Genomic DNA, 56,968 nt, shown 5'->3' with positions numbered 1-56,968 from the left:
CCACCGGTCTTCTCTCCGGCGCCCGCTAAGGGCAGCCCCCACCCGAAGTGGGCCCTGGAATACATGAAGCCCCTGGCCGCAGGCCAGGGGCTTCATCGTTCCTGTCCGGCACAGGACCGGTTCGTCAGTCCCGCCCTGCAGCTGATGCGGGCGCGTCCTTGGGGAACCCGTCCCGCTCGTAAGTGGAGTTCAGCATCGCCATGTAGCGCGCCAGTTCTTCCAGGTCCTGCACCGGCCATTCGCCCAGGCGCTCACGGAAAACCTGCCGCCGGGCATCCTGAACCTGGTGCATCTTCTCCTCGCCCTTGGGCGTGAGCCGGATCGACTGCGCCCGGCCGTCCAGCGGGTCTGCCTCTTTGGACACCAGCCCGATGCTTTCGAGGAATGCGATCTGGCGGCTGATGGACGGCTTGCCCACACCGATGTTCATGGCAAGGTCGGTGAGGCGGATGGGGCCCTCGCGCCGGATGACGGTCAGCAGGCCGTAGGCTGCCGGCTCCATGTCCGGGTGGACCTGGCGGGACAGCTGGTTGGAGATGGCACGCGTCCGGCGCCAGAACAGGCTGATCTGGTGTTCGACGTTCTGCAGCGCAGCATCGACTGTCGCTTCGTCCGGGCGGCTGTCCGGCAGTGCATCGGGGGAGTTGCTCATGGCAACAATTCTAGGGTCCCGGAGCGTGAGAGAATTTTCGGATGCGAATCAGCGACTACTGGCGGCTCATGGATGACGAATTCGGTGCAGGGTACTCCCGCGTGCTGAGCAGCACCCTGGTCCTCGCCGGCGTAGGCAGCCGGACTGCAGACCAGGCACTGGCCGCCGGTGTGGAACCGCGCAAGGTGTGGCTCGCCGTCTGCGATGTCCAGGATGTTCCTGCGGAACGGCGGCTGGGACGCGACATCAAAACCCTTCGGGACTAGCAGTCCCTGCCGGTTGTCCGTCACCGGTATTTCCCTGACACGCCGCGCCGCTGTTCGAATACCTGTTCGGATAAAGCTATGCTTTCCATAACGGGTTATCCACATAGCCGTCGTCATCCGGCAAGAATGTCAGTGGGTCCCCTTAGCGTCAGAGATGACCAATAAACGGCCGCTGAGGCCACCATCGAGAAAGCATTAGAGGTGTCAACCATGGCGGCAGCCCCGGATCGTGCAAAAGCGCTGGAAGCAGCACTTGCCCAGATTGACAAGCAGTTCGGCAAGGGCTCGGTCATGCGCCTGGGCGATGAAGTCCGTGCCCCGATCGAAGTCATCCCCACCGGTTCCATCGCATTGGATGTCGCCCTGGGAATTGGCGGCCTGCCCCGCGGCCGCGTCGTGGAGATCTACGGACCGGAATCCTCCGGTAAGACCACCGTTGCCCTGCACGCGGTGGCAAACGCCCAGCGCCAGGGCGGTATCGCGGCGTTCATCGATGCCGAGCACGCCCTGGACCCGGAGTACGCCGCCAAGCTGGGCGTGGACACGGATGCCCTCCTCGTCTCACAGCCGGATACCGGTGAACAGGCCCTGGAGATCATGGACATGCTGGTCGGCTCCGGCTCCCTGGACGTCATCGTCATTGACTCCGTCGCAGCCCTGGTGCCCCGCGCCGAAATCGAAGGCGACATGGGCGACAGCCACGTGGGCCTCCAGGCACGCCTCATGAGCCAGGCCCTGCGTAAGATCACCGGCCGCCTGAGCCAGACCAAGACCACCGCCATCTTCATCAACCAGCTCCGCGAAAAGATCGGTGTTTTCTTCGGCTCACCTGAAACCACCACCGGCGGTAAGGCCCTGAAGTTCTACGCTTCAATCCGCATCGACGTACGCCGTATCCAGACCCTGAAGGAAGGTGCCGATTCCGTCGGCAACCGGACCAAGGCGAAGATCGTCAAGAACAAGATGGCCCCGCCCTTCAAGGTGGCCGAGTTCGACATCATCTATGGCCAGGGCATTTCCCGTGAGGGCGGCATCATCGACATGGGTGTTGAGCACGGCATCATCAAGAAGTCCGGCTCGTGGTTCACCTACGATGGCGACCAGCTCGGCCAGGGCATGGAGAACTCGCGGCGGTTCCTCCGCGACAACCCGGAGCTGGCAGCCGAACTCGAGCGCCTGATCAAGGAAAAGCTTGGTGTCGGCGTGAAGCCGGCGGAGCCCGAATCCAAGGACTCGCCCAAGCTGAAGGCCGTCGACGGGTTCTAGCAGTTGACGGGAAGTGAACGGGAGCGGCGGCCCCGGAGTGCCGGAGGCCGCCCACGCGGCGCCCGCCGGGCCACCCCTGATGAAGGGGTGGCGGGCGGGTTCGAGGATCCTGAGGCTCCGGGGTTTGGCGATGCCGAGCCCGATCCGGTGTCGGTTGCGCAGGCCATCGTCTACCGCCAGCTGACTGCTTCTGCCAAGAGCCGGCTGCAGCTGGCACGCAAACTCGCCGAACGGAACATCCCGGAAGACGTCGCCGAGGCGGTGCTGGACAAGTTCGAGGAAGTCCGGCTGGTTGATGACGCCGAATTCGCCGACATGTGGGTTCGCAGTCGCTCCCAGTCCCGGAAGCTGGCAAAGGGCGCGCTCCGGCGTGAACTCGCTGAGAAGGGCATCGACCAGGAGACTGCCAGCGCAGCGCTGGAGCAGCTCTCTGACGCCGACGAGGAAGCTTCGGCGCGGACCCTGGTGGAACGGAAGATCCGTCCGGGAACGGACCTCGGCGACCGGGCTGAGCGGGACAAAGCAACCCGGCGCCTGGCGTCCATGCTTGCGCGCAAGGGCTACCAGCCATCCCAGGCATTCCGGATCGTCGGCGAGGTCCTCGATTCGCACGCCGCTCCCGACAATGACCAGCCGGGAAGCCGGTACCCTTAACAGGTGAGTTTGACCATTCCTTCCCCCCTTTCCGGCGCCAACTCCTCCGAAGAGAGCGCACCCGCTGTGCTGTCCGGCGGACATAAGCCGCGCACGTACCAGGTGCGGACGTTCGGCTGCCAGATGAACGTGCACGACTCTGAGCGCATGGCCGGAATGCTCGAGGACGCCGGCTACATTCCCGCCGACGGCGAGCAGGCGGATGTTGTGGTGTTCAACACCTGTGCAGTGCGTGAAAACGCCGACAACAAGCTCTACGGCAACCTGGGCATCCTGGCACCCGTGAAGGCGGCCAACCCCGGAATGCAGATCGCGGTGGGCGGATGCCTTGCCCAGAAGGACCGCGAAACCATCCTCAAAAAGGCGCCCTGGGTGGACGCCGTCTTCGGCACCCACAACGTGGGCGCCTTGCCTGCCCTGCTGGACCGTGCCCGGCACAACAACGAGGCCCAGCTGGAAATCCTGGAATCCCTGGACGTTTTCCCGTCCACGCTTCCCACCAAGCGGGACTCCGTCTACTCGGGCTGGGTGTCCATTTCGGTGGGCTGCAACAACACCTGTACGTTCTGCATCGTGCCCGCTCTCCGGGGCAAGGAGAAGGACCGGCGCCCCGGCGACATCCTTGCCGAAATCCAGGCCCTCGTGGACGACGGCGCTATCGAGGTCACCCTCCTGGGCCAGAACGTCAACTCCTACGGTGTGGAGTTCGGTGACCGGCAGGCCTTTTCCAAGCTCCTGCGGGCTTGCGGCGATATCGAAGGCCTGGAACGCGTGCGGTTCACCAGCCCGCACCCCGCAGCCTTCACTGACGACGTCATCGACGCCATGGCAGAAACCCCAAATGTCATGCCGCAGCTGCACATGCCGCTGCAGTCCGGCTCTGACGGCATCCTGCGCGCCATGAAGCGCTCCTACCGGTCAACGAAATTCCTGGGCATCCTGGACAAGGTCCGCGAAAAAATCCCGCACGCCGCCATCTCAACGGACATCATTGTGGGCTTCCCCGGGGAAACCGAGGAAGACTTCCAGGCCACCCTGGACGTGGTGGAGAAGTCCCGTTTCGCCACGGCATTCACGTTCCAGTACTCCAAGCGTCCGGGTACGCCCGCCGCAGACCTGCCGGACCAGCTGCCCAAGGCAGTAGTCCAGGAACGCTTCGAACGGCTCACCGGCCTGCAGGACCGGATCGCCGCGGAAGAAAACCGGAAGCAGCTGGGCCGCCGCGTGGAAGTCATGGTCACCGCGCAGTCCGGACGGAAGGCGGGGGAAACCCACCGGTTGTCCGGCCGGTCCCAGGACCAGCGGCTGGTGCACTTTTCCGTGCCTGACGGCGCGCCGGCCCCGCGCCCCGGGGACCTCGTGACAGTCACCATCACCGAGACTGCCGCCTTCCACCTCGTGGCCGACCCCACCATCGGGGACTACAGCCTCCGCCGGTCACGAGCTGGCGACGCCTGGGACAGGTCCCAGGCGGATTCCTGCGGCGCGCCTGCACCCGGCTCCGGTGCCGGCCGCACGGGAGTCTCCCTTGGCATGCCGTCGCTGCCGCTGCGCACCCGCTGACCGGTGGGCACCCCGCCAGTCATCGCCGTCGTTGGCCCCACCGGTTCCGGAAAGTCTGACCTGGCCGTCAGCCTTGCCCTTGAGCTGGACGGCGAAGTGGTCAATGCCGACGCCATGCAGTTCTACCGCGGCATGGACATCGGCACCGCGAAGATCACCCAGGCCGAACGCAGGGGAGTACCGCACCATCTCCTGGACATCCTGGACGTCACGCAGGAAGCGAGCGTCTCCGATTTCCAACAACAGGCGCGGCAGCTCATCGGCGAAATCCACGCCCGGGGAAAGCGGGCCATCCTGGTGGGCGGGTCGGGTCTCTACGTGCGGGCCGCACTTGATGTCCTGGAATTCCCGGGGACTGACCCGCAGCTGCGCCAGCGGCTGGAGGCAGACCTCGCTGCCCAGGGTACGTCCGCTCTCCTCGCCCGGCTCCATGCAGTGGACCCGGTCTCGGCCGGCCGGCTGTCCGATGACAGGCGGATCATCCGGGCCCTGGAGGTTTATGAACTGACCGGCCGTCCCTTCAGCTCCTTCATGCCGCAGCGGGAGTACGTCCAGCCTGCCGTGCAAATCGGCCTCGCTGTGGACCGCGAGGCACTCCGGGAGCGTCTGGCGCTGCGGGTCCATGCGATGGTGGACAACGGTTTGCTGGCCGAGGTGCGGCGACTCGACGCACAAGGGCTGCGCGAAGGAAAAACAGCACCCCGGGCGCTCGGCTACTCCCAGTTCCTGCAGGTGATCGACGGTACAGCGACCCAAGCGGAGGCAGCCGAAGACACCATCGTTGCCACCCGCCAGTTCGCACGCCGCCAGCTCACCTGGTTCCGTGCCGACCCCCGGATCAGTTGGCTGGACTGGCAGGACCCGCAGTTGCTTGTCCGGGCCGCGGCGCTCTCCCGGTAGCCGGTTTCCAGCCCGCCGGGCACGGCCGGTACCCTTGGATCCATGGATGCAACCCTGGCAGAGACCACCGCGCCCGCTTTCCGCACGCTGGGCGGACTCCGCTTCTCAAAGGGGCACGGCACGGGCAACGATTTTGTCCTGGTAGCCGATCCCGAGGGTGCCCACACCATCACGGCCGACCAGGTTGCGGCGCTGTGCGACCGGCACCGCGGCATAGGCGGCGACGGCCTCATCCGGGCCGTGCCCTCGCGGTTCCTCCCCGAGGGGCGTGAACTGCTGGCCGGCACCCCCGAGGCAGAGTGGTTCATGGACTACCGGAACGGCGATGGCTCACTCTCGGAGATGTGCGGCAACGGCGTCCGCGTTTTCGTCCACTTCCTCCGCTCGGAGGGCCTCATCGACCTTCCCGACGGCGGTGCCCTCACCATCGGCACCCGGGGCGGGGCCAAGACGGTGGTCCGTACCGGCGATGACTACGCGGTGGACATGGGTCCCTGGGAATTCATCTTTCCCGGTGAGGCCACTGCCAAGGCCATGGATTCCCTGGTGACCGCCGACGGCCTGGAAGTTCCGCGCCCGGCACTGTCCGTCAGCATGGGCAATCCGCACACGGTGGTTGCCCTTGCCGAGTTGTCGGAACTGGCGGGAACCCGGCTGTTCACTCCGCCGAGCGTCGAGCCCGTTCCCGCCAACGGGACCAACGTGGAGTTCGTTGTTCCGTCCGAACCACTGGTCCACGACGGCGTCGGGTCCGTCACCATGAGGGTCCACGAACGCGGTGTGGGGGAGACCCAGTCCTGCGGTACCGGGGCCTGCGCCGCCGCCGTCGCCATCCGGCACTGGGCCGGCGCGGAAGCACCTGACACCTGGCGGGTCCATGTCCCCGGAGGAGTGGTGGGCGTCAAGTTCTTCGCCGGCCCCGGAGGGCACGAGCATGTCGAGCTCAGCGGCCCGGCCGTTATTGTGGCAACCGGGACGCTTTCCTGACCTTCAGGATCCGGAAGGACTTTGACGTTGATTCCCGGGTCACGGTGAAGGTGCTGCCGAGTTCGGCCGCCAGCCACCGCTGAAGGGAATCCGATCCCAGGTTCTTCTGCACCACCAGCCAGGCGGTACCGCCGGGCGCCAGCCGTGGCAGCCACAGGGTCAGCAGACTGTGCAGCTCATCCTTGCCGATCCTGATGGGGGGATTCGACCAGATGGTGTCGAAGCGTACGTCCGGGTCCACTGCCTCCGGCGTGCTGGCAACAACGTTGGACAGGCCCAGCGCAGCGGCGTTTTCGTTGGTCAGCGCGATGCACCGCTCATTGACGTCCACGGCATAGACCTGGGCGTGCGGTGCCCGCAGGGCCATGGTGAGGGCGATCGGGCCCCAGCCGCAGCCAATGTCCAGCAGGTTGCCCGTGGGGGCTGGCGCCGGAACTTCGGCCAGGAGGATGGCCGTTCCCTTGTCGATCCCGTCCGGGCTGAAGATGCCGCTGGAAGTCTGCAGCCTGCGCGTTTCACCGGCCAGTTCAACAGTGAGGGGCTTGCGGGTAAAGGGGCCGGCGGGCGATGCGCTGAAATAGTGTGCGGACTCCATAACTGGCCAGAGTAGTTCCCCTTGCAGCGTAATGGGAAACTGCCCCCAACCACGCTCTGCTAATCTGGGAGGCATGTTCCTGATCTTCGAGTAGCCGGCACGGGCAAAGCCCGTCCCGAAGCCTGTCCTTCCGCGACAGCCTGTCCCGCAGCGATGCAGGTTATTCCTTCCGCTTGTGCACCGGACCAGACGCATCCCCGTTTGCTCCGGCAGCCGGACAACACTCGAAAGTCAGCTTTCCGCTGGTCCTCTCGCCGTTTTTCCGGCCCGTTCCGTTCCGCCGCCCGTACTTGGTGCGGCACGTCCGCCGCCGCCCCTTCCCGGCCGCCGGCGCAAAACTTCCCAGGAGAACCGCATGACCGCAGGCCGTCAGCCCAGCGCGAATACTTCCCCACAGACCAGCAATCGGCACTATTCTGGAAATGCCGAACCTTCAAAGGAGACCATGACCAGCCAGCCCAACACCGGATCCGATTCAGCCGCCCAGGACATGAGTCCTGAGGAAATCCAGGCTGTTATCGACCGGATTCTCTCCAAGGACGTACCGGCCAAAAACCTCAGCACGCCCCGCACCGACGAACGCGGAGACGGGAAGGTGCTGGGCAAGGCCCAGGCCATTTCCCGCCTGGATGAAGAACACACCACGTTCGACGGCGACCAGCAGGACCTCGAGGAACGCCGCGCACTGCGCCGCACGGCAGGTCTTTCCACCGAACTCGAAGACGTCACCGAGGTCGAGTACCGCCAGCTCCGCCTTGAGCGCGTCGTCCTCGCCGGGCTCTGGTCCGACGGAACCCTCGCCGACGCCGAGAACTCCCTGCGGGAGCTTGCAGCCCTCGCGGAAACGGCGGGCTCCGAGGTCCTGGACGGCCTCGTGCAGCGCCGGGCCAAGCCGGACCCCGGAACGTTCCTGGGCTCCGGAAAAGCCCTGGAACTCAAGGACATCGTGATGTCCACCGGTGCGGACACCGTGGTGGTGGACGCCGAGCTTGCCCCGTCCCAGCGGCGCGGGCTTGAAGACATCGTCAAGGTCAAGGTCATCGACCGCACGGCACTGATCCTGGACATCTTCGCCCAGCACGCCAAGAGCCGCGAAGGCAAGGCGCAGGTTGAGCTTGCCCAGCTCGAATACCTGCTTCCCCGCCTCCGCGGCTGGGGCGAGTCCATGTCCCGCCAGGCAGGTGGCCAGGTGGGCGGCGCAGCGGCAGGTATGGGTTCCCGCGGTCCCGGTGAAACGAAGATCGAACTGGACCGCCGGCGGATCCGCACGCGCATGGCCAAGCTGCGGCGCGAGATCGCCGCGATGAAGCCTGCCCGCGAAACCAAACGCGCCAACCGCCGTCGTAATGCCGTCCCGTCCGTGGCCATCGCCGGGTACACAAACGCCGGAAAGTCCTCGCTGCTCAACCGGCTGACGGACGCCGGCGTCCTGGTGGAGAACGCCCTGTTCGCCACGCTGGACCCCACAGTCCGCAAGGCTGAGACGGCGGACGGCCTGGGGTACACCCTGGCCGACACCGTGGGTTTTGTCCGGTCGCTGCCCACCCAGCTCGTGGAGGCATTCCGCTCCACCCTGGAGGAGGTTGCGGACGCTGACCTGATCCTGCACGTGGTGGACGTGTCGCACCCGGACCCGGAAGGGCAGATCGCCGCAGTCCGCAAGGTCTTCAGCGAAGTGGATGCCCGCAAGGTTCCCGAAATCATCGTCCTGAACAAGGCCGATGCCGCGGATCCCTTCGTAGTGGAACGGCTGAAGCAGCGCGAACCGCGCCACGTGGTGGTGTCGGCGCGCACCGGTGAAGGAATCGCAGAGCTGCTGAAAGCGATCAGCGACGCCATCCCGCGGCCCAGCGTCAAGCTGGAACTGCTCATTCCGTACAACCGCGGTGACCTGATCAGCAAGCTCCACGAGTCGGACGCCGAGATCATCAGCGTGGACCACGTTGAGGCAGGTACCCGTGCCGTGGTGATGGTGCGGGAAGGCCTCGCGGCCGAACTGGAATCATTCATCAGCAATGACTGACGCCGTGGCCGGCGAAGCCACGGACACGGCTGGCGGGCAGTTCGTTATCGAACTGCTCGACCGGGCCGTGGCCGCCATGGGCGGCCAGAGCCGCGCGGGGCAGCACGAGATGGCCAAACAGGTTGCCCAGGCCATCGAAACAGGCAACCACCTGCTCGTCCAGGCAGGAACGGGTACCGGTAAGTCGCTGGCCTACCTGATACCCCTGATCGCGCACGCACTGGAGAGCAACAAACCCGCCCTGGTCTCCACGGCAACGCTGGCACTGCAGACGCAGATCGTGGGCAGGGACCTGCCCCGGCTCCTCAAAGCCATCACGCCTGCCCTTGACCGGCCCGTCAAAGTGGCCCTGGTGAAGGGCCGTTCCAATTACGTCTGCCGGCACAAGCTGGAGGGCGGGTTTCCATCCGAGGAACCTTCCGAGGGCCAGCTCTTCTCGCTGGGGGAGGACACCAGCGTTCCCCACTTCGCAGCTACGGTGGGTGGACCCGCGTCCCAGCTCGGAAAAGAAGTGGTGCGCCTTCGTGAATGGGCGGAGAAGACCGCAACCGGCGACCGTGACGAACTCCTGCCCGGCGTAACGGACCGGGCATGGCGACAGGTGTCAGTGACGTCGATGGAATGCCTGGGCGCCCAGAAGTGCCCGATGGCTGCGGAATGTTTTAGCGAGCTTGCCCGGCAGGACGCCGCGGAAGCCGACGTTGTGGTCACCAACCACGCGATGCTGGCTGTCAGCGCTTTCGAGGGCCTGGCGGTCCTTCCGGAATACGACGTCGTGGTGGTGGATGAAGCCCATGAACTCCAGGACAGGGTCACGGGTGCGGTGTCGGGCCAGCTTTCGGTGGCCATGATCCACGCGGCAGCTTCCGGGGCGCGGAAGCATACGGCCATCACGGTGGACGCGCTCAACGCCGCAGCCGCTAATCTTGAGCTCGCCCTCGCGGGCGTGCCCAACGGGTTGCTTCCGAACGGGCTGAATGACGAACAGCTGGACTGCATCGACCAGCTGCGTGAGGCCTGCCGCGCGGCGCTGTCCGACTCCAAGGGAGACAGCAGCACCACGGCCGACGGCGGCAGGCAGCTTGCGCGGTCCCGTCTGATGCTCATCCTGGAACTTTGCGAACGGCTCCTCGCTGCCCGCGAGAACCGGGAGGTGGTGTGGTTTTCCCGCGCCAGCTCCTTTGATCCCGCCCAGGGCTATTCACAGCCGGACGAAACAGCGCCGGCCCTGATCAACATCGCACCGCTGTCCGTCGCCGGACGGTTGCGGGAGGGGCTTTTCGCCGGACACACCGTGGTCCTGACGTCTGCCACGCTTGCCATCGGGTCCGCGTTTGAACCGGCCGCAGGCGGGCTGGGCCTGGTGGGCGAGGGTGCTCCCAGCTGGACCGGCGTGGACGTGGGATCGCCCTTCGACTACCCGAAACAGGGCATCCTCTACGTGGCCGGGCATCTGCCCAAGCCTGGCCGGGGTGCGTCCCCTGAATCCCTGGCTGAGCTGGAGGCGCTCATCCGCGCGTCGGGCGGCGGAGCGCTCTGCCTCTTCTCCTCCAGACGCGCCGCTGAAGAAGCGGCCGAGGCCCTCCGGCCCAAGCTGGGCGTGACCGTCCTTTGCCAGGGCGACTCCACCATGACCGCCCTGGTCAAGCAGTTCGCCGACGAGCCCGACACCTGCCTGTTCGGCACCATGTCCCTCTGGCAGGGAGTGGATGTGCCGGGCGGATCCTGCCGGCTGGTGGTCATCGACCGGATTCCGTTCCCGCGGCCGGATGATCCCCTGATGACAGCGCGTTCCCGGGCGGTGGCCCAGGCGGGCGGAAACGGTTTTATGTCGGTCTCGGCAACCCACGCCGCCATTCGGCTGGCCCAGGGAGCCGGCCGGCTGATCCGGTCCACCGGCGACAAGGGAGTGGTGGCAGTGCTGGATTCCCGGCTGGCCACGGAGCGGTATGCAGGTTTCCTGCGGGCTGCCCTGCCGCCGTTCTGGGCCACCACGGACCGGAAGACCGCGGTGGCGGCCCTTGAGAGGCTGGCCGGGGAGTCCAACTGAAAAGACGGCACCATGCCCGGGATCCGGGAATGGTGCCGTCTTCTTACAGCATGTGGCTGTACCAGGCCCTGTTGTTCCTAGAGTGAGCGCAGGACCGAGACCACTTTCCCCATGATGGTGGCGTGGTCGCCAAGAATGGGTTCGTACTGCGTGTTCTGCGGGAGCAGCCATGTGTGGCCGTCACGCTGGCGGAAGGTCTTGACGGTGGCTTCATCGTCCAGGAGCGCGGCCACGATGTCGCCGTTGGCGGCGTCCGCCTGGCGGCGGACCACCACCCAGTCGCCGTCGCAGATGGCTGCGTCCACCATGGAGTCACCAGCCACCTTGAGCATAAAGAGCTCGCCCTGGCCCACCAGTTGGCGGGGCAGCGGCATGACATCCTCCACCAGCTGGTCCGCCAGGATGGGGCCGCCGGCAGCAATGCGGCCAACCAGGGGAACCATTGCCGTATCCAGTGCCGTGGGCAGCGCGGTGACTGTTGCGCCGGCGCCAGGCGCCGAAGCGGCCGCAGGCTGGTTTGCCGTCTTGGCTGCCCCGCCGTCCAACGTGAGGGGCATCAGCACCTCCATGGCGCGCGGCCGCTTCGGATCCCGGCGGAGATATCCCAGTTTCTCCAGCTGCGAGAGCTGGTGCGTCACGCTTGAGAGGCTTGCGAGCCCCACGGTGTCGCCGATCTCGCGCATGGACGGCGGATAGCCGTTGTCATTGACGGAGCGCTGGATGGTTTCGAGGATTTTTTTCTGCCGGGGGGTCAACCCTTTGGCGGTCTTCTTCGGCTGCGGGGCTGCCCTGCCCCCGGTGGCTGCTGCTGCCATATTCGCCAATGCCTTTCGGTTGCCACCGGGCTTGTCGCTGCGCCGGACTGGGTGAGCTTCCCTCAATGTCAGACCCTGCTGATCAACTTCAAGGGTGGTTGTTCTTTCCTTCAAAACTAGGCCAGCCACATTGCTTTTTCAAACATTTGTTCTAGCGAGTCTCGACATTGTTCGTTGATAGGTGCTAAAACAGAAGAAGCAAAGTTCGAACATGTGTTCTACTCGAAGCTTGCATCATTCGAATACAGCGTGCGTTTTTCGAAAAACCAGCCGGAGTGCCGGCGGTGCAGCAGCGGAGCGGGACATAGAAGCAGCAAGGTCGGGCAGCACAGTACGGTCCAGGAGGGCTCAGTTCATGTCAGCTATATCCGCTTCGCAGGCCAAGGGTCCGCGCGTTCATTCCCATCAGTCCGCACACCAGCTTCTGTCGCAACGGGACAGGTCCCGGTCCTCGCAGGTGCCGGCGGGTATACCCGAGTCCCCGGGCAGGCCGGCACCCCTGCCGCCGTTGCGCCTGACGCGCCGGGGCAAGGTTGTCCTGATCGGGATTCCGCTGGTGCTGCTGGCTGCCCTGCTGCTTTCCCTGGCGGGGTTCTTCAACTCGCCGGCCAAGGCGTCCGATGCGCCGGAGGACCTGTCGGTGACACCCACCGTCACGGTGACCGTCCAGCCCGGCGAGTCGCTGTGGGCAATCGCGGGCACCGTTGCCCCTGACCGGGACGCCCGCGATGTGATTGCGGACATCGTCCAGCTCAACAACCTGCCGGCCGGAGCAGTTCTCCCCGGGCAGCAGCTCTACGTCCCCACCCGCTGAAGCCGCAGAAGTCCGTGCACGCTGAGCGCGAACAGGGGCCGTCACATTTTCCGGTCTCCGGAACGGCCACTAAACTGTTCAGGTGAATGACCAGCTTGAGCGTCTGAACCGGCTTCCCCTCCGCAGCAACCTCCGCGGGCTGACCCCCTATGGGGCGCCCCAGCTGGATGTCCCCATCCTTCTCAACGTCAACGAAAACACCCACGGTGTTCCCGCGGACGTGCGGGCCGCCATCAGCGCCGCGGTAACAGAGGCCGCCGCCGGGCTCAACCGCTACCCGGACCGGGAGTTCACCGAGCTTCGGAAGGCGTTGGCCGAATACCTGGGGCATGGACTGGATGAGGCCAATCTCTGGGCTGCCAACGGTTCCAACGAGGTGCTCCAGCAGATCCTGCAGGCATTCGGCGGTCCGGGCAGGACGGCGCTGGGCTTCCCTCCCACGTATTCGATGTACCCGCTGCTCGCCAGCGGCACCGACACCGAATACATCACAGGCGAACGCGCCGAGGGGTACGGCCTCAGCGCCGAATCCGCAGCACGCCAGGTCAAGGAACTGCAGCCAAACATCGTTTTCCTGAGCTCGCCCAACAATCCCACCGGCACAGGCCTGGGACTGGATGTTGTGGAGGGCGTCTATGCCGCCGGTGAGGCCAGCCAGACGATCGTGATCGTGGACGAGGCTTACCACGAATTTGCCCACGACGGCACGCCGAGTGCCCTGACCCTGCTGCCGGGCCGCGAGCGGCTCATTGTCACCCGCACCATGAGCAAGGCTTTTGCCCTGGCCGGCGCCCGGCTGGGCTACATGGCCGCGGCACCCGAAGTCACGGACGCCCTGCGTCTGGTCCGGCTGCCCTACCACCTGTCCGCCGTCACCCAGGCCACGGCCCTGGCCGCCCTGCAGCACCGCGAAGCCCTGATGGCCGATGTTGAGGACATCAAGAGGCAGCGTGACCGGATCGTCTCGGAGCTGACCCGTATGGGCCTCAAGCCCGCTGTCTCGGACTCCAACTTTGTCTTCTTCGGCGGACTGGATCGGCCCCACGACGTCTGGCAGCAGCTGCTGGACGCCGGTGTGCTGATCCGGGACGTCGGAATCCCCGGCCACCTGCGCGTGACCGCCGGCACTGAGACCGAAACCACAGCCTTCCTCACATCCCTGGAAAGCATCCTTGCAAGCCAGGCTGCCCTTCCAGCCTAGACTTGACGTACCGGGCGATGTGCGCCCCCCGAATCAAACCTTCTGCCTTAAAGGACACCTGACCATGAGTTCCACCGGATCGAACGCGGGCGCCTCCCGGACTGCGCGCATGGAGCGTGCCACCAGCGAGTCGTCCGTGCTCGTGGAAATCAACCTCGACGGCACCGGCATCTCGGACATCGACACGTCCGTGCCGTTCTACGACCACATGCTCACGGCGCTGTGCAAGCACTCGCTCATCGACATGACGGTGAAGGCCACCGGCGACATCCACATCGACGTCCACCACACCGTGGAAGACGTCGCCATCACCTTCGGCGAGGTGCTGCGCACCGCCCTGGGCAACAAAGCCGGGATCCGCCGGTTCGGCGAAGCTACCGTTCCCCTGGACGAAGCGCTGGCCCACGCCGTCGTGGACGTTTCCGGACGGCCCTACCTGGTGCACGGCGGCGAGCCGGCCGGCCAGGAGTACCACCTCATCGGCGGCCACTTCACAGGCTCCCTGACCCGGCACATCTTCGAAGCCATCACGCTGCACGCAGGGATCTGCCTGCACATGAACGTGATCGCGGGCCGCGACCCGCACCACATCGTGGAAGCGCAGTTCAAGGCGTTCGCCCGGGCGCTGCGCGCTGCCGTGGAGCCGGATCCCCGCGTTGAAGGCATCCCGTCCACCAAGGGCGCGCTGTGAGCGGCCAGGTCCTGAAAGACGGGGCCATCATCGATCCCTCTGCGTCCCGGAAGCTGCCCTCGCCGGAGGGAAAGCCCACGGTCACCGTCCTGGACTATGGCTCGGGCAACGTCCGGTCGGCCGTGCGCGCCCTGGAACGCGCCGGTGCCGAGGTGGTCCTCAGCGCGAAGCCCGAGGATGTCCTGAACGCCGACGGCCTGGTGGTCCCCGGCGTCGGCGCCTTTGAAACCGTCATGCGCGAACTCAAGGCCGTGGACGGCATCCGCCTTATCGGCAGGCGGGTTGCCGGCGGCCGCCCGGTCCTCGGTATCTGCGTTGGCCTCCAGGTGCTTTTCGAGGCCGGCGTCGAACACGGCACCGAGGCCGAAGGCATCGGGGAGTGGCCCGGGAAAGTCGAGCTCCTGCCGGCGGACGTGGTGCCGCACATGGGCTGGAACACCGTGAAGGTGCCGGAGGGCTCCAAGCTCTTCGCCGGGGTTGAAAACGAGCGGTTCTACTTTGTGCACTCCTATGGAGTGCAGGAATGGAACTTCGACGTCATCCAGCCGCGGATGTCGGCGCCCTTGGTCACCTGGTCGGAGCACGGCGCCCCGTTCATCGCGGCGGTCGAAAACGGCCCGCTCTGTGCCACGCAGTTCCACCCGGAAAAGTCCGGCGATGCCGGTTCCCGGCTGCTGCGGAACTGGGTGGAGGCCCTGAACCGCCCCGCTGCCGGCGGCAATGCCCCGGCTGCGGAGAACCCGGCCGCCGGCGACACTTCGGAGCCGGCCGGCGGCAGCGCCTAGATGCTGTGGTCCGTTATCCTGATGGCCCTCGCCGGCCTGCTGGTGGGCGGTGCCCTGTCCTTCCGGCAGCAGCACAAGCCGCTCTGGACCCAAATATCGTTCTACGTCCTGGCGGGCATGGCTTTGCTTGCCGCCTACCTGCTGACGCTGCCGGCCAACTGACGGCCCGGCCCACCCTGCCCCAACCCTGAAGGATGAAGATGACCACCGCTAACGATCTGCCGGTTCTTGAACTGCTGCCCGCCGTCGACGTCGTGAACGGGCAGGCCGTCCGGCTGGTCCAGGGCGAAGCAGGCAGCGAAACGAGTTACGGCACTCCGCTGGAGGCCGCGTTGAACTGGCAGCAGCAGGGCGCGGAATGGGTGCACCTGGTGGATCTGGATGCCGCTTTTGGCCGAGGATCGAACGCTGAACTGCTCCGGGAAGTGGTGGGCCGGCTGGACATCAACGTGGAACTCTCCGGAGGCCTGCGCGATGACGAAACGCTCGAGGCCGCCCTGGACCTCGGCGTAGCCCGCGTAAACCTGGGCACCGCCGCCCTGGAAAATCCGGACTGGACGCGCCGGGCCATCGACCGCTTCGGCGACAAGATCGCCGTCGGCCTGGACGTTCGCGGAACCACCCTTGCCGGCCGCGGCTGGACCAAGGAAGGCGGAGACCTCTGGGAGGTCCTCGGCCGCCTTGAAGAGGCAGGCTGCTCCAGGTATGTCGTTACCGACGTCACCAAGGACGGCACGCTCCAGGGTCCCAACGTCGAACTCCTGCGCCAGATGGTGGAGAAGACGGGCAAGCCCGTGGTGGCCTCCGGCGGCATCTCCAGCCTGGACGACCTGAAGGTCCTGCGTTCGCTCGTGCCGCTCGGTGTCGAAGGCGCAATCGTAGGCAAGGCGCTGTACGCCGGGGCCTTCACACTTCCCGAAGCCCTAGACGTCGCCGGCCGCCGCTAGGGCCCTCCCTAAGGAATCAGTCGCAGTATGGCCAACCACGAAGCACCCGCACCGCGCCCCCTTCCAGGGCACATCGCGGCAGCACTGGCAGGCGCGGGAGGTGCCACGGACTCCGCCGGCCAACCATGGGCGGGCCGCAGCCTCGCCGGCGACGACGCCAGGATCCACAACTTCGAGGACGATGACGGATCGGCTGACGCCAGTTACCTCGCCGCCGTCGTGGACCTCCGGGCAGGCACAGTGGACGAAACAGCCGTTGTTGCTTCCCTGGCCACCGCTCGGGTCTTCATTCCCATCGTTGCCCAGCTCGCCGAAGAAGGGGAATCCGCCCACGGCCTGCACGCGGACAAGCAGGCGGACATGGCCCTGGTCACCCTGAAGGCTGCAGACGGCCGGACCGCCATGCCCGCGTTCACCTCGGCCGCGGCGCTGGCCAGCTGGCATCCGGACGCCCGGCCGGTAGCCGTCTACGCAGCCCGCGCCGCCTTGTCCGCGGTGGCTGAGGGCGCCGAACTCCTGGTTTTGGATCCCGGGGGCGAGGTCACCTTTGTGGTCCGCCGGCCTGCGGTGTGGGCCCTTGCCCAGCAGCAGGACTGGACCCCCTCCTACATGGATGGGGAACTCGCGGCGGAAATGGGCCGGGCCGCCGCGGATTTTCCCGCTGTCCGCCGCATCGAGCTGTTGCCCGGCGGGGGAGTGGCGTCCCGTACGGCCGACGGATCCGCCATGCCGGGCGGAGGAGCCGGACCCGAGCTGCAGGTGGTGCTTTACCTCGAAGACGGCCTTGACGCGGCAGGGGTTCAGCAACTGGTGGCGGGGCTCCAGGCCGAGTGGTCACGGAATGTATTGTTTGGGGAGCGGGTCGACTCAATCGAGATCAAGTTGCGGCGCGCAGCACAGTAGCCGGCAGCCGTGCGGGGTGACCCCCGGTCCGCTGCGGCAGACGTAAGGATCACCTCGTGAATTTCGCTCTCTACCGGGAGTTGCTCGCCGTCCGGCCCATCCGGCGCCTGCTCCTTGTGGGCATGGTCGCCCGTATCCCGCATTCAGCTGCCGGAGTCCTGCTGACCCTCCACATTGTCCTGACCCTCGGCGAGGGGTACGCCGCCGCCGGTGCGGCAGCGGCCGTCATGACCATCGGCATCGCCCTTGGTGCCCCCTGGCGGGGCCGGCGCGTGGACACCGCCGGCCTGCGACGGGCCCTGATCCCGTCCGTCATCTCGGAAACCGTCATCTGGTCCATCGTTCCGCACGTGTCCTACCAGTGGCTCCTGCCGCTGGTGTTCGTGGGCGGCCTGCTTACCCTGCCCATCTTCAGCGTGGTCCGGCAGTCCCTGGGCGTGCTGGCCGATGGCGATCAGCGGCGTACCGCGTTCGCCCTCGACGCCATCACCACCGAGATGGTGTTCATGATCGGCCCGGCCGCGGGCGCAGTGGTCGCCACAAGCGGCTACACCACCGCCGGCCTGACGGTGGTGGGCGTCTCCACATCACTGGCCGGGCTCTTCCTGATCTGGTTCAATCCGCCCACCCGGAGCCCCGAACAGAGCGTGGAGTGTGCCGCTGACCAGCGCCATGCCGCGGAAGTCGCCGTCGTGTCCTCCGCCCCGGCCCACGTGCAGGAGGCGGCTGCCGAGCTGGTACCGGCCGGAGCCACGGCGACGCCCGGACTCCGCAGCAAAGTGGCCCGAAACTTCGCCTGGTTCACCGCCACCGTGGCCGCGCTTTTTGCCGTGGCGGCAGGCGCCGGAATGGTGCTCAGCGGCACCGACGTGGGTATCGTGGCAGCCCTGGAAACCGGCGGCCGCCAGAGCGAAATCGGCATTGTCTTCCTGTTCTGGTGCGCCGCGTCAGTGGTGGGCGGGCTTGTCTACGGCGCCATGCACCGGCCCGTCGCGCCGATTGTCCTGCTGCTCGGCATGGCGGCGCTGACCATCCCCATGGGATTCGCCCACGACACCTGGACACTGGCCCTGTTCTCGATCCTGCCGGGACTCCTGTGTGCTCCGGTGCTCTCCTCAGCCTCCGAGAAAGTGGCGGACCTGGTATCCGAGGAGCGCCGCGGGGAGGCCATGGGCTGGTATGGCTCGGCGCTGACCGCCGGAGTTGCCCTGGGCGCGCCGCTCGCCGGGATCTTCATCGACGGCATGGGTCCGTCCGGCGGGTTCGTATCCGTGGGGGTTGCGGGCGTCCTGCTGTGCCTCGTTGGCCTGGTTCTCCAGCTCCGCCGCCGCAGGGTGGCCGCCTGACCTTCCCAGCACACGGCTGCTGTGGGTCAACGGATGGACTGCCGCCTCACCGGAAGTGGGGCAGCAGGCCTGTACCAACGACGACGGCGGGCCGACCCCTCGAGGTCGGCCCGCCGTCGTCGTGGCTGCTTTGGCCCTAAGGCGTCAGGCAGCCGGTGTCATTGCGTGATATCAGTTGACGGCGCCGGTGTACTTCTCGCCCGGGCCCTTCCCGGGGGCATCCGGGATCAGGGATTCTTCGCGGAAGGCAAGCTGGAGCGAACGCAGTCCGTCGCGCAAGGGTCCTGCATGCTGGGAGCCGATCTCGGGCGCAGCTGCGGTCACCAGGCCTGCCAGCGCAGTGATCAGTTTCCGGGCCTCGTCCAGGTCCTTCAGTTCCTCGGCGTTGTCCTCCGCGGCAAGCCCGAGCTTGACGGCTGCGGCGCTCATCAGGTGGACGGCGGCGGTGGTGATGACCTCGATGGCCGGTACCTCGGAAATGTCGCGGATCTGCTGGGAGACGTCGCCGCTGGCGTCGGCGGACTCGAAAACGTATGAATTACTGTCTGGGGTGCTCATACTGGTAAGCTTGACACAGACCAACTGGATGTCGTTATTTCAGAGACTCGGTTCCCACCGGCGCTTCGCTGCGTTGACGGGAATTTTTTCTGTAGAATGGCATGCAGTTTGCAAGCGGAGTTCTCTCCCACCCGCGTCAGCCGCTGTTCCGAGTGTTCTCCTTGAACATCTCCGGGACGCAAGGTTGCCGGGTACCTGGTTGGGCAAGGCGCCGGCGTTCGCCGGGGACCTTGCATGCTGTCCTTTCGCGGGACCGGCATCACCAACCGTTCAGAGGCCTTCGATTGCTCCGGCAGTTGGGGGCCTTCTCTATTTGCCGGATTCCACAACAAAAACAGGAGCTTTAACATTAGCGAGCCAAGAATCAATGAGCGTATCCGCGTCCCCGAGGTGCGGCTGGTCGGCCCTGCAGGTGAACAGGTAGGCATCGTCCGTATTGAGGATGCCCTGCGTCTGGCTGCCGAGTCCGACCTTGATCTCGTTGAAGTTGCACCTCAGGCGAAGCCTCCGGTGTGCAAGCTGATGGACTTCGGCAAGTACAAGTACGAGGCCGCGGTCAAGGCACGTGAAGCCCGGAAGAACCAGACAAACACCGTTCTGAAGGAAATCCGCTTCCGCCTGAAGATCGACACCCACGACTACGAGACCAAGCGCGGACATGCACTGCGCTTCCTCGGCGCCGGGGACAAGGTCAAGGCCATGATCCAGTTCCGCGGCCGTGAGCAGCAGCGTCCGGAGATGGGCATCCGCCTGCTCCAGCGCTTCGCCGACGACGTCGCCGAAGTTGGTGTGGTGGAGTCCAGCCCCCGCATCGACGGCCGCAACATGGTCATGGTGGTGGGCCCGCTCAAGAACAAGGCTGAGGCCAAGGCCGAGGCACGCCGCGCAACGCAGCGTGCCGAAGCGAAGGCGCAGAACGAAGCCAAGGCGTCCGGACGCATCGATGTTTCCGGTGACGACCAGGCCCCCCTGACGCAGTCCCTGGCGGACCTGCTGCCTGAGGGTTTCACCGTCTCCACGGAACCCGAAGCACCGGCCGAGGCCCCCGAGCAGACGCCGGCACCCGCCGTCGAGCCTGCCGCAGCTGAAGCCCCCCCGAAGGCCGCCGAAGCCCCCAAGCAGGAAGCTCCCAAGCAGGAAGCTCCCAAGCAGGAGGCCCCTCAGCAGGAAGCCCCCAAGGCTGCCGCACCGGCTCCCAAGGCTGCCGCGCCGGCCCCCAAGCCTGTGGCGGAGAAGCCCGAAGCTGCCCCGGCAGCTGCGGCTCCCAAGCCTGCAGCAGTACCTGCTCCGCCGAAGCCGGTGGCCAGGCCCGCCGCGCCGAAGCCCGCCGCCCGTCCTGCCCCCAAGGCAGTGCCGAAGCCGGCCGGTAAGAAGACCACTTAGTTCACAGCTGCCGGAGGTTCCGCCTCTCGGCAGTCAGCAACCAGCATGCCGCCCGCAGGGGCGGCTGCGCGATGAAGCTGCAGGCATAGCCTGCGGATACGTAAGGAGATCGGTTCCCATGCCGAAGATGAAGACCCACAGCGGTGCTAAGAAGCGCTTCAAGCTGACCGGCAGCGGCAAGCTGCGCCGCCAGCAGGCCAACCGCCGCCACTACCTGGAGCACAAGTCCTCCCGGCTGACCCGTCGCCTCGCCGGTGACAAGATCGTCTTCAAGGGCGACGCCAAGGTCATCCGGAAGATGCTCGGCATCTAATTTCCAAGTTCTTTGACTGACAGCCACCTGGTTGTCAGTCACCTGCCAAACAGCCTTCTCAGGCCGCCGGGAAACCGGCAGTAGATGCTTGGGATCAGATTTTCGAAGGAGTACGCACGTGGCACGTGTGAAGAGGGCGGTCAACGCCCACAAGAAGCGCCGGGTTATCCTTGAACGCGCAAAGGGCTACCGTGGACAGCGTTCACGCCTGTACCGCAAGGCCAAAGAGCAGCTGCTGCACTCGTTTGTGTACAGCTACGGCGACCGCAAGAAGAAGAAGGGCGACTTCCGCCGCCTGTGGATCCAGCGCATCAACGCGGCTTCCCGCGCCAACGGCCTGACCTACAACCGCCTCATCCAGGGCCTGAAGGCCGCTGAGGTTGAGGTCGACCGTCGCATGCTGGCCGAGCTGGCTGTCTCCGACGCCAACGCCTTCGCCGCACTGGTCCAGGTCGCCAAGGACTCGCTGCCGGCCGACACCTCCGCCAAGAAGGTTGTTGCCTAGCAACGCTGCTCCCCGTGAGGGGACAGTTCAGGAACGGGTGGCAGCAGCCACTACAGTTCTTATATGAACGAAACCGGGCGCCCGCAAGATTTTCCACTCTCCAACCCCCGAGCTGATCGGGTCCGGGATGTGGCAAAACTTGCAGGGCGCCCGGCCCGTTTAAAGCGTGGACAGTTCCTCGCGGAGGGGCCCCAGGCCGTGCGGGAGGCCTTGAAGCTTCACCACGAGCGCCTCGCCGCGGGAGCCCCCGGTATCGTCACGGAAGTTTTCGCCAGCGAGGCCTGCCTTGACCGGTTTCCGGAGTTCGAGGAACTTGCAGAAGGAACCAACGCCCGGCTTGCCACGGACGAGGTCCTCGCGGCTATGGCGGACACCGTTAATCCCCAGGGCATCATCGCCGTGTGCGGCTTCGTCGATGTGGCGCTGGAGGAAGTGCTCGACGCCGGGCCCCGCCTGATCGCAGTGCTCTGCCAGGTGCGCGACCCGGGAAACGCCGGCACCGTTCTGCGCGCCGCGGACTCCGCAGGGGCTGACGCCGTGGTCCTGACTTCTTCCAGCGTGGACATTTACAACCCCAAGGCCGTGCGGTCGACAGCGGGGTCCCTGTTCCACCTGCCCGTGGTGCTGGGCGCGGACCCTGCTGAACTCGTGGCCGCCTGCAAGGCCCGGGGGATCGGAGTCCTGGCTGCCGACGGCTATGGCCCGCTGAACCTGGACGCGCTGCAGGACGAAAACGCCCGCCGCCGCCTGACCGGAGCCGGGCCGGAGTCCATCTATGACCTGGCGGCGCCCACCGCATGGCTGTTCGGCAACGAGGCGCAGGGGCTCTCCGCGGATGAGCTTGCGCTGGCCGACCATCGGGTCGCCGTCCCGGTGTATGGGGCCGCTGAAAGCCTTAATCTTGGCACTGCTGCCACCGTTTGCCTTTACGCGAGTGCGCGTTCCCAGCACTTGCCCGCTGACGTGACCGCCTGAGCTTCCGCCGGGCGTGCGGTGGCATGAATAAAGGCCCCGGATTGTCCGGGGCCTTGGTGCCATGAAATTTCAAATAACGGAAAGCATCAGGGGGCGCGGGTGGCTTTTCCGCGTCCGGTGATGGCTCCGTAGATGCCGGCAACGACAAGGCCGCCGACGATAGCGAGAATCCAGGTGCCGAGGTCAAAGAAGGCAAGATCGCCCCTGTTGAACAGGAGGCTGCCGATCCAGCCGCCAACGATGGCGCCCACCACACCCAAAACAAGGCTGGTGACCCAACCGCCGCCGACCCGCCCGGGCATGACCGCTTTAACGATGGCCCCTACAATGAGGCCGAGAATAATCCACGCAAGAAAACCCATGTCTCCTCCTTATGGTTACCGGGATTTAATAGTCCCGATGAGCCTCAAGCTAACATAACGGCACCTTAATGTCAGCAGGCTTACGGCCTGCCGCTGACGTAGGCGGGAGCACGGGGGCAACCGGTTCCTGCTGACGGCGGGCGGCAGAAAAGCGCAACGGACCGCCGGGGGGAGCCTCCGTTTGGTAACGGCGTGGACGCTGGATTACGCGGCCAGCGGCTTTCTGCGTTCCAGGACTCCGCTGACGACGGCGACCCCGAAGCCGAGGATGGCAAGGACGGCACCTACCAGCGCCGGGGCAACGTATCCCCAGCCCAGCGCGATCACGAGCCCGCCGAGGAAGGCACCCAGGGCGTTCGCCACGTTCAGCGCCGCGTGGTTCAGGGACGACGCCAGCGAAGGGGCATCCGGTGAGGCGTCCAGCAGCCTGGTCTGCAGCGCAGGAATCAGCATGGAGCCGGAAGCGCCCACCACAAAGACCATCACGAAGGCTGACCACGGCCACTGGACTGCCACGGCGTAGACCACCAGCGCCACCGCAATGGCCGGGAGCACCTTGTACAGGGTTCCCATGACCGACTTGTCGGCGATCCGTCCGCCCACGATGTTTCCGGCCACCATGCCCAGGCCGTAGAGGGCCACCACGACGGGAATCAGCGACGACGGGATCCCTGCTACCAGCGTCATGGTGTGGGCGATGTAGGTGTAGGTGGCGAAGAAACCGCCGAAGCCCACAACGCCGATCAGGATGGCCAGCCACACCTGCAGCCGCTTCAGCGCGCCCAGTTCCCTGACGATGCTCGCGTCCGGATGGGCTGGCTGGAAGGGGACGAACCGCCACACCAATGCCAAAGTCAGCAGGCCGATGAAGCCCACCAGGACAAAGAGCAGCCGCCAGCCATAGGTCTGGCCCAGCCAGGTGGCGAACGGCACACCAATAACGTTGGAGATGCTGAGGCCCGCCATCACCATGGAGATGGCCCAGCCGCGCTTGGAGGGCGGAACCAGGGAAGCGGCAATGACGGCCGCCACGCCGAAGAAGGCCCCGTGCGGCAGGCCGGCGGCAAACCGTGAAACCAGCATGGTCCCGTAGTCGGGGGCGATGAACGACGCCAGGTTGGCCACCGTGAAAAACACCATCAGGCCGAGCGCAAGGTGCTTGCGGGGGAGCCTGGCACCCACCGCCGCAAGCAGGGGAGCTCCAACCACCACCCCCAGGGCGTAGGCGGAAATGAGGTGCCCCGCCTCCGGCGTACTGATCCCCAAACCCTGCTCCACCTCTTTCAGCAGGCCCATCATGGTGAACTCGGTGACACCGATGCCCACGCCGCCCATGGCGAGGGCAATAATGGCCATCGCCAGGTTGCGGGAGGTGGTGGGGGCTGCCGTGGACGTTTGGAGGGCGCTGCTCATATGCCTGCTTTTCGAGGAGAAATTCTGCTGGAAGGAGTGTTGCCACGGCGATGGGGCGGAGGGACCTGGACCCCTGTTCGGAAACCCCTGACCGGTGAGGAGTATTCCCGGTGCCTGGCTGAGGTGCCCGGCTGCTCCCATTGTCCCCCATAGAATGATGCGGTGACTGGACTGATACAGGTGGTGGGCGGAGCCGTGGTGGACCGCTTGGCGGAACCGGCCATGTTGCTGGTGGCCCGGCGCAGCGCACCGGAGAAGCTCGCTGGCCTTTGGGAGTTTCCGGGCGGCAAGGTGGAGCCGGGCGAGGACCCGGAAGCTGCCCTGATACGGGAGCTGTCCGAGGAACTGGGCGTCGCTGTCCGGCTGGGTTCCGAACTTCCGGGGGAGGACGCGTTGGGATGGCCGCTGAATGACCGCGCTGCCATGCGGGTCTGGTTCGCGGAAGTCACGCATGGGGAGCCCGCGCCCCTGGAAGACCACGATGAACTGCGCTGGGTGCCGCTGGCGGATCCGGACACGGTCCTGGCCTTGCCCTGGATTCCTGCGGACTTCCCGATTGTCCGGGCGCTGCTGGCAACCCTGGCCGTTCCTGCCGGCAGGACATCCGGCTGGAACGGCAGCTAGAACAAAGCCTCCTGGTTTGCCTGCCCTGCCTGTCCCCGGGCTTGGCCTGACCTTTGGAGAAGGCTGCCGGCCGCAGCTTCCGGAATGATGCCTGCGGGGTATTCAGCTTCCTCAACGCGTGGATCGTCCAGGTCCCGGTGGCTGAATCCCGACGAATGGGAGAAGCCGTGCCTTGCCTTGAAATAGCGGACTTTCCCGGCAAGCCAGGTGCGGTACTCCTTGGACGCGTAGGAGCCCGATTCGTAAAGGCGACGGTAGCGGCCTGCCAGCTCGGGATGGTTGGCCGCAATCCACTTCATGAACCATTCCCGGGTGCCGGGCTTCAAGTACAACGCACCTGCGGTGACCCCCGTAGCCCCCGCGGCAGCCAGGGAAGCGAAGAGCGCATCCAGCGCTTCGTCGCTGTCCGAGAGCCACGGGAGGATGGGCATGGCCATCACACCGCAGGGAAGGCCGGCCTCGCGAAGCCGGGAAACCAGCTTCAGCCGTGCCCGGGGACCCGGCGTGCCCGGTTCAATAGCCTCGGACAGGGCTTCATTGGTCATGGCCAGCGAGATTCCCAGGCCCACTGGAACCTGGGTGGCAGCGCTTTTCAGCAGCGGGATGTCCCGCGCCAGCAGTGTGCCCTTGGTCAGGATGGACAGGGGTGTACCGGAATCCGCAAGGGCGGAGATGATCCCCGGCATGAGCCGGTACCGGCCCTCCGCACGCTGGTATGGATCCGTGTTGGTGCCGAGTGCCACCTGATGGCGACCCCAGGATGGTTTGGCAAGTTCCTTGCGGAGTACTTCTGCGGCATTGACCTTGACCACCACCTGGCTGTCGAAGTCCAGGCCGGCGTCGAAGTCCAGGTAGGTGTGGCTCTTGCGTGCGAAGCAGTAGACGCAGGCGTGGCTGCAGCCGCGGTATGGGTTGACCGTCCACTCGAACGGCATGCGGGACCCCGCCGGTACTTTGTTGAGCACCGATTTCGCGGTGACCTCATGGAAAGTGATGCCGGCAAACTCGGGAGTGGTCACCGATCGGACCAGCCCGGCGAGCGGGAGGAGCGCCGGAGCTGGTCCGCTGGTTTCCTCCGCAGGTGCCGGCACCAGTGCTTGTGCGTCCCATCTCATGCCACCTATTCGAAAACATGTTCGAATAAAAGTCAAGGCCATACCTGGCTTGGCGGATCGTCAGGCGTGCAGTTCCCAGACCACAGTCACCGCGGTTTCCACCCGGCTTTCCCCGGGTTCAATAGCCAGGCTTTCCACGGCGCTGGCCCGCTGGATCCCGGCCAGCGGCACCGGGCCCTGTGCCGGATGGTGTTCAGTTACGGAAACCACAGGTCCCAGCGTGGCCGAAGCCAAGGCAGCGAACTGCGCGGCAGCCCTGAGCGCATCCTGCCAGGCGGCCGCGCGTGCCTGTTCCCTGACGGCTGAGTCGTCGGAAAGGGTCAACTGCAGGCCGTTGAGCCGGGCGTCGTTGCCGCCTGCGCGGACGGCTTCCGATATGGTGCCGGACGCGGACGCCAGGTTCCGAAGCCGGATGCTTAAAGTGCTACCGGCAACGTAACCGGCAACCTGCTGGCCTTCGCCCTCGCGCCAGACGAGGTCGGCGCGCACCGTAAGCCCGGTTGTCCGGGTGTCGGCGGCAGCAACGCCGGCACTGCGGAAGACGGCAATAACTGCAGCCAGTGCTTCCCCCGCACCGGAATAAGAGGCCTCAACTGAAGCGGCACGGCACTCCACGCCGATGGAAACGAGCATCAGGTCCGGGGCGGCTTCCGCCCACCCGGTGCCCGTCACCGTGACAGTGCCGGCGCCCCCTTGCCGCTCCAGGTTTTCCCCGTCCCCGCTCTCTTGGTTCCCGTTCATCCGGCCCATGGTCATGACCAACCCCGGGACGCGAGGGATTCCCGGGAGGGGTAGCCTCCCGCAACCAGTCCGGCGTGCCGCTCAAAGATATTGGCCGTCCCGGGATTCCCGGTCCGCAGGACGGACCACCCGGCGGCGGCGAGATACAGCGGGATGAACGGAACCCCCAGGCACCAGGCGTACTGGGTGCAGTGCCTTTCCTCATGGCCCAGCAGGGCGGGCAGTGACAGCAGATCGTGCGCCGGGCCCCTGCAGAGGACCACGTTTCCCAGCGTGAACGCCCGTGCAAAGGGCAGCCGCCACCGATAGCCCGCGGCGAGGATGAGGCCGCGCGGACCCCTGCTGAGGCGGGTGCGGGCGGTAACTGCTACGGCCACACCCAGCACCGTACTGCCATTGATGAGGTTCGCGGCCTGCCTCAACCGCTGGGCAGCGGTCAGGGGTGGCAGGGATCCCGGGCGCTGCCGCAGTGTCATGAGGCCATGGTAGCCGGAGGGTTCAATTAGACTGGAGGGCAGTGGCCGCCGGTTTTGCCGGTGTGCCCTGACCTGGTCATTGAATGAACTGAATTTGAGGGCATTCATCCATGACCTGCCAGTGACGGACGCGCCGCCGGGAGACCGCGCAGGGCTGCTCCGCTCGCCGGCAGCCACGACTCGTAGCTAAGAACAGTAGATGACTGAAACTTTGCCGGGCGCCGCCATTCCGAACCCCACGGATGAAGCCGCCATCAACGCCGCTGTAGACCAGGCCATCACCGCCATTGCCGGTGCGGCCACCCTTGACGAGCTGAAGGCGGTGAGGCTGGCGCACACGGGGGAGAAGTCCCCGCTGAGCCTCGCCAACCGTGAAATCGGCAAGCTGCCCAAAGACCAGAAGGCGCTCGCCGGAAAACTCATGGGTGCATCCCGCGGGCGGGTCAACAAAGCGCTCGCCGACCGCACCGAAGTCCTCGAGGCCGAGAACGACGCACGCATCCTCCTGGAGGAGACCGTGGACGTCACGGCGGCTCCGCGCCGCCGTCGTGCCGGTGCCCGGCACCCGCTCTCCACGCTCCAGGACCGCGTGGCGGACATCTTCGTGGGCATGGGCTGGGAAATCGCCGAAGGCCCCGAGGTGGAATCGGAATGGTTCAACTTCGACGCCCTGAACTTCAAGCCGGACCACCCGGCCCGCGAGATGCAGGACACCTTCTTCGTGGAGCCCCCGGAGGCCCACCTGCTCATGCGTACGCACACCTCACCGGTGCAGGTCCGCTCCATGCTGGAACGCGACGTGCCCATCTACGTGCTGTGCCCCGGCAAGGTGTTCCGCACCGACGAGCTGGACGCCACCCACACCCCGGTGTTCCACCAGTTCGAGGGCCTGGCCATCGACAGGAACCTGAGCATGGCGGACCTGCGCGGCACCCTGGAGCACTTCGCCCGGCAGATGTTCGGCGATGAAGCCTCCATCCGGCTGCGCCCCAACTACTTTCCGTTCACCGAGCCGTCCGCCGAGCTGGACATCTGGCACCCGGATGCGAAGGGCGGTCCGCGCTGGATCGAGTGGGGCGGCTGCGGCATGGTCAACCCCAACGTCCTCCGGGCTGCCGGCATCGACCCGGACGTCTATTCAGGTTTTGCCTTCGGCATGGGCATCGAACGCACCCTCATGTTCCGCAACGAGGTGGGCGACATGCGCGACATGATCGAAGGCGATGTACGTTTCAGCGAGCACTTCGGGATGGAGATCTAACAGTGCGTATCCCACTTTCCTGGCTGCGTGAATTCGCAGAGGTACCGGCCGGGGCAACGGCCGAAGACGTGATGGCCGAGCTGGTCAAGGTCGGTTTCGAAGAAGAGGACGTCCACCGTCCCACGGACACCCTGCAGGGACCCATCGTGGTGGGCCAGGTCCTGAGCCTGGTCAAGGAACCGCAGACCAACGGCAAAACCATCAACTGGTGCCAGGTCCGGGTTGTCCCCGAGGGCAAGGAACAGACCCTCACGGGAGACGGCATTGACCCGTCCGGCGTGCAGGGCATCATCTGCGGCGCCCACAACTTCGTGGAAGGCGACAAAGTGGTGGTCACCCTTCCCGGCGCGGTGCTGCCGGGGAACTTCCACATCTCCGCCCGCAAGACGTACGGCCACCTGTCCGCCGGCATGATCGCTTCGGTGCGCGAGCTGGGCATCGGCGAGGACCACGACGGCATCCTGGTCCTGTCCCGCATCGGACTGGACCCGGAAATCGGCACTGATGCCATGGAGCTCCTGGGCCTCTACGACCAGGCTGCCGAAATCAACGTCACCCCGGACCGTGGCTACGCCTTCTCCATCCGTGGTGTGGCCCGCGAGTACGCGCACGCCACCGGAACAACGTTCACGGACCCGGCCGGCAAGGTCCAGGCCCCGGCTGAACTTTCCGGCGGCTACGGCGTCAAGATCAACGATGACGCACCCATCTACGGCAAGCCGGGCTGCGACCGCTTTGTGGCACGCACGGTCCGCGGCGTGGATGCCACGCGACCCACCCCGCCATGGATGGTTTCCCGGCTGCGGCTGGCCGGCGTCCGTTCCATCTCCCTGCCGGTGGACATCTCCAACTACGTCATGTTCGAGCTCGGCCAGCCCACGCACTGCTACGACCTGGACAAGCTGTCCGGAGACATCGTGGTCCGCCGTGCCGCAGCCGGCGAGAAAATCACCACCCTGGACAGCAAGGAACGCACCCTTGACGCCGAGGACCTGCTCATCACGGACGACTCCGGCGCCATCGGCATCGCCGGCGTCATGGGCGGGGCGGCCACCGAGGTGAGCGACTCGACGTCGAACATCCTCGTGGAGGCCGCGCACTTCGACGAGGTGTCCATCGCCCGGTCGCGGCGCCGGCACAAGCTGCCCTCCGAAGCCTCGAAGCGGTTCGAACGCGGCGTGGACTGGCAGGTTGCCGGGATCGCCGCGCAGCGTGTGGTGGACCTCCTGGTGGAACTGGGCGGCGGCATCGCCGACGAAACCGGGACCGACGTCGGAACCGCTCCGGACACCGTCACCATCGAACTGCCTGCTGCCTTCGCTGCCGCGAGGATCGGCATCGACTTCACGGAAGAACAGATTGTCACGTCCCTCGAGGACCTGGGCGCGGCAGTGGTGAAGCACGACGGCGGCTATACCGTTACGGCCCCGAGCTGGCGGAACGACCTCGAGACCAAGGAAGACCTTTCCGAGGAAATTGCGCGGCTGGTGGGCTATGACAACATACCCGCCACCCTGCCGGTGGCCCCTCCCGGCCGGGGCCTGACTCGCGTGCAGCAGCAGCGCCGCCGCCTGATCCAGGCACTGGCGGATGCAGGCCTCACCGAGGTGCTGTCCTACCCGTTCGTCTCCAAGGCGGCCAATGACACCTTCGGTGTGGCTGAGGAGGGTGCTGCCCGCAGCGCGGTCAAGCTGGCCAATCCCATCAGCGAGGAGCAGGGCTTCCTGCGGACCTCCATCCTGCCCGGCCTGATCGAGGTGGCCAAGCGCAACCATTCGCGGGGCTTCCGCGACCTGGCGCTGTTCGAATCCGGGCTGGTGTTCCTGCCGGGCGAGAACCTGGGAACCGCCTCCATCCCGCCGCTTGGTGCCAAGCCCGCCGATGAGGAGCTGGACGCGCTGTATGACGGCGTCCCGGCGCAGCCCTTCCACCTCGCCGCCGTCCTGACCGGCCATGATTCGCCGGCCGCCGCAGAGCACACGCCTCGCGCGTGGGACTGGGCCGACGCGCTGGACATCGCGCGCCTTGCCGGCGACGTCCTGGGTGTTGAGCTCGTGGTCACCCAGGGCAGCCACCAGGCATTCCATCCGGGCCGTGCGGCGCAGTTGTCGCTGCGCACGGGCGAAGTGGTGGGGTACGCAGGTGAGCTCCACCCCAAGCTGCTGGCTTCGGCGGACATGCCTGCCCGCTCGGTGGCACTCGAGATCAACGCCGATGCCCTGTTCGAGGCCGCGCCGGAGGTGATCGTGGCCCGCCACATCTCGGCATTCCCGGTAGCCACCCAGGACGTTGCCCTGGTGGTTCCGGCGGATGTGCCGGCGGACGAGGTCCTGGCCGCGCTGCGCGAAGGCGCCGGTGAACTGCTGGAGGATGTTGCACTCTTCGACGTCTACGCAGGCAAGGGCATTGAGGACGGCAGGAAGTCGCTGGCCTTCGGGCTGCGGTTCCGTGCTGCCGACCGGACCCTCACGGCGGACGAAGCCTCCGCCGCCCGGGAAAGTGCCGTAGCACTGGCCGGCGAACGGTTCGGGGCAGTCCAGCGGTAGCAGCCGTTCCCGCGGAGAGCTCCTGAAAGGGCGGGTGCATGGTGTCGCAGCTTGTGGTGCGGGCCATCCCGCCCTTTCTGCTGTCCGGGGAAGCCGGGCAGGTCCGCCGTGACGCTGAAACGGTGCTTGATGCCTCCGAGCTGGCAAGGGCACGGGCCATGGAGCCGGCAGCCGGGGACGGCTTCCTGGCGGGGCGGCTCGCCCAGCGGCTGTTCGCGGCCGAACTGCTGGCCGTGCCCGCCACGCAGCTGGCGGCCTCCTACACGTGCCCCCGCTGCGGCGCCGGACCCTATGTCAGCCACGGCCGCCCGGGTTACCTGCTGGGCGGCGTGCCGGCACCGCTGGCACTCAGCCTGTCCCGGGCGGCGGGCTGGACACTGCTCGCCGCTGTGGTTGACCCTGAACCCGGACTCCGGCTGGGAGCGGACGTGGAAGATGCCGCCCGCACCGGCTTCGACGGGTTCCCGGCACTGGCACTCAGCGCCGCCGAGCAGCACAGCCTGCGGGCCCTCGACGGCCGGGACCTGCTTGCGGCGAGGGCGAGGCTGTGGGCGCGCAAGGAAGCCTGGCTGAAAATGACCGGGGACGGGTTGCGCACTGCACCATCGTCGGTGGACGTCCTGGCGCGCCCGGAGATAAGGGACCTGGACCCGGCCGGGACCGGGCTGCCCGCCCGCCTGGCGGCCGCCGTCGCGCTTTCCCTCTAGGCGGCGTCAGCGCACCGGCAGGGGCGGCAGGACCTCTTCATACAGCCACGGGTGCAGCAAAGCCTCCGTGTCCAGGGCGGTGGCCCGGTCCACTGCGAGGATGAAGTCATGGGTGGACACGGACCCGTGGCGGTGCCGGGCGGTCCACTCCTGGAGCAGGGCGAAGAATGCGAGGTCGCCGCATGCGAGCCGTACGGCGTGCACGGCCAGCGCTCCCCGTTTGTAGACGCGGTCATCGAACATGTGCTGCGGTCCCGGATCACCCACCAGGAGGTCCTGGGCGTCCGCCGCCAATCCGCGCCACGCAGCTTCGGCGCGGGCGGCGACGGGCATGACCCCGGCTTCCTCCGACCAGATCCATTCCGCATAGCAGGCAAAGCCCTCGTGCAGCCAAATGTCCTGCCATGAGGCCGCCGTCAGGGAGTTGCCGAACCACTGGTGCGACAGTTCATGGGCGATCAGCCGCTGCGATTCCCAGTCCTGGTCCAGGTGGTTGGGGCCCAGGATGGACATGCCCTGGGCTTCGAGCGGAATTTCCAGCTCATCTTCCGTCACCACCACGGTGTAACCGGGGAACGGGTACGGTCCGAAACAGTCGATGAAGGTCCGCATCATGGCCGGCTGCAGTGCCAGCCCGGCCCGTGCACGGTCGGCCAAAGCGGCGGGTACGGCAACGGGCTGGGGCACCGGGGCAGCATGCCTGCCCGTCTCCAGTTCCAGGACGCCATAGCGGCCGATCTGCACCGTCGCCAGGTAGGTGGGCATCGGCTCGGCCTGCTCATAAACCCACGTCTCCCGGCTGGAGCGGGTGGTGCGCGACTGCAGGACACCGTTGCATACGGCGCGGTACCCGGCGTCGGTGGTCACGGTAAGCCGGTAGCTGGCCTTGTCCCTGGGGTGATCGTTGCACGGGAACCAGGAGGGCGCCCCGTTCGGCTGCCCGGCCACCAGGACGCCGTCGGACAGCTCCTCCCAGCCCACCTCGCCCCACAGGCCCCTGCGCGGTGACGGATTGCCCTCGTAACGGATCTCAAGCGTGAACTGTTGCCCCGGCTGCAACGGGGAAGGCGCGGACACCACCAGTTGTTCCGGCCGCTGGCTGAACCTGGCCGCCTTCCGGCCGTCCAGCTGCACCTTCGTGGCCCGCAGGCCGGTGAAGTCCAGGACGATGGCCGACGTCGGCACCCGGGTCACGCCGTGCAGCACAGCCCTGCCGCTGAGCCGGTTGGTGCTGACCCTGTAGTCAAGCTCCAGTTCGTAGCGGTCCACGGTGAAGGCATCGGTGCCGGAGCCGGGCAGGTAAGGGTCGGGGGCAGCGTCCCTGGACACGGGGACGTGGCCGCCGGCGGCTGATACTGGAGAACTCATGGATAACCTTTGCTTGCTTTTAGGCAGGGGGTGCTGCGGGTCCCCGCCACGGACTGACCGGGTTGCCCATCCAATACGTTGCGGCGGGGACTGTTTCGCCGCGCATCACCAGGGACGCCGGTCCCACGGTTCCGCCCGCGCCAACACTTGCCTGCGGGAGGATGACGCCGTGCGGGCCCATGGTGGCCCCGTCTTCGAGCGTAACAGCGTCAATGCTCATCACCCGGTCGTGGAAAAGGTGCGTCTGCACCACGCATCCGCGGTTCACCGTGGCGTTCCTGCCCAGCGTCACCAGGTCGGCCTCCGGCAGCCAATAGCTCTCGCACCACGTGCCGGACCCGATTTTCGCGCCGAGGGAACGCAGCCACCAGACCAGGGCGGGGGTGCCGGTTGCGGCGCGGGCAAACCAGGGTGCACTGACCAGCTCGATGAAGGTGTCCACCACTTCATTGCGCCAAATGAACGAACTCCACAACGGGTGCTCGCCGGCACGGATCCGTCCCACCAAAATCCATTTGGCGATGACGGACGCTGCGGCGGCCACCGCCCCGGCCAGGAGCATCACGACGCCGCTGAGGATCGCCGCGCCACCATAGCTGAAGGTTGCAGCCAGCCAGTCAAAGGCAAGCATGGTGCCGACGGCGATTCCCACCGTGAGCACCACCGGCACGAACCTGCCCAGTTCCCAGAGGGACCGGGCCAGTTTGAGTTTCAGCGGTGGCTGGAACGTGCGGGAGTCGTCGGAGTCGATGGCTGTCCGCCGCAGCCGGACGGGTGGGCTGCCCAGCCAGGAGGTGCCCGACTTCGCCTTCGCGGGGGTCGCGGAGAGGACTGCCACCAGGGAATTCTTGGGCACGCTGCGTCCTGCGGCCGTCATTCCGGAATTGCCCAGGAAGGAACGCTTGCCGATTTTGGCAGGAGCCACCCGGAGCCAGCCGCTGTCCAGTTCGTAGGAGGCAACCATGGTGTCATCGGCCAGGAACGCACCTTCGCCCACGGTGGTCATTGCGGGAATCAGCAGGACGGTGGACGCTTCCACGTTCCTGCCGATCTTTGCCCCCAGCAGCCGGAGCCACACGGGCGTGAAAAGGCTCGCGTAGATGGGAAACAGCAGGTCCCGGGCAAGGTCCAGGACGCGCTCCGTGGCCCAGACCTGCCAGCCGACGCGGCTGCGCACCCGGTGATACCCCTCGGTAAGGCCGATGCTGAGCAGACGCGTGACGGCCAGGATCAGCAGGGCATTGGTGAGGAACCATGCCAGGGAGGCCAGTGGAAGGGCCAGCAGCAGCTGCGGCAGGGCAGCCGACAGCGAGGCGCTGCCCTGGATGAAGAGGAAAGCCACCCAGAGCGCTGCGGCCGCCGACAAATAAGGGATCACCGCCAGGGCTGCCGAGGCCGCGGCGAAGCCGGCAAACCACAGCCTCGCCGCGAAGGGGCCCGGGGCCGGGGCATCGGGCACCGCATGTTTTGCCTTGCCCTGCCGCCGGGCGGGGGAGCCGGCTACCAGCTGGCCCGCCTTGACCTTGCCCAGTACTGCGGATCCGGCCTCCACCTGGGCGCCAGCTCCCACGGAGGCGCCGGGCATCAGGGTGCTGCGGGCCCCCACCGTGGCCCCGGATCCGATGCGGATGGCACCAATGTGGACGTTGTCGCCGTCGATCCACCAGCCGGAGAGGTCAACCTCCGGTTCCACGTTGGCTCCGTTGCCCAGCGACAGCAGCCCGGTGACGGGCGGCAGCGAGTGGAGCTGGACGTCCTTGCCGATTTTCGCGCCCAGTGCCCTGGCGTAATGGGGGACCCAGGGTGCGCTGGCGAGGCTGATGGCGCCGGCCAGGTCCTGGATTTGTTCGGCGAGCCAGAGGCGCAGGTGGACCTTCCCGGAGCGCGGGTATGTTCCGGGCTTGACGCCGCGCAGCAGGTACCTGGCCGAACCGACAGAAATCATCATCCGCCCGGCCGGGCTCACAAACACCAGCCAGGAGGCGCCCACCCACCACCACGAAACGGTGGGGGCAGCGGAGAAGCCCGCCAGCACGGCGAGCACGTTGTTGATGGCCATGACGTACGTCAGCCACCGCATGCCCACCAGGACGTGCAGCGGAACGCCCATCAGGGTTTGGAAGACCTGCGACTTGCGGGCCGTTGGCCGTACTGCACGCTCGGGAGCCGGGCCTGTGTCTCCCTCCGGCCGGGACTGCCGTGCCACCTCGATCAGGGCACCCGCCCGGGGCGTCGCGTAAATGTCGGCCACGGTGACGGTGGGGTAGCGGACGCGCAGGGCGGACACGAGCTGGGCCGCCGACAATGATCCTCCCCCATAGGCGAAGAAATCGGCGTCAAGGGACGTGACCGGGCTGCCCAGGACTGCGCTCCACTGCTCCACGATCCAGGCGGCATCGTCGGGCAGGTTCAGCGATGCCGCATCGGCCTCGGCTGCGCCGGCCCCGGCAAGGGGCCAGGGCAGGGCATGCCGGTTCACTTTCCCGCTGGTCTTCGTGGGCAGCGAGTCCACCAGGGTGAGCAGGGGGACCAGCGCGGCGGGCAGGCTGGCCGAGAGCTGGTCCCGGGCAGCGGCCAGGTCAAGGTCCTGCCCGGCGACGGGCGCGAGGTAGCCCACCAGGATCTGGTTGCCGGCCGCCGTCGTCTGGACTGCCGCGGCAGCTCCGGCCACCTGCGGGAGTGACTGCAGGGCCGCGTCAATTTCGCCAAGCTCAATCCTGCGCCCGCCCAGCTTCACCTGTTCGTCCGCCCGGCCCTGGAAAATCAGGCCCGCCTGCTCATAACGCACCAGGTCTCCTGACCGGTAGGCACGCGACCAGCCCAGCCCCGGCATCGGTGCATATTTTTCCGCGTCCTTGGCCGGGTCCAGGTAGCGGGCCAGGCCCACTCCGCCGATGATCAGCTCACCCACCTCGCCCTCGGCCACCGGCACGCCGTTTCCGTCAACCACGGTCAGGTCCCAGCCGTCCAGCGGCAGGCCTATCCGCACGGGGCCCGGCCCGCCCAGAGGCGCCGCGCACGCCACCACGGTTGCTTCCGTGGGGCCGTACGTGTTCCAGACCTCCCGCCCGGCCACGGCCAGGCGCGTAGCCAGCTCAGGCGGACACGCTTCGCCGCCGAAGATCAGCAGGCGGACGTTCTCCAGCGCCTCGGCGGGCCACAGCGCTGCAAGCGTGGGGACTGTGGAGACGGCGGTGATTCCGTGGTTGATAAGCCACGGGCCCAGGTCCATGCCGGTCCGCACCAGCGCCCGCGGGGCCGGGACCAGGCAGGCCCCGTGCCGCCACGCCAGCCACATCTCCTCGCAGGAGGCGTCGAATGCCACCGAAAGGCCGGCCAGGACCCGGTCCTGCGGTCCCAGCGGTTCATCCTGGAGGAAGATCCGCGCTTCGGCATCCACAAAGGCTGCTGCTGACCGGTGGCTGACGGCCACGCCCTTCGGGGTGCCGGTGGAGCCCGACGTAAAGATGACCCAGGCGTCATCGTCAGGAACAGGCGGGCGGGCACCGGCAAAAGGAACTGTGCGGGCGGGACCGCCCAGGGGGGATTCCTGGAGTAGGCCGCCGGCTTCCAGGACGCCCGCCACCCGGGCCTCGCCGAAGACCAGCCGCGCACGTTCGTCGGGATCGTCCGCGTCGACGGGAACGTAGGCCGCCCCCACCAGGAGCACCGCGAGAATGGAAACGTAGAGTTCGTTGGTGCCGGACGGAATCCGCACGCCGATTCTGTCGCCGGCACCCAGGCCTGCCTGGTGCAGCCGCCTGGCCGCAGCCCGGACTTCTCCCATCAACTGGGAGTAGCTGAGCGAGCGGTGGCCGTCGTCCAGGGCTGAAGCGTCGGGATGCCGGGCTGCAGTGTCCCGCAGGATGTCGATGAGGGTCCGCTCCGGGGGCGCAGCCAGGGACCCGGGCAGCTGGGGAGCGTACCTTGGGGCTTCCCCTGAGGGCTGTCCGCCGGGCGGGACGTCACGGGAGGGACGGACGTCCTCAAGGGGGACCTGCTGCTGAGTCACTCCGGCATTCTGCCCGTGCCAGATGAACAGAAGATGTCCCGGATGACCGAACATTCCATTCCTGCAGGCCTTGCGTTCACCTTTTGTTCATCTTTTCTGTGGCGGCAGCCACTACGGGATCAGGATCACTTTGCCGGTGGTGTTCCGTGCTTCCAGGTCGCGGTGCGCCTGGGCGGCCTGGGACAACGGGTAGCGGGCACCGATGCGGACCTTCAAACTTCCATTGGCTGCGGCGGCGAAGATCTCCCCGGACCGCCAGCGCCGCTCCTGCTGGTTGAGCAGGAAGTGGCCCAGGGTCGGCCGGGTCAGCGTCAGCGATCCGCCGGCGTTGAGGCGTTGCGGATCCACCGGGGGAACCGCTCCTGAAGCGGCCCCGAACAGGACCAGCATTCCGCGCGTCCGCAGGCAGGACAGGGAACCGTCGAAGGTGTTGCGGCCAACGCCGTCGTACACCACATCAACGCCTTGCCCGTTGGTCAGCTCACGGACGTGGTGGGGAAATCCGTCGTACCGAAGCACATGGTCCGCCCCGGCAGCCCGGGCAAGTTCTGCCTTGGCGTCGGAGGAAACAGTGGTGATGACCCGGGCGCCCCTTTCCTTCAGCAGTTGGGTCAGCAGCAGGCCCACGCCGCCGGCGCCCGCGTGCGTCAGCACCGTGTGTCCGGGCTCCACCCTGAAGGAGGAGTTGATCAGGTAGTGGGCAGTCATGCCCTGGAGCGGCAGTGCTGCGGCGGTGAGGTCATCCACCCCGTCCGGCACCGGGAGGGCTTTGGCTTCGTCGATCAGGGTGTATCCGGCATAACACCGCGAGCCTTCCGCCGTGGCCACCCGGCTGCCTATGGTGAAGGATTCGACCCCCTCGCCCACCTCCTCGACCGTGCCCGCGGCTTCTGATCCGGGCGTGAAAGGGAAAGGCACCTGGTACATGCCGCCCCGCTGGTAGGTCTCGATGAAATTGACTCCCACCGCTGCCACCTTCACCAGCAGCTGGCCCGGACCAGGGACGGGCCGCTCAACATCCGCATACTCAAGGACTTCCGGGCCGCCTGCCTGCCGTGCGACGATTGCATGCGTCATTGCTCTCCTTCCCCGGGCCCGGCTTTTCCGGCCCCGGCTGCCGGAACCATCCTAGGGACACTTGTCCCTCAGCCGACAAGCCGTGCATAAATATCGGCCCCTATGCATAACTATTGCTGTATAGTCGAGATCATGACTATTTCTGTTGCAGTGTCGGGCGCCAGCGGCTACGCCGGGGGAGAGGTCCTCCGCCTCCTGGCTGGCCATCCGGACGTCACCATTGGCGCCATCACGGCCCACAGCAACGCCGGCTCCCGGCTCGGCGAACTGCAGCCCCACCTGCACGGACTTGCCAGCCGCATCCTCGAAGACACCACGGTGGAGAACCTGTCAGGGCATGACGTGGTCTTTCTGGCCCTGCCGCACGGTGCCTCGGCCGAGATCGCCGCACGCCTGCCCGAAGGGACGGTGGTGATCGACGCCGGCGCCGACCACCGCCTGGAGGACCCCGCAGCGTGGGAAAAGTTCTACGGCTCCGCGCACGCCGGAACGTGGCCCTACGGACTCCCGGAGCTTCCCGGCCAGCGCGAGGCGCTTAAGGGCGCCACCCGCATCGCCGTTCCCGGCTGCTACCCGACGTCGGCCCTGCTGGCCCTGACGCCCGGGTTCGCGGCCCACCTTTTGGAGCCCGACGACGTCGTCATCGTTTCCGCGTCCGGCACCTCGGGTGCCGGCAAGGCAGCCAAGGTAAACCTGATCGGTTCCGAAGTCATGGGTTCCATGAGCCCCTACGGCGTGGGTGGCGGGCACCGCCATACTCCCGAGATCGAACAGGGCCTGTCCAATGCTGCAGGTGGGCGGGTGACCGTATCCTTTACCCCCACGCTGGCCCCCATGAGCCGCGGCATCCTTACCACCGCAACAGCCCGCGTTAAAGCCGGTACCACGGCAGCGCAGTTGCGGCAGGCCTGGACCGACGCGTACGACGACGAACCGTTCGTGCACGTCCTTTCCGAGGGCCAGTGGCCCACCACCAAGTCCGTGCAGGGATCCAACCATGCCGCGATGCAGCTGGCCTTCGACGCCCACACCGGCCGCGTGATCGTCACCTGCGTCATCGACAACCTCACCAAGGGAACGGCCGGCGGCGCCGTCCAATCCATGAACATCGCACTCGGCCTGCAGGAAACCGCCGGCCTCAACCTGCAGGGAGTAGCCCCGTGACCATCACCGCACCCCAGGGATTCCGGGCCGCCGGCGTCACCGCCGGACTGAAGGCTTCCGGCAAGCCCGACCTGGCCCTGGTGGTCAACGACGGGCCCGAGAAGGCCGCTGCCGCCGTGTTCACCAGCAACCGGGTGGCCGCAGCGCCCGTCCACTGGTCCCGCCAGGTGGTCTCCGATGGCCGGGTGGACGCCGTGGTCCTCAACTCCGGCGGCGCGAACGCCTGCACCGGGCCCACCGGCTTCCAGAACACGCACAGCACGGCCGAAAAGGTGGCAGAAGTGCTGGGCATTTCCGCCACCGACGTCTTTGTCTGCTCCACGGGCCTGATCGGCGAGCAGCTTCCCATGGACAAGATCCTTCCCGGCGTGGAGGCTGCCGCCGCGGCCCTCAGCACCGACGGCGGCCCGGCTGCCGGCACCGCCATCATGACCACCGACTCGGTCCCCAAGTCCGCGCTGTTCATCGGCACGGACTCCGACGGCCAGGAGTTCACCATCGGCGGCATCGCCAAGGGGGCCGGCATGCTTGCACCCGGCCTCGCCACCATGCTCGTCGTACTCACCACGGACGCGGGGGTGGAGCCGGAACTGCTCGACGTCGTCCTCCGCGACGCCACCCGCGTCACCTTCGACCGGGCCGACTCGGACGGTTGCATGTCCACCAACGACACCGTGGTCCTGCTGGCCTCCGGCGCCTCCGGGGCCGTGCCCTCTGCCGAGGCTTTCACCGCAGGCCTCACACAGGTCTGCGCCGAGCTGGCGCGGAAGCTCATCGCCGACGCCGAAGGTGCCAGCCACGATATCGCCATCCGGACGTTCAACGCGGCCAGCGAAGCGGACGCTGAGACGGTGAGCCGTTCTGTTGCCAGGTCCAACCTCTTCAAGGCCGCGATCTTCGGCAAGGACCCCAACTGGGGCCGCGTGCTTTCCGCGGTGGGTACCACCGACGCCGCATTCGAGCCGGACCAGCTCAACGTGGCCATGAACGGCATCCAGATCTGCCGCAACGGCAGCATCGGCGACGACCGCGGCCTGGTGGACCTTGAGCCGCGCGAAGTCCTGGTGGAGATCGACCTGCAGGCCGGCGACGCCGAAGCCACGATCTGGACGAATGACCTCACCCACGACTACGTGCACGAGAACAGCGCCTACTCCAGCTAGGTGCACTGGCCCATCACCGGAACCCCTGCGGAAGCGACAGCATGAACACCCAGACGCGCGAGACCACCAGCATGTCCGACGCTCAGGCAAAGGCCGGAACGTTGATCGAGGCCCTGCCCTGGATCCAGCGCTTTGCCGGCACCACCATGGTGATCAAGTACGGCGGCAACGCCATGGTCAACGATGACCTGCGCCGCGCCTTCGCCGAGGACATCGTGTTCCTCCACCACGTGGGGATCCACCCCGTGGTGGTCCACGGCGGCGGGCCGCAGATCAACTCCATGCTCGGCCGGCTTGGCATCGAATCCGAATTCAAGGGCGGACTCCGCGTCACCACCCCTGAAGCCATGGACGTGGTCCGCATGGTGCTCACCGGACAGGTGGGACGGGAACTGGTGGGGCTTATCAACTCCCACGGGCCCTACGCCGTCGGCATGTCCGGGGAGGACGGCGGCCTGCTGCGCGCCGTCCGCACCGGGACAGTGGTGGATGGCGAAGAAGTGGACCTTGGACTGGTGGGCGAGGTGGTCGGCGTCGACCCCGCCGGGATCAAGGACATTCTCGACGCCGGGCGCATCCCCGTGATCTCCACCGTGGCCCCGGAAATTGTCGACGGCGGCGACGGCGTCCCCGGTGCCGCCAGGTTCCAGCCCACCGGCCAGGTGCTGAACGTCAACGCCGATACCGCCGCCGCTGCCGTAGCCTCCGCGCTGGGTGCGTCCAAGCTGGTGATCCTGACTGACGTCGAGGGACTCTATGCCAACTGGCCGGACAAGTCCTCGCTGATCTCCTCCATCACGGCCACCGAGCTGCGGGGAATGCTGCCGAAACTCGAATCAGGCATGATCCCCAAAATGGCAGCGTGCCTTAAGGCCATTGACGAGGGAGTGGAACGGGCGCACATCGTGGACGGCCGCCTGCCGCACTCCATGCTTCTTGAAACTTTCACGACCGCGGGAATCGGTACCCAGGTGGTTCCGGACGAGGAGACCAACGCATGAACCAGAATCAGAAGGCCACGGTGGCTGAGCTGGCCGAAACCCCGTTGACCGAACTGGTGGAAACCAGCGGCCACGCAGGGTCGGAGTGGCTGGCCCGCTACTCCACCTCCCTGATGGGCGTCTTCGGCACCCCGCAGCGCGTCCTGGTCCGGGGTGCCGGCTGCCTGGTCTGGGACGCCGACGGGAAGGAATACCTGGACCTGCTGGGCGGCATCGCCGTCAACGCGCTGGGCCACGCCCACCCGTTCGTCACCTCGGTTATCGCCAGCCAACTGGCCACGCTGGGGCACGTCTCCAACTTCTTCACCAGCCCCACCCAGATCGCGCTGGCCGAGAAGCTCCTGGTGCTGGCACACGCGCCGGCCGGGTCCAAGGTGTTCTTCACCAACTCCGGCACCGAGGCCAACGAGGCCGCGTTCAAGCTCGCCCGCCGCAACTCCGGTGCAGCCGCGAGTGGCACGCCCACGCGGACAAAAATCGTGGCACTGGAGGGGGCCTTCCACGGGCGCACCATGGGAGCGCTGGCCCTCACCGCCAAGGAAGCGTACCGGACGCCGTTCGAGCCGCTGCCCGGCGGCGTGGTCCACATTCCGTTCGGCGACATTGCTGCGCTGGAAGCCGCCGTCGACGAAACGGTGGCAGCCGTTTTCCTGGAGCCCATCCAGGGTGAAGCCGGAGTCCGCCCCCTTCCGCCGGGCTACCTGCAGGCAGCCCGGGATGCCACCACCAAGGCGGGCGCGCTGCTGATCCTGGACGAGGTCCAGACCGGCATCGGCCGGACCGGCAAGTGGCTCGCCAGCGAGGACGCCGGAATTGTCCCGGACGCCATCACCCTGGCCAAGGGCCTGGGCGGCGGCTTCCCCATCGGCGCGCTGATCACGATGGGCGGGCAGACGTCGTCGTTGCTGTCCGCAGGCCAGCACGGCACCACCTTTGGCGGGAACCCCGTGGCAACCGCGGCGGCCCTCGCCACGCTGCACGCGATCGAAAACCAGCAGGTGCTGGACAACGTGCGCCTGGTGGGGGAGCACCTCCGCTCCGCGCTGGCCGCCGTCCCGGGCGTCACCGAGGTCCGCGGCGAAGGCCTGCTGATCGGCTTCGACCTTGACGCCGACGTGGCGCCGGCCGTGGTGCAGGCCGGGCTGGATGCCGGCTTCATTGTCAACAGCCCGGGACCGCGCACCATCCGCCTGGCACCGCCGCTGGTCCTCACCACGGCCCAGGCCGACTCCTTCCTCGCCGCCTTCCCGGCAATCCTCCAGAAAGCTAAGGACGCCCAGTGACTTCTGCCGTTTCCACCAGCGCAGCCCCTGAGAAGAACACCACCCGGCACTTCCTCAAGGACACCGACCTCAGCCCGGCAGAACAGGCTGAGGTCCTGGAGCTTGCCGCGCGCATGAAGGCGGCGCCCTACAGCGTCCAGCCCTTCGCGGCGGAGGGCAACAGCCGCAAGACCGTAGCCGTGATCTTCGACAAGACCTCCACCCGCACCCGCGTCTCGTTCGCCACGGGCATCGCGGACATGGGCGGCAACGCCCTGATCATCAACCCCGGCGAGGCGCAGATCGGCCACAAGGAATCCGTGGAGGACACCGCCAAGGTCCTGGAACGGATGGTCTCCACCATCGTGTGGCGTACCGGTGCACACTCCGGCCTGGTGGCCATGGCGGAAAACTCGAAGGTCCCCGTCATCAATGCGCTGTGCGACGACTACCACCCGTGCCAGCTCCTGGCCGACCTGCTGGCCGTCAAGGAGCACAAGGGCGAGCTCAAGGGCCTCACCATGAGCTACCTGGGCGATGCGGCCAACAACATGGCCAACTCCTACCTGCTGGCCGGGGTCACGGCTGGAATGCACGTCCGCATCGCCGGGCCCGAAGGGTACCTGCCCGCCGCGGACATCGTGGCCGCTGCCGAGGAACGCGCCGCCCAGACGGGCGGCTCGGTCCTGATCACCACGGATGCAGCAGAAGCGCTCAAGGGCGCCGACGTGGTGGCCACGGACACCTGGGTGTCCATGGGCCAGGAAGCGGAAAAGGAAGCCCGGCTGCAGCTGTTCCGGGAGTACTCCGTGGACGAGGCGGCCATGGCACAGGCTGCGGAAGACGCCGTCGTGCTTCACTGCCTGCCGGCCTACCGCGGCTACGAAATCTCGGCAGGGGTCATTGACGGCCCCCAGTCCATCGTGTGGGACGAGGCGGAAAACCGCCTGCACGCCCAGAAAGCGCTGATGGCCTGGCTGATGCACCGCTCCGGCCTGGCATTCGTCGACGGTCTTGCACCCGTTGAAGGCACCGGGGAGAGCACGTTCTAGTGTCCACCAGCCCGTCGGTGCCGGGCTCCAGCCCGGCCACCAAAACCGCCCGCCAGGCGCGCATCACCGCCATCCTGACGGGTGAATCGGTGCGTTCCCAGGCCGAGCTGGCCGCTTTGCTGGCGGACGACGGCGTGCAGGTCACCCAGGCAACGCTGTCGCGGGACCTGGTGGAACTGGGAGCGGTCCGCGTCCGCGGGAAAGAGGGCGTCCTGGTGTATGCAGTCCCCGGCGAAGGGGGCGAGCGGGCCGCGAAGAGCGGCGTCAGCCAGGAAATCCTGGACGCAAGGCTCGCCCGGCTGTGCAGTGAACTGCTGGTGACGGCCGAAGCTTCGGCCAACATCGTGGTGCTCCGGACCCCGCCCGGTGCAGCCAACTTCCTGGCCCTGGCCATCGACCATTCGGTGATGCCGTCCATCCTGGGCACCATCGCCGGGGACGATACGGTCCTGCTGGTCTCCCGGGACCCGCTCGGAGGTCCGGACCTCGCCGCCCGCTTCCTGCAACTGGCAGAGGAAGCCGGGCAATAAGCTTGAAGGCAACAACCAACAAACCCCCAACAAGGAGCATTTAAAGTGACTGAACGCATTGTGCTGGCCTATTCCGGCGGCCTGGACACGTCCGTAGCCATCGGCTGGATCGGTGAAGCCACCGGCGCTGAGGTCATCGCCGTGGCGGTAGACGTCGGACAGGGCGGCGAGTCCCTCGAGACCATCCGCCAGCGCGCCCTGGGCTGCGGCGCCGTCGAAGCCTACGTGGCCGACGCCTCCGACGAGTTCGCCAACGAATACTGCGTCCCCACCCTGAAGGCCAACGCCCTCTACCAGGGCCACTACCCGCTGGTCTCCGCCATCTCCCGCCCCGTGATCGTGAAGCACCTGGTCAAGGCCGCCCGCGAGTTCGGCGCCACCACCGTTGCCCACGGCTGCACCGGCAAGGGCAACGACCAGGTCCGCTTCGAGGTCGGCATCCAGACCCTCGGCCCGGACCTGAAGTGCATCGCACCGGTCCGCGACCTCGCCCTGACCCGCGACAAGGCCATCGCCTTCGCCGAGGAAAAGGGACTGCCCATCGAGACCACCAAGAAGAACCCGTACTCGATCGACCAGAACGTCTGGGGCCGCGCCGTCGAAACCGGCTACCTTGAGGACATCTGGAACGCGCCCACCAAGGACATCTACGACTACACCGCCACCCCGGAGTTCCCGCCGGCACCGGATGAGGTCACCATCTCCTTCGAAGCCGGCGTGCCGGTAGCGATCGACGGCGTCCGGGTCACCCCGCTGCAGGCCATCAAGGAACTCAACCGGCGTGCCGGCGCCCAGGGCGTTGGCCGCATCGACGTCGTCGAGGACCGCCTGGTGGGCATCAAATCCCGCGAAATCTACGAAGCCCCCGGCGCCATGGCACTGATCACGGCTCACAAGCACCTCGAGGACATCACCATCGAGCGCGAGCAGGCCCGCTTCAAGGCCACCGTTGGCCAGCGCTGGGCAGAGCTGGTGTACGACGGACAGTGGTTCTCCCCCCTGAAGCGCTCCCTGGACGCCTTCATCGAGGACACCCAGAAGTACGTCTCCGGCGACATCCGCATGACCCTGCACGGTGGCCAGGCCATCGTCAACGGCCGCCGCTCCGACACCTCCCTGTACGACTTCTCGCTGGCCACCTACGACACCGGTGACACCTTTGACCAGTCGATGGCCAAGGGCTTCATCGAGCTGTGGGGCATGTCCGCCAAGGTAGCCTCCGGCCGCGACATCCGGGTCGCGGGTCAGTAAATGGCGTCCGCTACGAACGAAGGCGCACTGTGGGGCGGCCGGTTCGCCGGCGGCCCCGCGGATGCCCTGGCCGCGCTGAGCAAGTCCACGCACTTCGACTGGCGGCTGGCGCGCTACGACATCGCCGGTTCCAAGGCCCACGCCCGCGTGCTGCACAAGGCAGGGCTGCTGGACGACGGCGAGCTTGAGGGCATGCTCTCGGCCTTGACGCAGCTGGACGAGGACGTTGCCTCGGGCGCCTACCTGCCGGCGGAGTCCGACGAGGACGTCCACGGTTCCCTGGAGCGCGGCCTCATCGAGCGGGCCGGGGTCCAGCTGGGCGGCAAGCTCCGCGCCGGCCGGTCCCGCAACGACCAGGTGGCCACCCTGGGCCGGATGTTCCTGCGCGACCATGCCCGGATCATCGCCCGCGGCGTGCTTGCCACGGTGGACGCCCTGGTGGACCAGGCCAAGGCCCACCACGGCGTGGCCATGCCGGGCCGCACCCACCTGCAGCACGCCCAGCCGGTCCTGCTCAGCCACCACCTGCTCGCCCACGCCTGGGCACTGCTGCGCGATGTGCAGCGGCTCCAGGACTGGGACAAGCGGGCCGGTGTCTCCCCGTACGGTTCGGGCGCGCTGGCAGGGTCCTCGCTGGGCCTGGATCCCGAAGCCGTGGCTGCGGACCTTGGCTTCTACTCGGCAGCCCACAACTCGATCGACGGCACCGCATCGCGCGACGTCTTCGCCGAGTTCGCCTGGGTGTGCTCCATGATCGGTGTGGACCTGTCCAGGATCTCCGAGGAAGTGATCTTCTGGGCCACGAAGGAGTTCTCCTTCGTCACGCTGCATGATTCGTACTCCACGGGGTCCTCGATCATGCCGCAGAAGAAGAACCCTGACGTGGCGGAACTGGCCCGCGGTAAGGCAGGGCGCCTGATCGGCAACCTGACCGGACTGCTGGCCACGCTCAAGGGCCTGCCGCTGGCGTACAACCGCGACCTGCAGGAGGACAAAGAGCCGGTTTTCGATGCCGCCGACACCCTGGAGCTGCTGCTTCCGGCCGTCTCCGGCATGATTGCGACGCTGAAGTTCAATACTGAGCGGATGGAGTCGCTGGCACCGCAGGGCTTCGCGCTGGCGACGGACATTGCCGAGTGGCTGGTCCGCCAGGGTGTGCCGTTCCGGGAGGCGCATGAGCTGTCCGGTGCGGCGGTCAAGCAGGCCGAAAGCCGCGGCGTGGAGCTGTGGGACCTGACGGATGAGGAGTACGCCGCCATCTCGGAACACCTCACCCCTGAGGTCCGGGCGGTCCTGTCCACGGAGGGGTCGCTGAACAGCCGCAACTCCCAGGGCGGCACCGCACCCTCCGCCGTCGAACGCCAACTGGTTGCGCTGGAAGCAGAGCTTGCGGGCGTCCGGGAGTACGCGGGCTAACCACCCCGCGAGATGGCACTTCGCGGCAATGTTTTTCATAAACACTGCCGTGAAGTGCCGTCTCGCGGCGTTTAAGCTGGACGCATGAGCGAAACGTTCCGAAAGTTCCTTCGCACGCTTCCCGACTTTCCGGCGTTGCTGCCGGGCTTTGACCCGGAGAACGCGCCGGCAGATCCCGTGGAGCTGTTCAAGCAGTGGCTGGACGAGGCACTGGCCGCAGGGGAGCAGCAGCCGCACGCGTTCAGCCTCGCCACAGTGGGCGGGCAACAACCGTCGTCCCGGATGCTGATCCTGAAAAACATCGACGACGACGGCTGGCACTTCGCCACGTCCCGCACCTCCCGGAAGGGCCGGGAGCTTGCCGAGGCACCGCGGGCTGCCATGAACTTCTACTGGCCCTCCCAGGGCCGGCAGGTCCGGGTGGCGGGTCCCGTCGTGGAACTGTCGGCGGAGGCGTCCGCCGTTGACTGGCACGAGCGGCCCCGCGCCGACGGCAGCGACAACCCCAACTGGCAGCTCTATGCCCTCCAGCCCACGGAGTACGAGTTCTGGCAGGCCAGCAACGACGGCGAGCACGTGCGGCACCGTCTCGGTCCCGACGGCAACCGTCCGGGCTAGGATGGGCGCCATGACAGCTCCCGCACCCGATGACCTGCTCGCTTGGCTCCACAAGGCCGCCGACACCGTTGCCGCTGATGCTGCAAAGTTCAGCGACGAGGACGTGCGGGCTCCCTCCGCCCTTCCGAAGTGGACACGGGGGCATGTCCTGGCCCACCTCACCGGGATCTCGAACGCCATGGCCCGGCAACTCGAGTATGCAGCGCGCGAGGAGACCATTGAGTTGTACGACGGCGGCATGGAGGGCCGGAACAGGGCCATCGAGATGGCTGCCGGACATGACGCCGCCACCCACCGTGCAGACCTCGGCGCGGCTCTGCAACGGGTCCTCAAGGCCTTCGATGCGCTGCCGGACGTCAAGGATTCCTCGGCCCACCGCATCGGGTGGTGGGCGCCCATCGCCTACCGCGGGGGCGTGGTGCTCGACGGCGGCCTGGCGCTCTGGCGCGAACTCGTCATCCATGCCTCGGATTTGAACACGGGCAGGGGACCGGAAACGTGGAGCCGGCAGTTCTGTGACCACCTGTTCGAATTCCTCGCTGCCCGGGTACCGCCGGAGGACAAGCTGGTGCTGCAGCCGTTGGGCCTGCCGCCCGTGAGCATCGGCAGCGGCAACCGTTCCATCGTGGTCAGCGGCATGCTGACGGACATTGCCGCATGGCTGGCCGGCCGGGAGCCATCACTGGGCAGCCTGCGGGCGTCTGCCGCCGCCGACGGCACCGACCTGCCCGAACTGCTGCCCTGGCCGGCGGGCACGCCGGCCCCCAAATAGCAGGGCAGGCCTTCCGTTGCCCTATCACTCTTGGTCCCTAAAACCCTGGTTTGGGAACCACAAGTGATAGGGCAATGAGGGCTGTTCAGATTTTTTCGCGGGCCAGGAGGCTTTCCTTCACGCGCAGGCCCCAGCGGAACCCGCCCAGCGAGCCGTCAGTCCGGATAACGCGGTGGCAGGGAACAAACAGTGCAGCGGCGTTGAAGGCGCAAGCGCTGGCTGCGGCCCGGATCGCTTTGGGGTTGCCCGCCAAGGCGGCGTACTCCGTATACGTCACCGGAAAACCGGGTTTGACCAGCCGGAGGACATCCCAGGCGTGGGCCCGGAACGGCCCCGATTGCTGCCGGACCGGCACGTCCATGGCGGGGCCCGGATCGCCGTCGTAGAAGGCCTCCACCGCAAGCGAAACCGCACCCAGCCCCGAAACCGCCTCAACGGACGAGGGGAGCAGGGCCGGGTGGATCTGACCGGTCAGTTTGGTGACCTCCGCTGTCCAGCCGGAGGCCAGGACCACACCGTCCCGGGCCAGGATGGTGAAGGGGCCGTCCGGCGTGGACATCGTGAGCAGCTGGGCTTTCATGGCATCACTTCCAGGGAAACGTCATTCAGGGCAAGGCCTTTGGGTGCGGCGGCGGCCCGCCACAGGTGCATGGTGGCGTAGGAGCGCCAGGGGCTGACTTCCTGGAAGTCCGGGTTCAGTTCGGTGTTGCCGGCGGACAGGGCCCGGATCCCGTTCCGGACGGCGGCGTCGTTGGCAAGGAAGACGTCGGGGGCGCCAAGCACCCGCATTGCCACGTAGCCCACTGTCCACGGTCCCACACCGGGCAGCGGAAGCAGCATGGCGGCGAGGCCGGGAAGGTCGTTTCCGTAGCCCGGGTCGATCCTGCCTTCTGCCATGGCGGCGGCGGCGTTGAGGAGTGATTCTGTCCTCCGCCGGGGGCCGCGCAGCAAATGTCCCGCCTCCGCAATTTCCGACGGCGTGGGGAACAGCCGGTCCAGTCCGTCGCCGGGGACGGTGCTCGGGCGGCCCGCTGCGGACAGCCGGGTCAAGGCGGTCCGCGCGGCAGCCACGGTGATCTGTTGCCCCACCATCGCCCGCACCAGCAGTTCCTGCGGATCCAGCGCGCCGGGCATCCGGATGCCAGGCGCTTCCGCCACTGCGTTGGCGAGCCGGCTGTCCTCTGCGAGGGCGCCGTCGATGGCTTCGGGGTCGGCGTCAAGGTCGAACAACCTGCGGACGCGGCTCAGCAGCGCCGGCAGGTCGCGAAGGTCCACCGCGCCGATGGTGAGGGTCAGGGGCCGCTCCCGGGCGCCGGCGTCGTACTCCACCCGGAAGCGGGCATCGCCGTGCGGCAGCCGCAGGGCCCGGGCGTAGGACGCAGCCGTCCCTGCCTCTATTCCCGGGATGGCACGCACCGCCAGGAACGTGAAAATGCCGGGATCGAACGGCTTGCGGTAGGGGAGGCTGAGGGTCAGCGCGGTGGACCCCGCCGCGGATCTTGTGGTCCGTCCGGTCAGGCGCAAGGCCGTGGGGGTCATGTCGAAAACGTCCAGCATGGTTTCGTTGAACTGCCGGACGCTGCTGAAGCCGGCAGCGAACGCGATGTCGGCGAGCTTCATGGATGTGGAAACCAGCAGGGTGCGGGCTGTCTGGGCCCGTCCGGCCCGGGCAAGGGACAGCGGCCCGGCACCCAGTTCCTGCACGAGGATCCGGTTGAGCTGGCGGGAAGAATAGCCCAGCCGGGCAGCGAGGCCCTCCACGCCGTCCCGGTTGATCACGCCGTCGTTGATCAGGCGCATGGCGCGGCCGGCGACGTCCTGGCGAAGGTTCCAGGCAGGGGTCCCGGGAACCGCCTCCGGAAGGCACCGCTTGCAGGCCCGGTAGCCGGCGTCGTGCGCCGCAGCGGACGTCTCGTAAAAGGTGACGTTCGCGGCCTTGGGCGTCCGGGCCGGGCACGAGGGACGGCAATAGATCCCTGTGGTCCGCACGGCAGTGTAGAACTGCCCGTCGAAACGGGTGTCCCGGGCATCGATTGCCCGGTAGCGCTGCCAGAAGTCCATTACTCCATCCTGCCAGCCGCCGGACGCCCCTCCTAGCGGAAATCGGACATGGCCGTGGCCCGCCCGGCAGTGCATTGCGGCTGGACCGCGGGGAATTGGGTAAGGTCTGGCCATGAGCGAAAATCCCTTACCGGCCGGTCCGCCGCTGCGGGAAATCCTCGCCGGCGACGCCCGCGAGCTGGCCCCGAAGCTGCTGGGTGCTGTGCTCACGCACGATTCGCGCGAAGGACCCGTCTCCGTCCGGCTGACCGAGGTGGAAGCCTATCTGGGGCCGGAGGATTCCCTGCACCCTGATCCTGGATCGCACACCTACCGCGGCCCTACGCCCCGCAACGCGCCGATGTTCGGCCCCGCCGGGCACCTGTACGTCTACTTCACCTACGGGATGCACCACTGCACCAACATCGTGTGCGGGCCGGACGGGGTAGCCTCCGCCCTGCTGCTGCGTGCCGGCGAGATCGTGGACGGGGCAGAGCTGGCGCAACGGCGGCGGCCCACGTCCAAGAGCGCGGCCGACCTCGCCAGCGGTCCCGCACGGCTCGCCAAAGCATTGGGCTTAACGACGGCGGACAGCGGGCGCGATGCCCTGGCGCCACCGTTCGGGCTGGTGCTTCCGTCCGGGCCGGCCGTGCACGTCAGTTCCGGTCCGCGGGTGGGTGTCGCCGGAGCGGGCGGATCGGATGCGTACTCGTGGCGCTTCTGGATCACCGGGGACCCCACGGTGTCCAAATACAAGGCCGCCCAGCCCAGGAAACCGAAAAACGTGGCCGGGGCGGCCGCCGCAGCCAAGTTTCACCAGCGTTAACGGAAATGGTTGTAGAATGGACGGTCTGTCTTTTGCGATAGGGGAACGTTAAATGCTTGACGCCGAATTGGCCCACGAACGGGAGTATGTAGCCGGCCTGTATGCCCGGCTGGAAGAGCTCCGCGAGGAAAAACGCCGGCAGTTGGCGCAGGTCCGCCGGGCCGGGGCTGTAGGCACCATGCAGAACGTTTCCGAACGTGACGCTTTCGCCGCCCTGTATGAGGACCGCCTGGCGCAGCTTGATGCGGTGGATGACCGGCTGGTCTTCGGACGCCTGGACCTGGACTCGGGCGAAGCGCAGTACATCGGCCGCATCGGCCTCACCACCGAGGACCTCCAGCGGCTCATGGTGGACTGGCGCGCGCCCGAAGCCGGACACTTCTACCAGGCCACAGCGTTTGACCGGCAGGGTGTGCGCCGCCGCCGGCACCTGATCCTGCAGGGCCGCGAGGTCAAGGCCATCGAGGACGACGTCCTGGACGCCGGGATGCTGGCGGACAACGAATCGCTGCAGGGCGAGGGCGCCCTGCTCGCGGCGCTTAACTCCAAGCGGACCGGCCGGATGTCCGACATCGTCAGCACCATCCAGTCGGAGCAGGACCGCATCATCCGTTCCTCCATCTCCGGTGCCCTGGTGGTCCAGGGCGGGCCCGGCACGGGCAAGACCGCCGTGGCGCTGCACCGCGCCGCCTACCTGCTCTACACCCACCGCGACCGGCTCAAAAGTGCAGGCGTGCTGCTGGTGGGCCCGTCGTCGTCGTTCATGAAGTACATCGAACGCGTGCTGCCATCGCTGGGTGAGACCGGCGTGGTCATGGCCAGCCTTGGCCGCCTGATGCCCGGCATCCAGGCCGTCCCGGAACCGGACGCCGCCGTCGCAGCCATCAAGGGCCGCCTGGACATGGCGGACATCGTGGCCAATGCCGTGTCCAACCGGCAGCGGATTCCCGGTGAAAACATGATCCTGCAGGTGGACGGACGGAAGCTGGTGCTGACGCCCCGGCAGGTCCGCCGCGCCCGCGAACGTGCCCGGTCCACCGGGAAGCCGCACAACGAGGCACGGGTGACCTTCGTCAAGATCCTGCTCCGGGAGCTGACGGAACAGCTGACCGACATCGTCGAGGCAGGCAACATCGGCAACAACGCCGACCGCTCCTACCTGGCCGAGGACGTCCGGACGGCGCGCGACGTGCGGATCGCCCTGAACCTGTGCTGGATGCCCATGACGCCGGAGAAGCTGATCTCCGAACTGTTCAGCAAGCCGGCAATCCTGGACTTCTGCACTCCCAAGCTTTCTTCGGCGGAACGCGCGCTGTTGCTGCGTCCCTTGGATGCGCCGTGGACCGAATCCGACGTCCCGCTGCTGGACGAGGCCGCCGAACTGCTCGGCGAGCTGGATCCGGCGGCGGGACGGGGGCTGGCACAGCAGGAGCACGACCGTGCCCGCGACCTTGCCAACGCCAAGCAGACACTCGTCAACATGGAAACTGCCGGGGTTGACGCCCTGATGACGGCCGAAGACCTCGTGGACCAGAACCAGGAACGCGAGGCCAGGCTGACGGCTGCGGAACGTGCCACCAGCGACCGCACCTGGGCTTTCGGGCACATCGTGGTGGATGAGGCCCAGGAGCTTTCGCCCATGCAGTGGCGGCTCCTGGTCCGGCGCTGCCCCCTGAAGTCCTTCACCATCGTGGGGGACATTGCCCAGACCAGCTCTGTGGCCGGTGCCAATTCCTGGCAGGGTGCCCTTGCCCCGATGTTCGGCGACCGGTGGCAGCTGGAGGAGCTGACGGTCAACTACCGGACCCCGTCCCAGATTGCCGAGGCCGCGGTGCGGATGGCCAACGCCGCCGGCCTCGTGGTGTCTGCACCGAAGGCCGTCCGTGAAGGACGCTGGTCGCCCATCATCGATGAAGTGGAGCCGGGCACCCTGGTCAACCGGCTCGTGGAAGTTCTGCCGGAAGAACTTGAAGCGCTCGACGGCGGCCTGCTGGCTGTCATTGCCGAAGGTGACCTTTTACCGGAAGCCACCGCAGCCCTGCGCGCCGCCTACGGTCGGCGCATCGGCACGGGCGCGGGCAGCTACGAACAGGACATCGTGGTCATCAGCCCCCGGGACGCGAAAGGCCTGGAGTTCGACGGCGTGGTGGTCCTGGAGCCTGCCCGGATGCTCAACCACGAGCACGGCAAGGTGGGCGACCTCTACGTGGCCATGACCCGTGCCACCCAGCGGCTGCGGCTGATAGCCGGAGAACCGGTACCCGCCGGCATCGTCCGCTGAGCCGGTACTGCTAACTTAGAAAGCGTGTCAGAAATCAACAGCGTCGAATCGCAGCAGAACGACCCCACTTTTGCCAACATCTGGCAGGAGCTGAAATGGCGTGGCCTGGTCCACGTCTCCACGGACGAAGCAGAGCTGGAAAAGCTCCTCGCCGGTGGGCCGGTCACCTACTATTGCGGGTTCGATCCCACCGCGCCGAGCCTCCACCTGGGCAACCTGGTCCAGCTGCTCGTGATGCGGCGGCTGCAGCTGGCGGGCCACAAACCGCTGGGACTTGTCGGCGGCTCCACGGGCATGATCGGCGACCCCCGCCCTACGGCGGAACGTACGCTCAACACCAAGGAAACGGTGGCGGAGTGGGTTGGGTACCTTCAGGGCCAGGTGCAGCGGTTCCTCAGCTTTGACGGGGACAACGCTGCCCGGATGGTGAACAACCTGGACTGGACCGCGCCGCTGAGCGCCATCGACTTCCTGCGGGAGGTGGGCAAGCACTTTCGGGTGGGCACCATGCTCCGCAAGGATGCCGTCGCTTCGCGCCTGAACTCCGATGAAGGCATCAGCTACACGGAGTTCAGCTACCAGATCCTGCAGGGCATGGATTACCTGCAGCTCTACCGCGACTACGGCTGCGTGTTGCAGACTGGCGGCTCGGACCAGTGGGGCAACCTCACCAGTGGAACCGAACTGATCCGCAAGGTGGAGGGCAAGAGCGTCCACGCCCTGGGGACGCCGTTGATCACCAACTCGGATGGCACGAAGTTCGGTAAGAGTGAGGGCAACGCCATCTGGCTCGACGCCGGGATGTGCAGCCCCTACGCCTTCTACCAGTTCTGGCTCAACACTGCCGATGCGGATGTGGTGGACCGGCTGAAGGTCTTCACCTTCCTCACCCGCGCGGAGATTGAGGACATTGCCACGGCTGTTGCCGAGCGCCCCTTTGCCCGTGAGGGACAGCGGAAGCTCGCCTTCGAAGTAACGTCCCTCGTTCACGGGGTGGAAGCCACCGAAAAAGTCATTGCCGCGTCGGCCGCCCTCTTTGGAAACGGTGACCTGGCTGCACTGGACAAGTCCACGCTCCAGGCGGCGACGTCCGAGCTTCCGTCCGCCACGGTCCAGGTGGACGCACTCGGAATCATCGATCTCCTTGTTGCCTCCGGGCTTTCGGAAAGCAAGTCTGCTGCCCGGCGCACTGTGGGGGAAGGGGGCGCCTACGTGAACAACGAAAAGGTGCTGGATCCTGAAGCCGTGATTTCCGAGGACGAGCTCCTGCACGGGCAGTACCTGCTGCTCCGCCGGGGCAAGAAGAACCTGGCCACTGTGGAAGTCCTGGTTCCGTAACAGGGGCAGACGCCACCCCCGCTTTGCCACATGCACGCCCCTCCACAGCCGATTTGCACGGCCGCGGAGGGGCGTGTATTGTTTTCTGAGTCGCCGCCGTTGAGTGGTGACAAACCCCAACTAATAAGAAGCAATTCTTGGTCACGCAGAGCGTGGGTTGAAGAAATGCTTCGCTTTTGGCTGGGCGGATTCATTCCGACAGAGTGAATTCCGGGAAAACAACCGGATTTGCAAAAGCGAGAATGAATGAAATAAGATTGAAACATCGCAGCGAAGAAATACGAAATATTAATTCGGTTTAGTTGAATTGTTTCGGAAATATTCGAATGTGTCTGTTGTTTGAGAACTCAATAGTGTGCCAAGTTTGTTGATACCGATTTGTTTTTATGGATTGGTTGAATTTGCCGGGCCTGCCGCCCCTGTGGTGGGTCTGGTTTTGACAGCTGGTTTCAAATTTTGTGCAGTGCGTGTTGCCGTTTTCCCGGTGGCGCGTGTTGTGTCTGTTTTTGTTTTACTTCAACGGAGAGTTTGATCCTGGCTCAGGATGAACGCTGGCGGCGTGCTTAACACATGCAAGTCGAACGATGATCCGGTGCTTGCACCGGGGATTAGTGGCGAACGGGTGAGTAACACGTGAGTAACCTGCCCTTAACTCTGGGATAAGCCTGGGAAACTGGGTCTAATACCGGATATGACCTTTCATCGCATGGTGGTTGGTGGAAAGCTTTTTGTGGTTTTGGATGGACTCGCGGCCTATCAGCTTGTTGGTGAGGTAATGGCTTACCAAGGCGACGACGGGTAGCCGGCCTGAGAGGGTGACCGGCCACACTGGGACTGAGACACGGCCCAGACTCCTACGGGAGGCAGCAGTGGGGAATATTGCACAATGGGCGCAAGCCTGATGCAGCGACGCCGCGTGAGGGATGACGGCCTTCGGGTTGTAAACCTCTTTCAGTAGGGAAGAAGCGAAAGTGACGGTACCTGCAGAAGAAGCGCCGGCTAACTACGTGCCAGCAGCCGCGGTAATACGTAGGGCGCAAGCGTTATCCGGAATTATTGGGCGTAAAGAGCTCGTAGGCGGTTTGTCGCGTCTGCCGTGAAAGTCCGGGGCTCAACTCCGGATCTGCGGTGGGTACGGGCAGACTAGAGTGATGTAGGGGAGACTGGAATTCCTGGTGTAGCGGTGAAATGCGCAGATATCAGGAGGAACACCGATGGCGAAGGCAGGTCTCTGGGCATTAACTGACGCTGAGGAGCGAAAGCATGGGGAGCGAACAGGATTAGATACCCTGGTAGTCCATGCCGTAAACGTTGGGCACTAGGTGTGGGGGACATTCCACGTTTTCCGCGCCGTAGCTAACGCATTAAGTGCCCCGCCTGGGGAGTACGGCCGCAAGGCTAAAACTCAAAGGAATTGACGGGGGCCCGCACAAGCGGCGGAGCATGCGGATTAATTCGATGCAACGCGAAGAACCTTACCAAGGCTTGACATGAACCGGACCGCCGCAGAAATGTGGTTTCCCCTTTGGGGTCGGTTTACAGGTGGTGCATGGTTGTCGTCAGCTCGTGTCGTGAGATGTTGGGTTAAGTCCCGCAACGAGCGCAACCCTCGTTCTATGTTGCCAGCACGTGATGGTGGGGACTCATAGGAGACTGCCGGGGTCAACTCGGAGGAAGGTGGGGACGACGTCAAATCATCATGCCCCTTATGTCTTGGGCTTCACGCATGCTACAATGGCCGGTACAAAGGGTTGCGATACTGTGAGGTGGAGCTAATCCCAAAAAGCCGGTCTCAGTTCGGATTGGGGTCTGCAACTCGACCCCATGAAGTCGGAGTCGCTAGTAATCGCAGATCAGCAACGCTGCGGTGAATACGTTCCCGGGCCTTGTACACACCGCCCGTCAAGTCACGAAAGTTGGTAACACCCGAAGCCGGTGGCCTAACCCCTTGTGGGAGGGAGCTGTCGAAGGTGGGACTGGCGATTGGGACTAAGTCGTAACAAGGTAGCCGTACCGGAAGGTGCGGCTGGATCACCTCCTTTCTAAGGAGCACCTACAAATCACTGTCTGCCGCGTATGTGGTGGTGGGGGTTTGTCAGGAGTATATGCCCGTTGCGCAGACGCAAGTTCTGCGGCGGGTGCTCATGGGTGGAATATCAACAAATAGGTGCCTGGTGGCACGGACCGGCTTGTGAGTACGGACGCTCTTGAGTGTCTTGGAAAGCGGTTGGGTCGTTGCTGGCGGGTAGTGTTTGGCACACTGTTGGGTCCTGAGGCAACAGGGCTGGTTCTCTTCTGTGAGGGAGGGTTCTGGTACTTGTGTGTTTCTGGTTTCCTGGCTGCACCGATCATGCGCGTTG

The 56,968-nt window shown here is 66.5% G+C and carries 52 protein-coding genes and 1 rRNA gene (1 of these 53 running past the window's edge); 39 read left to right on the top strand and 14 right to left on the bottom strand.

What is annotated here, in order from left to right; all coding sequences use genetic code 11:
• Positions 1-29, top strand: partial view of a helix-turn-helix domain-containing protein gene (locus B5520_RS02580; RefSeq protein WP_079595481.1) — the 3' end only. It extends 424 nt beyond the left edge of the window; only the last 29 of its 453 coding nucleotides appear in the window; its start codon lies off the left edge, out of view; it ends in the stop codon at positions 27-29.
• Positions 30-124: 95 nt separating this feature from the next.
• Here the strand turns inward: B5520_RS02580 and B5520_RS02575 are convergent, their stop codons facing one another.
• The gene (locus B5520_RS02575; RefSeq protein WP_079595480.1) at positions 125-652 is read right to left on the bottom strand and encodes a MarR family winged helix-turn-helix transcriptional regulator; all 528 of its coding nucleotides are present in this window, start codon (positions 650-652) and stop codon (positions 125-127) included.
• Positions 653-693: 41 nt separating this feature from the next.
• Between B5520_RS02575 and B5520_RS02570 the strand changes: the two genes are divergently transcribed.
• The 6 genes from B5520_RS02570 to dapF all read left to right on the top strand — a co-directional run bounded on the left by B5520_RS02570 (position 694) and on the right by dapF (position 6,288).
• Positions 694-918 (top strand): DUF3046 domain-containing protein, encoded by a 225-nt coding sequence (locus B5520_RS02570; RefSeq protein ID WP_079595479.1) that lies wholly within the window; start codon positions 694-696, stop codon positions 916-918.
• A gap of 210 nt (positions 919-1,128) precedes the next feature.
• Positions 1,129-2,184, top strand: coding sequence for a recombinase RecA (gene recA / locus B5520_RS02565; protein ID WP_079595873.1), 1,056 nt, complete (start codon positions 1,129-1,131; stop codon positions 2,182-2,184).
• Between the two features lie 147 nt (positions 2,185-2,331).
• Complete coding sequence (locus tag B5520_RS02560; RefSeq protein WP_176156779.1) at positions 2,332-2,838, top strand: regulatory protein RecX; 507 nt, start codon at positions 2,332-2,334, stop codon at positions 2,836-2,838.
• A 3-nt stretch (positions 2,839-2,841) separates the two neighbouring features.
• A complete protein-coding gene (gene miaB / locus B5520_RS02555; protein ID WP_079595477.1) occupies positions 2,842-4,401 on the top strand; it encodes a tRNA (N6-isopentenyl adenosine(37)-C2)-methylthiotransferase MiaB in 1,560 nt (519 codons plus the stop codon).
• A gap of 3 nt (positions 4,402-4,404) precedes the next feature.
• Positions 4,405-5,301: a tRNA (adenosine(37)-N6)-dimethylallyltransferase MiaA gene (miaA, locus tag B5520_RS02550; protein WP_079595476.1), complete on the top strand. Its 897-nt coding sequence runs from the start codon at positions 4,405-4,407 to the stop codon at positions 5,299-5,301.
• A gap of 42 nt (positions 5,302-5,343) precedes the next feature.
• A complete protein-coding gene (gene dapF / locus B5520_RS02545; RefSeq protein WP_079595475.1) occupies positions 5,344-6,288 on the top strand; it encodes a diaminopimelate epimerase in 945 nt (314 codons plus the stop codon).
• On the opposite strand, the gene B5520_RS02540 is transcribed toward dapF, so the two are convergent.
• Positions 6,260-6,883, bottom strand: coding sequence for a class I SAM-dependent methyltransferase (locus B5520_RS02540; RefSeq protein WP_079595474.1), 624 nt, complete (start codon positions 6,881-6,883; stop codon positions 6,260-6,262). The genes dapF and B5520_RS02540 overlap by 29 nt on opposite strands.
• Before the next feature lie 445 nt (positions 6,884-7,328).
• Between B5520_RS02540 and hflX the strand changes: the two genes are divergently transcribed.
• Positions 7,329-8,906: a GTPase HflX gene (hflX, locus tag B5520_RS02535; RefSeq protein WP_079595473.1), complete on the top strand. Its 1,578-nt coding sequence runs from the start codon at positions 7,329-7,331 to the stop codon at positions 8,904-8,906.
• A complete protein-coding gene (locus B5520_RS02530) occupies positions 8,899-10,956 on the top strand; it encodes an ATP-dependent DNA helicase (RefSeq protein ID WP_079595472.1) in 2,058 nt (685 codons plus the stop codon). Before hflX ends, B5520_RS02530 begins: the two co-directional genes overlap by 8 nt.
• Positions 10,957-11,033: 77 nt before the next feature.
• Here the strand turns inward: B5520_RS02530 and lexA are convergent, their stop codons facing one another.
• Complete coding sequence (lexA, locus tag B5520_RS02525) at positions 11,034-11,771, bottom strand: transcriptional repressor LexA (protein WP_079595471.1); 738 nt, start codon at positions 11,769-11,771, stop codon at positions 11,034-11,036.
• Positions 11,772-12,126: 355 nt separating this feature from the next.
• Here lexA and B5520_RS02520 point away from each other — a divergent pair, with 355 nt between their 5' ends.
• From B5520_RS02520 to B5520_RS02490, 8 genes are all read left to right on the top strand, one after another.
• A complete protein-coding gene (locus B5520_RS02520) occupies positions 12,127-12,585 on the top strand; it encodes a LysM peptidoglycan-binding domain-containing protein (RefSeq protein WP_079595470.1) in 459 nt (152 codons plus the stop codon).
• Positions 12,586-12,667: 82 nt separating this feature from the next.
• Positions 12,668-13,786 (top strand): histidinol-phosphate transaminase, encoded by a 1,119-nt coding sequence (locus B5520_RS02515; protein WP_079595469.1) that lies wholly within the window; start codon positions 12,668-12,670, stop codon positions 13,784-13,786.
• Between the two features lie 64 nt (positions 13,787-13,850).
• Positions 13,851-14,477: an imidazoleglycerol-phosphate dehydratase HisB gene (gene hisB / locus B5520_RS02510; protein ID WP_079595468.1), complete on the top strand. Its 627-nt coding sequence runs from the start codon at positions 13,851-13,853 to the stop codon at positions 14,475-14,477.
• Positions 14,474-15,262, top strand: coding sequence for an imidazole glycerol phosphate synthase subunit HisH (hisH, locus tag B5520_RS02505; protein ID WP_079595467.1), 789 nt, complete (start codon positions 14,474-14,476; stop codon positions 15,260-15,262). The genes hisB and hisH overlap by 4 nt, the downstream gene beginning before the upstream one ends.
• Positions 15,263-15,424, top strand: coding sequence for a hypothetical protein (locus B5520_RS22680; RefSeq protein WP_176156710.1), 162 nt, complete (start codon positions 15,263-15,265; stop codon positions 15,422-15,424).
• A gap of 38 nt (positions 15,425-15,462) precedes the next feature.
• Positions 15,463-16,209: a bifunctional 1-(5-phosphoribosyl)-5-((5-phosphoribosylamino)methylideneamino)imidazole-4-carboxamide isomerase/phosphoribosylanthranilate isomerase PriA gene (gene priA, locus B5520_RS02500; protein WP_079595466.1), complete on the top strand. Its 747-nt coding sequence runs from the start codon at positions 15,463-15,465 to the stop codon at positions 16,207-16,209.
• Between the two features lie 27 nt (positions 16,210-16,236).
• Positions 16,237-17,112, top strand: coding sequence for an SseB family protein (locus tag B5520_RS02495; RefSeq protein WP_079595465.1), 876 nt, complete (start codon positions 16,237-16,239; stop codon positions 17,110-17,112).
• A gap of 56 nt (positions 17,113-17,168) precedes the next feature.
• On the top strand, positions 17,169-18,458 hold the full coding sequence (locus B5520_RS02490; protein ID WP_079595464.1) for an MFS transporter: 1,290 nt from the start codon (positions 17,169-17,171) through the stop codon (positions 18,456-18,458).
• Between the two features lie 171 nt (positions 18,459-18,629).
• Here B5520_RS02490 and B5520_RS02485 read toward each other — a convergent pair whose 3' ends face one another.
• Positions 18,630-19,016 carry a DUF1844 domain-containing protein gene (locus B5520_RS02485; protein WP_079595872.1) on the bottom strand — a complete coding sequence of 129 codons (387 nt, stop codon included), beginning with the start codon at positions 19,014-19,016 and terminating at the stop codon, positions 18,630-18,632.
• Positions 19,017-19,364: 348 nt separating this feature from the next.
• On the opposite strand from B5520_RS02485, the gene infC reads away from it, so the two are divergent.
• From infC to B5520_RS02465, 4 genes are all read left to right on the top strand, one after another.
• Positions 19,365-20,399 (top strand): translation initiation factor IF-3, encoded by a 1,035-nt coding sequence (infC, locus tag B5520_RS02480; protein WP_079595871.1) that lies wholly within the window; start codon positions 19,365-19,367, stop codon positions 20,397-20,399.
• Positions 20,400-20,517: 118 nt separating this feature from the next.
• Positions 20,518-20,712: a 50S ribosomal protein L35 gene (gene rpmI / locus B5520_RS02475; RefSeq protein WP_009358635.1), complete on the top strand. Its 195-nt coding sequence runs from the start codon at positions 20,518-20,520 to the stop codon at positions 20,710-20,712.
• Between the two features lie 118 nt (positions 20,713-20,830).
• Positions 20,831-21,217, top strand: a complete 387-nt coding sequence (gene rplT, locus B5520_RS02470; protein WP_050055645.1) for a 50S ribosomal protein L20 — start codon at positions 20,831-20,833, stop codon at positions 21,215-21,217.
• A 63-nt stretch (positions 21,218-21,280) separates the two neighbouring features.
• Entirely contained in the window at positions 21,281-22,192 is a 912-nt protein-coding gene (locus B5520_RS02465) for a TrmH family RNA methyltransferase (protein WP_079595463.1), read from the top strand.
• Between the two features lie 86 nt (positions 22,193-22,278).
• Here the strand turns inward: B5520_RS02465 and B5520_RS02460 are convergent, their stop codons facing one another.
• Both B5520_RS02460 and B5520_RS02455 read right to left on the bottom strand, forming a co-directional pair.
• Positions 22,279-22,554 carry a GlsB/YeaQ/YmgE family stress response membrane protein gene (locus tag B5520_RS02460; RefSeq protein WP_009358633.1) on the bottom strand — a complete coding sequence of 92 codons (276 nt, stop codon included), beginning with the start codon at positions 22,552-22,554 and terminating at the stop codon, positions 22,279-22,281.
• 204 nt (positions 22,555-22,758) lie between these two features.
• On the bottom strand, positions 22,759-23,967 hold the full coding sequence (locus B5520_RS02455; protein WP_079595462.1) for an MFS transporter: 1,209 nt from the start codon (positions 23,965-23,967) through the stop codon (positions 22,759-22,761).
• A gap of 162 nt (positions 23,968-24,129) precedes the next feature.
• Here B5520_RS02455 and B5520_RS02450 point away from each other — a divergent pair, with 162 nt between their 5' ends.
• Positions 24,130-24,591, top strand: coding sequence for a (deoxy)nucleoside triphosphate pyrophosphohydrolase (locus tag B5520_RS02450; protein WP_079595461.1), 462 nt, complete (start codon positions 24,130-24,132; stop codon positions 24,589-24,591).
• Here B5520_RS02450 and B5520_RS02445 read toward each other — a convergent pair.
• The 3 genes from B5520_RS02445 to B5520_RS02435 are packed head-to-tail and all read right to left on the bottom strand — an operon-like array spanning position 24,588 to position 26,923.
• Positions 24,588-25,706: an Rv2578c family radical SAM protein gene (locus B5520_RS02445; protein WP_079595460.1), complete on the bottom strand. Its 1,119-nt coding sequence runs from the start codon at positions 25,704-25,706 to the stop codon at positions 24,588-24,590. The two genes, B5520_RS02450 and B5520_RS02445, sit on opposite strands and share 4 nt — an antisense overlap.
• A 60-nt stretch (positions 25,707-25,766) precedes the next feature.
• The gene (locus B5520_RS02440; RefSeq protein WP_079595870.1) at positions 25,767-26,447 is read right to left on the bottom strand and encodes an SIMPL domain-containing protein; all 681 of its coding nucleotides are present in this window, start codon (positions 26,445-26,447) and stop codon (positions 25,767-25,769) included.
• Between the two features lie 11 nt (positions 26,448-26,458).
• Positions 26,459-26,923, bottom strand: coding sequence for a hypothetical protein (locus tag B5520_RS02435; protein WP_176156737.1), 465 nt, complete (start codon positions 26,921-26,923; stop codon positions 26,459-26,461).
• A gap of 199 nt (positions 26,924-27,122) precedes the next feature.
• Here B5520_RS02435 and pheS point away from each other — a divergent pair, with 199 nt between their 5' ends.
• From pheS to B5520_RS02420, 3 genes are read left to right on the top strand one after another with little or no spacing between them, the layout of a single operon-like run.
• Positions 27,123-28,184 carry a phenylalanine--tRNA ligase subunit alpha gene (gene pheS / locus B5520_RS02430; RefSeq protein WP_079595459.1) on the top strand — a complete coding sequence of 354 codons (1,062 nt, stop codon included), beginning with the start codon at positions 27,123-27,125 and terminating at the stop codon, positions 28,182-28,184.
• Positions 28,185-28,186: 2 nt separating this feature from the next.
• On the top strand, positions 28,187-30,730 hold the full coding sequence (pheT, locus tag B5520_RS02425) for a phenylalanine--tRNA ligase subunit beta (RefSeq protein WP_079595458.1): 2,544 nt from the start codon (positions 28,187-28,189) through the stop codon (positions 30,728-30,730).
• A gap of 38 nt (positions 30,731-30,768) precedes the next feature.
• On the top strand, positions 30,769-31,437 hold the full coding sequence (locus tag B5520_RS02420) for a 4'-phosphopantetheinyl transferase family protein (protein WP_079595457.1): 669 nt from the start codon (positions 30,769-30,771) through the stop codon (positions 31,435-31,437).
• A 6-nt stretch (positions 31,438-31,443) separates the two neighbouring features.
• Here B5520_RS02420 and B5520_RS02415 read toward each other — a convergent pair whose 3' ends face one another.
• From B5520_RS02415 to B5520_RS02405, 3 genes are read right to left on the bottom strand one after another with little or no spacing between them, the layout of a single operon-like run.
• Positions 31,444-32,805: a M1 family metallopeptidase gene (locus B5520_RS02415; protein WP_079595456.1), complete on the bottom strand. Its 1,362-nt coding sequence runs from the start codon at positions 32,803-32,805 to the stop codon at positions 31,444-31,446.
• Between the two features lie 19 nt (positions 32,806-32,824).
• Positions 32,825-36,871, bottom strand: coding sequence for a Pls/PosA family non-ribosomal peptide synthetase (locus B5520_RS02410; RefSeq protein WP_079595455.1), 4,047 nt, complete (start codon positions 36,869-36,871; stop codon positions 32,825-32,827).
• Between the two features lie 57 nt (positions 36,872-36,928).
• Complete coding sequence (locus B5520_RS02405) at positions 36,929-37,894, bottom strand: quinone oxidoreductase family protein (protein ID WP_079595454.1); 966 nt, start codon at positions 37,892-37,894, stop codon at positions 36,929-36,931.
• A 132-nt stretch (positions 37,895-38,026) separates the two neighbouring features.
• Between B5520_RS02405 and argC the strand changes: the two genes are divergently transcribed.
• From argC to B5520_RS02355, 10 genes are all read left to right on the top strand, one after another.
• Complete coding sequence (gene argC / locus B5520_RS02400; protein WP_079595453.1) at positions 38,027-39,058, top strand: N-acetyl-gamma-glutamyl-phosphate reductase; 1,032 nt, start codon at positions 38,027-38,029, stop codon at positions 39,056-39,058.
• Positions 39,055-40,221: a bifunctional glutamate N-acetyltransferase/amino-acid acetyltransferase ArgJ gene (gene argJ, locus B5520_RS02395; protein ID WP_079595452.1), complete on the top strand. Its 1,167-nt coding sequence runs from the start codon at positions 39,055-39,057 to the stop codon at positions 40,219-40,221. Before argC ends, argJ begins: the two co-directional genes overlap by 4 nt.
• Positions 40,222-40,262: 41 nt before the next feature.
• Positions 40,263-41,222, top strand: a complete 960-nt coding sequence (gene argB, locus B5520_RS02390) for an acetylglutamate kinase (protein ID WP_079595451.1) — start codon at positions 40,263-40,265, stop codon at positions 41,220-41,222.
• Positions 41,219-42,505 (top strand): acetylornithine transaminase, encoded by a 1,287-nt coding sequence (locus B5520_RS02385; protein ID WP_079595450.1) that lies wholly within the window; start codon positions 41,219-41,221, stop codon positions 42,503-42,505. Before argB ends, B5520_RS02385 begins: the two co-directional genes overlap by 4 nt.
• Positions 42,502-43,536 (top strand): ornithine carbamoyltransferase, encoded by a 1,035-nt coding sequence (gene argF / locus B5520_RS02380; protein ID WP_079595449.1) that lies wholly within the window; start codon positions 42,502-42,504, stop codon positions 43,534-43,536. The genes B5520_RS02385 and argF overlap by 4 nt, the downstream gene beginning before the upstream one ends.
• Positions 43,536-44,066 (top strand): arginine repressor, encoded by a 531-nt coding sequence (locus tag B5520_RS02375; RefSeq protein ID WP_079595448.1) that lies wholly within the window; start codon positions 43,536-43,538, stop codon positions 44,064-44,066. Before argF ends, B5520_RS02375 begins: the two co-directional genes overlap by 1 nt.
• 45 nt (positions 44,067-44,111) lie before the next feature.
• Positions 44,112-45,317 (top strand): argininosuccinate synthase, encoded by a 1,206-nt coding sequence (locus B5520_RS02370; RefSeq protein ID WP_079595447.1) that lies wholly within the window; start codon positions 44,112-44,114, stop codon positions 45,315-45,317.
• A complete protein-coding gene (gene argH / locus B5520_RS02365; RefSeq protein WP_079595446.1) occupies positions 45,318-46,733 on the top strand; it encodes an argininosuccinate lyase in 1,416 nt (471 codons plus the stop codon).
• Between the two features lie 84 nt (positions 46,734-46,817).
• On the top strand, positions 46,818-47,351 hold the full coding sequence (locus B5520_RS02360; RefSeq protein WP_079595445.1) for a pyridoxine/pyridoxamine 5'-phosphate oxidase: 534 nt from the start codon (positions 46,818-46,820) through the stop codon (positions 47,349-47,351).
• 10 nt (positions 47,352-47,361) lie between these two features.
• Complete coding sequence (locus B5520_RS02355) at positions 47,362-48,123, top strand: maleylpyruvate isomerase family mycothiol-dependent enzyme (protein ID WP_079595444.1); 762 nt, start codon at positions 47,362-47,364, stop codon at positions 48,121-48,123.
• 85 nt (positions 48,124-48,208) lie between these two features.
• Here the strand turns inward: B5520_RS02355 and B5520_RS02350 are convergent, their stop codons facing one another.
• Both B5520_RS02350 and B5520_RS02345 read right to left on the bottom strand, forming a co-directional pair.
• A complete protein-coding gene (locus tag B5520_RS02350) occupies positions 48,209-48,703 on the bottom strand; it encodes a methylated-DNA--[protein]-cysteine S-methyltransferase (protein WP_079595443.1) in 495 nt (164 codons plus the stop codon).
• Positions 48,700-50,184 (bottom strand): AlkA N-terminal domain-containing protein, encoded by a 1,485-nt coding sequence (locus tag B5520_RS02345; RefSeq protein WP_079595442.1) that lies wholly within the window; start codon positions 50,182-50,184, stop codon positions 48,700-48,702. Before B5520_RS02345 ends, B5520_RS02350 begins: the two co-directional genes overlap by 4 nt.
• 112 nt (positions 50,185-50,296) lie before the next feature.
• On the opposite strand from B5520_RS02345, the gene B5520_RS02340 reads away from it, so the two are divergent.
• From B5520_RS02340 to B5520_RS02325, 4 genes are all read left to right on the top strand, one after another.
• Complete coding sequence (locus B5520_RS02340; protein WP_079595441.1) at positions 50,297-50,989, top strand: DNA-3-methyladenine glycosylase; 693 nt, start codon at positions 50,297-50,299, stop codon at positions 50,987-50,989.
• Positions 50,990-51,041: 52 nt separating this feature from the next.
• Positions 51,042-53,270: a HelD family protein gene (locus B5520_RS02335; RefSeq protein ID WP_079595440.1), complete on the top strand. Its 2,229-nt coding sequence runs from the start codon at positions 51,042-51,044 to the stop codon at positions 53,268-53,270.
• A 24-nt stretch (positions 53,271-53,294) separates the two neighbouring features.
• Positions 53,295-54,608 carry a tyrosine--tRNA ligase gene (tyrS, locus tag B5520_RS02330; RefSeq protein ID WP_079595439.1) on the top strand — a complete coding sequence of 438 codons (1,314 nt, stop codon included), beginning with the start codon at positions 53,295-53,297 and terminating at the stop codon, positions 54,606-54,608.
• 516 nt (positions 54,609-55,124) lie between these two features.
• A 16S ribosomal RNA gene (locus tag B5520_RS02325) occupies positions 55,125-56,650 on the top strand.
• Positions 56,651-56,968 lie beyond the last annotated feature (318 nt).

It is taken from the genome of Arthrobacter sp. P2b, from assembly GCF_900168295.1.
Taxonomy (GTDB): domain Bacteria; phylum Actinomycetota; class Actinomycetes; order Actinomycetales; family Micrococcaceae; genus Arthrobacter.
Note: the sequence above shows the minus strand (reverse complement) of the source record. Positions and strands in the feature narration are given on the sequence as shown.

What these genes read in the sequence shown, in the direction of transcription:
- B5520_RS02415 (WP_079595456.1), bottom strand. Translation starts at nt 32,805, where the DNA reads ATGAGTTCTCCAGTATCAGCCGCCGGCGGCCACGTCCCCGTGTCCAGG.
- argC (WP_079595453.1), top strand. Translation starts at nt 38,027, where the DNA reads ATGACTATTTCTGTTGCAGTGTCGGGCGCCAGCGGCTACGCCGGGGGA.
- B5520_RS02540 (WP_079595474.1), bottom strand. Translation starts at nt 6,883, where the DNA reads ATGGAGTCCGCACACTATTTCAGCGCATCGCCCGCCGGCCCCTTTACC.
- B5520_RS02575 (WP_079595480.1), bottom strand. Translation starts at nt 652, where the DNA reads ATGAGCAACTCCCCCGATGCACTGCCGGACAGCCGCCCGGACGAAGCG.
- hflX (WP_079595473.1), top strand. Translation starts at nt 7,329, where the DNA reads ATGACCAGCCAGCCCAACACCGGATCCGATTCAGCCGCCCAGGACATG.
- argB (WP_079595451.1), top strand. Translation starts at nt 40,263, where the DNA reads ATGAACACCCAGACGCGCGAGACCACCAGCATGTCCGACGCTCAGGCA.
- B5520_RS02360 (WP_079595445.1), top strand. Translation starts at nt 46,818, where the DNA reads ATGAGCGAAACGTTCCGAAAGTTCCTTCGCACGCTTCCCGACTTTCCG.
- B5520_RS02570 (WP_079595479.1), top strand. Translation starts at nt 694, where the DNA reads ATGCGAATCAGCGACTACTGGCGGCTCATGGATGACGAATTCGGTGCA.
- B5520_RS02460 (WP_009358633.1), bottom strand. Translation starts at nt 22,554, where the DNA reads ATGGGTTTTCTTGCGTGGATTATTCTCGGCCTCATTGTAGGGGCCATC.
- rpmI (WP_009358635.1), top strand. Translation starts at nt 20,518, where the DNA reads ATGCCGAAGATGAAGACCCACAGCGGTGCTAAGAAGCGCTTCAAGCTG.
- B5520_RS02520 (WP_079595470.1), top strand. Translation starts at nt 12,127, where the DNA reads ATGTCAGCTATATCCGCTTCGCAGGCCAAGGGTCCGCGCGTTCATTCC.
- B5520_RS02345 (WP_079595442.1), bottom strand. Translation starts at nt 50,184, where the DNA reads ATGGACTTCTGGCAGCGCTACCGGGCAATCGATGCCCGGGACACCCGT.
- B5520_RS02405 (WP_079595454.1), bottom strand. Translation starts at nt 37,894, where the DNA reads ATGACGCATGCAATCGTCGCACGGCAGGCAGGCGGCCCGGAAGTCCTT.
- lexA (WP_079595471.1), bottom strand. Translation starts at nt 11,771, where the DNA reads ATGGCAGCAGCAGCCACCGGGGGCAGGGCAGCCCCGCAGCCGAAGAAG.
- priA (WP_079595466.1), top strand. Translation starts at nt 15,463, where the DNA reads ATGACCACCGCTAACGATCTGCCGGTTCTTGAACTGCTGCCCGCCGTC.
- dapF (WP_079595475.1), top strand. Translation starts at nt 5,344, where the DNA reads ATGGATGCAACCCTGGCAGAGACCACCGCGCCCGCTTTCCGCACGCTG.
- B5520_RS02410 (WP_079595455.1), bottom strand. Translation starts at nt 36,871, where the DNA reads ATGTTCGGTCATCCGGGACATCTTCTGTTCATCTGGCACGGGCAGAAT.
- B5520_RS02355 (WP_079595444.1), top strand. Translation starts at nt 47,362, where the DNA reads ATGACAGCTCCCGCACCCGATGACCTGCTCGCTTGGCTCCACAAGGCC.
- pheS (WP_079595459.1), top strand. Translation starts at nt 27,123, where the DNA reads ATGACTGAAACTTTGCCGGGCGCCGCCATTCCGAACCCCACGGATGAA.
- B5520_RS02335 (WP_079595440.1), top strand. Translation starts at nt 51,042, where the DNA reads ATGCTTGACGCCGAATTGGCCCACGAACGGGAGTATGTAGCCGGCCTG.
- B5520_RS22680 (WP_176156710.1), top strand. Translation starts at nt 15,263, where the DNA reads ATGCTGTGGTCCGTTATCCTGATGGCCCTCGCCGGCCTGCTGGTGGGC.
- B5520_RS02445 (WP_079595460.1), bottom strand. Translation starts at nt 25,706, where the DNA reads ATGAGATGGGACGCACAAGCACTGGTGCCGGCACCTGCGGAGGAAACC.
- B5520_RS02440 (WP_079595870.1), bottom strand. Translation starts at nt 26,447, where the DNA reads ATGAACGGGAACCAAGAGAGCGGGGACGGGGAAAACCTGGAGCGGCAA.
- B5520_RS02465 (WP_079595463.1), top strand. Translation starts at nt 21,281, where the DNA reads ATGAACGAAACCGGGCGCCCGCAAGATTTTCCACTCTCCAACCCCCGA.
- B5520_RS02495 (WP_079595465.1), top strand. Translation starts at nt 16,237, where the DNA reads ATGGCCAACCACGAAGCACCCGCACCGCGCCCCCTTCCAGGGCACATC.
- B5520_RS02455 (WP_079595462.1), bottom strand. Translation starts at nt 23,967, where the DNA reads ATGAGCAGCGCCCTCCAAACGTCCACGGCAGCCCCCACCACCTCCCGC.
- B5520_RS02420 (WP_079595457.1), top strand. Translation starts at nt 30,769, where the DNA reads ATGGTGTCGCAGCTTGTGGTGCGGGCCATCCCGCCCTTTCTGCTGTCC.
- B5520_RS02385 (WP_079595450.1), top strand. Translation starts at nt 41,219, where the DNA reads ATGAACCAGAATCAGAAGGCCACGGTGGCTGAGCTGGCCGAAACCCCG.
- argH (WP_079595446.1), top strand. Translation starts at nt 45,318, where the DNA reads ATGGCGTCCGCTACGAACGAAGGCGCACTGTGGGGCGGCCGGTTCGCC.
- B5520_RS02340 (WP_079595441.1), top strand. Translation starts at nt 50,297, where the DNA reads ATGAGCGAAAATCCCTTACCGGCCGGTCCGCCGCTGCGGGAAATCCTC.
- B5520_RS02350 (WP_079595443.1), bottom strand. Translation starts at nt 48,703, where the DNA reads ATGAAAGCCCAGCTGCTCACGATGTCCACGCCGGACGGCCCCTTCACC.
- hisB (WP_079595468.1), top strand. Translation starts at nt 13,851, where the DNA reads ATGAGTTCCACCGGATCGAACGCGGGCGCCTCCCGGACTGCGCGCATG.
- recA (WP_079595873.1), top strand. Translation starts at nt 1,129, where the DNA reads ATGGCGGCAGCCCCGGATCGTGCAAAAGCGCTGGAAGCAGCACTTGCC.
- B5520_RS02530 (WP_079595472.1), top strand. Translation starts at nt 8,899, where the DNA reads ATGACTGACGCCGTGGCCGGCGAAGCCACGGACACGGCTGGCGGGCAG.
- B5520_RS02485 (WP_079595872.1), bottom strand. Translation starts at nt 19,016, where the DNA reads ATGAGCACCCCAGACAGTAATTCATACGTTTTCGAGTCCGCCGACGCC.
- B5520_RS02435 (WP_176156737.1), bottom strand. Translation starts at nt 26,923, where the DNA reads ATGACACTGCGGCAGCGCCCGGGATCCCTGCCACCCCTGACCGCTGCC.